The following is a 55,465-nucleotide window of genomic DNA, read 5'->3' as shown; positions in this document are numbered from 1 at the left end:
ACTGATGCTGCTCGCGGCGTGCAGCATCTCGACGGGCTGGAGCGGACGCGCCGAGGCGGCGCGCTGCAGCGCCGATGCCGACGACAACTGGAGCTGCAGCCATCAGCACCGTTACAACTACTACTGGTGCGGCTGGGCCTACGTGCCGCGCGCCGTGCGCTGGCAGGTGCCGGAGGGCACGCCGCCGCCGGGCGGCTGGCCGGTCGCGTTCTACTATGCCGGCACGCAGCCGACGGACTTCGACCATGCCTTCGACCGCGACCAAGACGAGGCCTTCGGCATGGGTTACGAGCCGCAGATCATCCACGAACTGCTCGACGATCCGTATCTCACCGGCAAGAAGTACGCAGTGTTCGTCGCCGACCCGCCGGCGTCCGGCGGCTGGGTGCAGGCCTGGCACACCAATGTCGTGCATCCGTACAGCGCGAGCTGCGACGCGCAGTTCTTCCCGGACTTCTTCGGCGAGATCAAGAGCGGCAGCTACGGCGCGGCCTCTCAGTACAACATGAACCGGCGCTACGCCTATGGCGCGTCCAGCGGCGGCTTCAACAGCAGCCGCATGGCGGTCACGTACAACAGCGGCAGCGGCAACGCGAACACCTGGCGTGCGCTCGGCATCGTCGCCGCGAGCTATGCGACCTGCTCGTACTCCTGTCCGTCGATCCCGACGCTGCCGGCCAACCATCCGCCGACCAAGTTCTGGCACGGCCAGAACGATCCGCTGGTGCCGCTGACGACGATGCTGGCCTACTACAACAAGCTCGCCAGCGGCGGCTTCACCACGCAGAAGATCGAGCACCCGGGCGGCCACGAGTTCACCGCCGACACGATCGGACCGTCCGGCATCAAGGCCTGGTTCGACCTGCACCCCTGAGAAGACACCATGCCCACGCTGCGCCTCGACGACTTCGACCTCTACTACGAGACCGCCGGCAGCGGCACGCCGCTGCTGTTCATCCACGGCCTCGGTTCGAGTGCGCGGGACTGGGCACCGCAGATGGCGGCGTTCGCGAAGGACCACTTCGTGATCGCCGTCGATCTGCGCGGCCACGGCCGCTCCGGCGACCCGGCCGGGCCGTACTCCATCGCCGGCTTCGCGCGCGACATCACGCGCCTGCTCGATCATCTCGGCTGCGGTCCGGCGCACGTCGTCGGCGTGTCTCTGGGCGGCGGCATCGCCTTCCAGCTCGCCCTCGACGCGCCCGAACGCGTGCGCAGCCTCGTCGTCGTCAACAGCGCGCCGGAAATGATCCTGCGCACGGCGATGCAGAAGTTCGCGATCTGGCAGCGGCGCAAGCTGGTGAAGTGGCTCGGGCTGCCGCGCTTCGGTCGCATCCTCAGCCGCAAGCTGTTCCCGGACGATCCGGCGCAGGCGGCCGCGTTCGCCGGGCACTTCGCCGCCAACCGCGAGCGGCCCTACACCGACACGCTCAATGCGCTGATCGGCTGGAGCGTCGTCGATCGCCTAGGCGAGATCCGCATGCCGACGCTGATCCTGGCCGCCGACCAGGACTACACGCCCGTCGCCTTCAAGCAGGACTACACGGCGCGGATTCCCGGCGCCGAGCTGGTCGTGATCCCCGATTCCCGCCACGCGCTGCCGATGGAGCGTCCCGAGGCCTTCAATCGCGCGCTGGCCGCGTTTCTCGAACGGCACCGATAACGAATCGGACGCGCGCCGCGGCTATCATGCGTCGCCATGACCGCCCCACCCACCAGCGCAACAAGCAAGGACACGCTGGGCGGGCTGGCCTTCGTCGGCCTGTGGAGCAGCGGCTACATCGCCGCGGAGTTCGCGCTCGGCGGCGGTGGCGCCTTCACGGTCGCGGTGCTGCGATTCGCCCTCTCGGCGCTGATCATCGGCGGCTGGCTGCTGTGGCGTCCGGCACCGCCGGCAGGCCGCAGTGCGCTGCGACGTGCGGCGGTCGCGGGCGTGCTGCTGCAGGCCGGATTCTTCGGCTTCACCTACGCCGGCATGCGCGCCGGTGTGCCGCCGGCCGCCGCCGGCCTGATCGCCGGACTGATGCCGCTGGTCACCGCGCTGGGCGCTGCCGTGCTGCTCGGCGAACGGATGACGCGCTGGACCGTGCCCGGTCTGCTGCTGGGTCTGGCCGGCGTGCTGCTGGTCATCGCCCCGCAACTGCGGGCGCCCGACTCGGCGCTCGGCTATGCCGCGATGCTCGCGGCGCTGCTGTCGCTGTCCGGCGGAACGCTCTACCAGAAGCGTCACAGCGGTGCGCTCGACCCGCGCCTGTCGTTGTGGGTCCAGCTCGTCGCCGCCGGCCTCGTGCTGCTGCCGTTCGCCGCGGCACTCGAAGGCCTGCAGTACACGCCCGGCCCGGCGGCATTCGGCGGGCTGGCCTGGGTGATTCTGGTCAACTCCTGCGCCGGTCTTCTGCTGTACCTGTGGCTGCTGCATCGCGGAGCCGCCGCTCGCGTCGCCGGCCTGTTCTACCTGGTGCCGCCGGCGACCGCCCTGATGGCGGCGATCGTTCTGGGCGCCGGCTTCGGCGGACGCGAGATCGGCGGTTTCGCCCTCGCCGCGGCCGGCGTCTGGCTGGGCCAGCGGCGCTGAAACGACAACGCCGGCCATGAGGCCGGCGTTGTCCACTGCAGTGAGGGCCGATCAGCTGTCGCGCGCTTCCAGGCGGTTGTTGATCCCCTTCACGCCGTCGAGATCCTCGACGACCCGCTCGGCGAGATCCACCTGCGCCTCGCTGTCGACGGTGCCGCTGAGCGTCACGACGCCCTCGTTGCTGTCGACCTCGATGTCGAGCGCGCTCAGTTCGCCCTCGGCCACCAGGGCGGCGTTGATCTTCGTCGTCAGCGCCGCATCGGAGATGTAGTCGCCGGTGCGCTCCATGGCGCTCTTGTCGGCCATGTCCTTGCCGTCGCCGGCAGTGGCGGCCAGCGGCGCGGCCGCACCGAGCATCGCAGCGATCAGATAAGGCTTCAGGGTACGGGTCTTCATGTCACTCTCCTTGTGCTTGGGATGAATGCGAAGCGGCATGAGATGTTCATGACCACTCCGGATGTCGCGAACCCAGTCTGGCGCCCGCCGACTGAATTCGATGTGAATCCCGGACCCGTCGCGTTCAGCCCGCGTTTACGTTCTTCAACGATGACATGTCGATGACGAAGCGATAGCGCACGTCGCTGCGCAGCATGCGTTCGTAGGCGTCGTTGATCCGACCCATCGGAATCGCCTCGATGTCGGAGACGATGCCGTGCGCGCCGCAGAAGTCGAGCATCTCCTGCGTCTCTTTGATCCCGCCGATCAGCGAGCCGGCGATGCTGCGCCGCTGGAACACGAGGTTGGCGACATTGGGGGCGGCGTGCGGCCGGTCGGGCACGCCGATCAGCACCAGCGTGCCGTCGCGCTTGAGCGTGCGCAGGTAGACGTCGAGGTCGTGCGATGCCGCGATCGTATCGAGCACCAGGTCGAGCCGCCGCGACTGCGCCTTCATCTGTGCGCGGTCGGTGGAGACGATCACCTCGTCCGCACCGAGCCGCCGGGCATCCTCCGCCTTCGCCGGCGAGGTGGTGAACAGCGCCACGCGCGCACCCATCGCCTTGGCCAGCTTGATCGCCATGTGGCCGAGCCCGCCCAGGCCGACGACGCCGACGGCCATGCCCGGCTTCACCTGCCAGTGGCGCAGCGGCGAGTAGGTGGTGATGCCGGCGCACAGCAGCGGCGCGGCGGCTGCCGGGTCGAGCGTCTCGGGAATGCGCAGGACGAAGGCCTCGTCGACGACGATGCGCGTGGAATAGCCGCCGTAGGTGATGCCGCCGTGCTTGTCCGGCGCGTTGTAGGTGCCGGTGGAGCCGCGCTCGCAGTACTGCTCCAGGCCGTCCGCGCAGCTCCCGCACTGCCGGCAACTGTCGACCAGGCAGCCGACACCGACGAGCTGTCCCGGCGAAAATCGCGTCACTCCCGCGCCAACCGCTGTCACGCGGCCGACGATCTCGTGCCCCGGCACGATCGGGTACACGGTGCCGCCCCAGTCGCTGCGCGCCGCGTGCAAGTCGGAATGGCAGACCCCGCAGTAGAGGATGTCGATGTCCACGTCCTGCGCACCGGGCGCACGGCGCTGCAGGGTCCACGGCACGAGCGGCGTGGTGGCGGACATGGCAGCGTAGGCGTGCGTGATCGACATCGACAGCTCCGGAATGCGAAGGGCGGGAGGACTGTACCGCAGACCCCGCGAGGTCGACGGCTACACTGGCCGTTCTCTCACGGGAGGCGACCCCGCCGATGCAGGACCCGCTGTTTCCGGACACCGACAACCTTGGCGCGCCGCCGCCCAAGCCCAGGACGCGCGGACGCGGCGTCGAGGCCGCGAGCGCCGCACCGGCGCTGCGCAGCCTGCGCGAGCGCCTGCCGCCGTTGCTGCGGCTCGGCACCTCGTCGTGGAGTTATCCGGGCTGGATCGGCAGCGTCTGGGCGCAGGACTACTCGCCGCAGAAGCTGTCGAAGCAGGGACTGCGCGCCTATGCGCAGCACCCGCTGCTGCGCACGGTGAGCCTGGACCGCGCGTTCTACCAGCCACTGACCGTGGACCAGTACGCGGCCTATGCTGCGCAGGTGCCCGAGGACTTCCGCTTCGTCGTCAAGGCGCCGGCCCGTGTGGTCGATGCGATGGAGCGTGACGAGTCCGGCCGCGGGCTGCAGCCGAATCCGGGTTTCCTCGATCCCCAGCGCGCGCAGTTGCTGTTTGCCGAACCGGCGCTCGAAGGCTTGCGTCACAAGCTCGGAGTACTGGTGTTCCAGATCAGTCCGCTGCCCGATGCGATGCTGCGCGGGATTCCAAACTTCATCCCGCGTCTCGGTGCGATGCTGCGCGCACTGCCGGCGCTCAAGACCGCCGCCCCCGACGCGGTGGTCGCCGTCGAGGTGCGCAACGCCGAGTGGCTGACGCCGGACTTCGTCGCCACGCTGCGCGATGCCGGCGCCACCTACTGCCTGGGCCTGCACGCGAAGATGCCGCCGATCGAGGACCAGTTGCCGATCCTGCGCGCGCTGTGGCCCGGCCCGCTGGTCTGCCGCTGGAACCTGCACCGCAAGCATGGCGCCTACGGCTACGAGGACGCCCGGCAGAAGTACGGCGACTTCAACGCGCTGGTCGATCCCGACCCGCAGACGCGCACCACCCTCGCCCGCGTGATCAAGGGCACGACCGCCGCCGGCTACCCGGCCTACGTCACGCTCGGCAACAAGGCCGAAGGCTCGGCGCCGCTGTCGGCGGTCGCGCTCGCAGAGGCGCTCGCCGACGGCTGAGCCTGCCATCGTGCGCGCAGCGCGCGTGCACTCGCGACCATCCGCGCCAGCGCGGCTTCGACTTCCGGCCAACCACGGGTCTTGAGGCCGCAGTCCGGATTCACCCACAGGCGCTCGGCCGGAACGAGCTTCAGAGCGCGTTCGAGCAGCGCCGTCATCTCCGCCTGCGCCGGTACGCGCGGCGAGTGGATGTCGTAGACGCCGGGACCGATGTCGTTCGGGTATTGGAACTCGGCGAAGCCATCAAGCAGTTTCATGCGCGAACGCGAGGTCTCGATGGTGATCACGTCGGCGTCCAGTGCGGCGATGGCCGGCAGGATGTCGTTGAACTCCGAGTAGCACATGTGCGTGTGGATCTGCGTTTCATCGCGCACACCCGAGGCGGCGATGCGAAACGCGCGCACCGCCCAGTCCAGATACGCCGGCCAGTCGGCCCGCTTCAGCGGCAGGCCTTCGCGGATCGCCGGCTCGTCGATCTGGATCACGCCGATGCCGGCCCGCTCCAGGTCCACGACCTCGTCGCGCAGCGCCAGCGCCAGTTGCAGGGCCACGTCCTGCTTCGGCAGGTCGTCGCGCACGAAGCTCCAGAACAGCATCGTCAGCGGGCCGCTGAGCATGCCCTTCATCGGCTTGTCCGTCAGCGTCTGCGCGTAGGTCGACCACTCGACCGTCATCGGCGTCGGCCGCGACACGTCGCCGTAGATCACCGGCGGCTTCACGCAGCGCGAGCCGTAGCTCTGCACCCAGCCGGACTGCGTGAACGCGTAGCCGTCCAGCTGTTCGCCGAAGTATTCGACCATGTCGTTGCGCTCCGGCTCGCCATGCACGAGCACGTCGAGCCCGAGCTGCTCCTGCCGCTCGACGGCGAGCCGGATCTCGGCCTTCATCGCCGCGACGTAGTCAGTCTCGCCGAGCTGGCCGGCCTTGAATGCGGCGCGCGCGGCGCGGATGTCCGCCGTCTGCGGGAACGATCCGATGGTCGTCGTCGGCAACAAGGGCAGCCCGAGCACCGCCTGCTGCGCGGCGATGCGCTGCGCAAAGCCGGAAGCGCGCCGGGCGTCGTCGTCGCGCAGCGCAGCGACGCGGGCGCGCACCGCCGCCACCGTCGTGCTCGGCGCGCGTCGGCGGTCCTCGATGGCCTGCGCGCTGGCCTGCAGCGCCTGCCAGACGGCGGCCTCGCCATCGTCGAGCGCGCGCCTGAGCACGGCCAGTTCGTCGAGCTTCTGGTGGGCGAAGGCCATCCAGTTCCTGATACGCGGATCGAGTCTGGATTCCTGCGCGAGGTCGTGGGGCACATGCAGCAGCGAACACGACGCCGACAGCCAAAGGCGGGTGCCGAGCCGCGCCTTGACGGGGTGCAGGACCGAGAGCACCCGCGCCAGGTCGGTACGCCACAGGTTGCGCCCGTCGACAACACCAAGTGATAAAATCTTGTCTTCTGATGTGTTATTGACGAATACGTCAAGCTGATCGGGCGCGCGCACCAGATCCAGGTGCAGTCCGGCAACCGGCAGCGCCTGCAGCAGGTCCGCGTGTTCGGCCACGCTGCCGAAGTAGGTTGCGAGCAGGATCGGCGGCGCTGCCGGCGCGAGTTCGCGGTAGACGACCGGATACGCCGCCTGCCATTCGGCCGGCAGATCGAGCGCAAGCACCGGCTCGTCGAACTGCAGCCAGGACACGCCGCGGCGCTTGAGCTCTTCGACGGCGGCGTAGTAGACGTTGAGCAGCGGCGACAGCAGGCGCAGCTTGTCGAAGCCCGCCTCGCCGCTGGCCAGCCACAGCCAGGTCAGCGGCCCCGGCAGCACGACCTTGACCGTGTGCCCCGCAGCCAGGGCCTCGCTGACTTCCGGGAACAGCCAGTCGCGGTTGAGGGCGAAGCGCGTGTCGGCCGACAGCTCGGGTTGGATGTAGTGGTAATTGGTGTCGAACCACTTCTTCATCGCCAGCGCCGGCTGTGCCGCCGTCCCGCGCGCCATCGCGAAGTAGCCCGGAAGATCAATGCGCTCGATACCGAAACGCGCCGGCGCCGCCGAGAACAGTGCGGTCGCGTTGTGCAGATGATCGTAGAACGCGAAGTCGCCCACGGTGACCAGGTCCAGACCCGCGCCCTTCTGCAAGGCCCAGTGCCGCAACCGCAGTTCGCGTCCCGCCGCCCGCAAGCCGGCCTCGTCCAGTACGCCTTTCCAGTACGCCTCGACGGCGGTCTTGAGTTCGCGCTTCGCGCCGATCCGGGGAAAACCCAGAACGTGTGCCTGTGTCATGCCGCAGCCTCGATGGAGCAATCGGAGGCGGCAGGATCGGTCAGCGACTACTATTCGTCCATCTCATTATTTTCACGAAATAACTGAATCATTCTCATGGCCTCGATGCTCGAACTGCGCCACCTGCGCACCCTGCTCGCGCTGCGCGACACCGGCAGCCTGTCGAAGTCCGCCGAACGCCTGCACCTGACGCAATCGGCGCTGTCGCATCAACTGCGCATGCTGGAGACGCAGTACGACACGCCGCTGGTCGAGCGCGATGCACGGCCGCTGCGCTTCACTGCCGCCGGCCGGCGGTTGATGGAACTGGCACAGGCGGTGCTGCCGCAGGTGGAGGACGCCGAACGGCGCGTCGCGCAACTGGTCCAGGGCGATGTCGGCCAGCTGCGCGTAGCCGTGGAGTGCCACACCTGCTTCGACTGGCTGATGCCGGCGATGGATGCCTTCCGCGAGCGCTGGCCGGACGTGGAGATGGACCTCGTCTCCGGTTTCCAGAGCGACGCGCTGAGCCTGCTCGACCGTGGCGAGGCGGATCTGGTCATCGTTCACGACCGGCCGCCGTCGCGCAGTGCCGCCACCTTCCTGCCGCTGTTCCGCTACGAAAGCGTGGCGCTGATGTCGCCGAAGCATCCGCTGGCCCGGCGCGAATGGCTGCGCGCGAAGGACTTCGCGGAACCGGTGCTGATCACCTACCCGGTGCCGGACGCGATGCTCGACGTATTCAGGCACGTGCTCGAACCGGCCGGCATCGCGCCGCGCAAGCGCACGTCGGAACTCACCGTCGCGATCCTGCAGCTCGTCGCCAGCAATCGCGGCATCGCCGCACTGCCACGCTGGAGCGTGCAGCCGTACCTCGAACGCGGTTACATCGCCGCCCGCGGCATCGGCAGAAAGGGCCTGTGGTGCGAACTGCACGCGGCCACTTCACCAAGCCTTGCGTCCGCCGCCTACCTGCAGGAGTTCGTGCGGCTGATCCGCGAGATCAGCCTGCAATCGCTGCAGGGCACCGCAGCGCTGAACTAGCGCCTCACCAGTACACCGGCGCCGGCTCCAGTGCCGTGCCGCAGGCCGAGCAGACGTGTTGGGGCTTGTGTGCGTTGTTCTTCTTGCCGCAGGCCACGCAGGCGATCATCACCGGCTTGGCGCGCACGAGCTGGTACACGCGCGAATGCGTGGCATAGGCCAGACCTTCCTTCATGAACTGCTGCACGACGCGCTGGTGGTCCGCGTTGGGCAGCAGGTTCGCCTCCAGCGCTTCGAGATTCTCCCAGGCCGACAGCGTGAACCCGGAGGAATGACCGTCGGCGTCCGGCGGGCGCGCACCGATGATGCCGGTGACGAAGCCCGGCTTGCCGGCGAAGCTTTCGAGCACGGCATTGGTGACCTGTGCGGCCTGATCGAACGGCGCCTGACCGCCGCGTACCTGCAGCCAGGTGATGCCGATGGCTTCCGGCGGCTTCGGGTTGCCGCGATGCAGCCGGTAGTAGGCGCCGAACTGGTAGTCGTTCTGCTGGCGCGGCATCAGCAAGGCGAGAAAGCCGAGCTGCTCGGCAAGCTCGGGCACGTCGAAGTGGTTCTCGACCTGCGGCCGGCCGTCCGCGTCGAAGGCGATGAACAGCGTGGCCTTGATCGACAGGCGCCGCCCGGTCGGCGCCACCGATTCGATGCCCAGTCCACCGGGCAGCGGGCCGGTGTGCAGCCCCTCGAGGCGATAGCGCGCCGACACCGCATCGCGGCCGGTCATCACCGGCCCGGTGAGGCTCAGTCGCAGATCCGGAAACGCCGTGAACAGGGCCTGCACGTGCTGCACCAGCGCCGCGTCGCGCAGGTGTGTCAGCGTCAGCGGATCGCGATAGGTGCCACCACCCATCGACGCACGGATGGCCTCGACGTCGTGTGCGTTCCACTGATCGAGAAAGCGCCGCGCGAACATGAGGTGGCGTGGCGCCTGCAGCAGGCCGCGAAGCAGGCCTGCGACGATCGCCAGCGCATTCATGCGGCGGTCGCGTGCCGCTGGGCACGCGCGCCCTGCCACAGCAGCCAGGCCTGGACGAAGGCCGTGAGCGCCGCGATCAGGAACAGCAGGTAGTTCAGCGAATTGGTCCACGGCGCGCCGAAGGCCAGTCCGCGAACGCCGAACAGCGCACCGACGAGAAAGCCCAGCGAATTGCCCCAGCCGGTGATGCAGACGCTCCAGATGTAGACCTGTCGCGCACGCGCCCCGAGGCGGATGCCACTGCCGGCGGCAGCGAAGGCGATCATCGCCAGGGCATTCATCAGCGCGCCCAGATGGGTGCGCCGCCATGCGGCCTCGGTACCGGGCATATCGAACTCGAGCGCCGGAATCAGCGGCCACACCGCCACGTGGCCGATCGCCTCGAAGGTGAAGATCAGGCCGATCACCAGGCCCAGCGCGAACAACGCGGCGGCCGGCGCCAGAATGCGGGCGCGCTCAGGCGCGCTCAGGCTCTCGGGGGTCATGGGGTCTCCTCGCAGGGGATGGCTGTGGCGACGGTCGATCCGGCGCCGGCGACACCATGCAGGGGCGGAGGCTGTCGCGCCACACCCCGCTGGTCGCGGACGGGAGGAGTCGCACCGGAAGGCATTCGCCGGACAGCTGCATGTATTGACAGTCGTCCATCAATGGTTGACTGTATGCCCGAACAGTCTCCCTGGATGCCCCCATGGACTTCACCCTGACGCCCCGGCAGCAGCAGATTCTCGACTTCGTCCGCCGGCACATCGCCAAGCAGGGCATTCCGCCGACGCGCGCCGAGATCACCACGGCTTTCGGCTTTCGCTCCGTCACGGCGGCCGAGGATCATTTGCGCGCGCTGGCGCGCAAGGGCGTCATCGAGCTGCTGCCGGGCGCCTCGCGCGGCATCCGCCTGACCGGCGACGAGGACGCCGCCGCCAACGACGGCGACAGCCTGCCGCTGGTGGGACGCGTGGCCGCGGGCAACCCGATCCTGGCGCAGGAATCGGTGGAGTCCTGGTACAAGATCGATCGCAAGCTATTCCATCCGCAACCGGATTTCCTGCTGCGCGTGCAGGGCTGGTCGATGCGCGATGCCGGCATCCTGCCGGGCGACCTGCTCGCGGTGAAACGCGTGCCGACGGCGCAGAACGGCGAGATCGTCGTCGCGCGCATGGGCGAGGACGTCACCGTCAAGCGCTTCGAGCGCCGTGGCGACATCGTGCGCCTGCTGCCGGCGAACCCGGACTTCGCGCCGATCCGCATCGACCTCGCCCAGCAGGACCTGGTGATCGAAGGCCGCGCCGTCGGCCTGCTGCGCACCGGCGGTTTCGCCGGCCCGTCGCCGGCACCGCTGCACGCGGACATGTCGTCGGCGGCATGAGCACTGCTGTCATGTCTGCCGCCAGGGTCGGGTGCAGATCAGGAAGGGCTGACCGTGAGCTTGAAACCAAGCCCGCGAATCACCTTCATCAGCGTTTCCGCGCTGGGGACACGCTCGCCCGAAAGCCCCTTGTACAGACTTTCGCGAGACAGGCCGGTGTCACGCGCCAGCTGGCTCATGCCCTTGGCACGGGCAATGTCGCCGAGCGCCGCCGCCAGCAAGGCGGGATCGTTTTCTTCCAGCACGGCATCGAGATAGGCGGCGATGTCAGCATCGCTCTCCAGATAGTTGGCGGGATCGAAGGCCCGCGTCCTGAGTGTTGCCTTACGCATTCAAATCTCCTTCGACAGGGCAATGGCACGGCGGATATCGCGCGCCTGCGTGGATTTGTCGCCCCCGCCGAGCATGACCAGCAGCACGCTGCCGCGTTGGGTGTAGTAGAGGCGCCAGCCGGGACCGAAAGCCTCGCGCATCTCGAAAACGCCTTGCCCGACCGATTTGACGTCGCCCAGATGCCCCAGCGCAGCGCGCCGCAACCGCTTGAGCAGACGAGCGCGTGTCGGCGGGTCTTTCAATCCGGCCAGCCAGGCACTGAATTCCTCGGTTTCGAGAACCGTGAACATGCCTGGGATTGTAGCCCGCGGACTACAATCATCCAAGCCTTCGGCTCCGCATGAACCATCGCCCGGCACTGCAGGCTGCACTTACCGACCCGCGCCTGTGGCGCGGATCGGGCGCGGCGCCGCTGCGTGCGCAGGCGACCGGCTGGACTGCGCTCGATGCCGTGCTGCCGGGTGGCGGCTGGCCCCGCGGCGCGCTCAGCGAAGTGCTGTACGCACAGCCTGGGGTCGGCGAGCTGTCGCTGTTGCTGCCGCTGCTGGCGCGGCTGACACGCGGCGGCCAGCCGGTCGCCTTCGTTTCGCCGCCCTGCCAGCTGCATGCGCCGGCACTCGCGGCCGGCGGTGTGGCGCTGCCTCACACGCTGGTCGTGCAGACGCCGTGCGGTGCCGATGCGCTGTGGAGCGCCGAGCAGTTGCTGCACGCCGGCAGCGCCGCCTTGCTGCTGTGGTGCCGCGACATCGAAACCACGGCGATGCGCCGCCTGCAGCTCGCCGCGGAGAAGGGTGACGGTCTGGCCTTGCTGATGCGGCCTCTCGCGGCAGCGGCATCACCGTCCGTTGCCGCCCTGCGCCTGCGCATCGAGCGCATCGACGGCACGCCGACGGTGGAGGTGCTCAAGTGTCGCGGCGCCCGCCCGACGCAGTGCATCGCACTGACAGTGCCGGCGCTGCGCACACCGACGCGGGTTACGGCATCGCCGGCGCGTACGCTGGCGCGCTGGCAGGCCGGTACGCAGGTCCTTGCCGACCGATCGACGGCATGAGGCGACGATGCTCTGGCTCTGTCTGCACTTCCCGCATCTGCCCGCGGAGGCCCGGGGTCTCCGCGATCCCTGCGATGCCGTCACCGACAGCCGCGGCGCACAACGCTGGCTGATCACGCCGGGCGCCGGCCTGGCGCCGGGGATCGCGCTTGGCGATGCCCTGGCGCGCCAGCCGCAGCTGCGGGCGCACACACGAAAGCCGGCGGCCGAACGCGCCGCACTGCGGCGACTCGCGCATGCGCTGTACCGCTACGGCAGCCCGGTGAGCGCGACCATCGAGGAGCTGCAGGAACCGGGCCGCGCACCCCGCGCACTGGCCTGGGTCGAAATCGGCCGCAGCCTGCGGCTGTTCGGCGGATTCGATGCCCTGCGCGATGCGGTGTGTGCCGATCTGGCCGAACTGCAGCAGTCGGCGCAGCTCGGCGTGGCGCCGACCCGCGACGGCGCCGCCCTGCTCGCCCTCGCCGGCCAAGCCGAGCCGGCAACGACACTCGCTGAACTGGAGCGGCGTCTCGCGCGTCTGCCGGTGTCTCTGCTGCCCTGGCCGCAGACCCAGATCGATGCGCTCTACGGCATGGGCTTGCGCCGGCTCGGCGATCTGTTCGCGCTGCCGCGTGCCGGCTTCGCACGCCGCTTCGGCGTCGAGCGCCTGCACGCGCTCGATCGCCTGCGCGGACGCGTGCCCGATGCGGTGCAGGCGATCGTGCCGCCGCCATCGTTCCAGCGCCGCTTCGAGCTGCCGGGCGAGACCGACAGCCTGGAATCCTTGCTGTTCCCGCTGCGGCGCATGAGCTTCGAACTGCAGGCCTGGCTGCGCGCACGCGACACCGGGGTGCGCAGCATCGAACTCGAGTGCGAACACGCCCGGCGGCGGCGCACACGCTTCGGACTGCGTTTCCTGTCCACGCATCGCGACGGCGCGCGCCTGTTCGATGCGCTGCGCGAACGCCTGAACCGCGAACCGCTACAGGCGCCGGTGCGCGCACTGCGTCTGCGGGCCAGGGACCTGGGCACCGTGGCGAGCGGCCAGATGGCGCTGTTCGACGGTGCCAGCGATGTGCAACTGCAATGGACCGAAACCGTCGAGCGCCTGCTCGCGCGGCTCGGCGAGTCGGCGCTGTGGACACCGGCGGTCGTCGAGGATCACCGGCCGGAGCGTGCAACGGCGATGACGGCGCCGGGCGTCGCGCCGCTCACTCCGAGCCTCGCCCCCCACCTCGCGACAGACGAGGGGGAAAGACCCGTGCGGCCCCTGCTGCTGCTGCCGCAACCCGTTGCATTGCCGCATGCGCCGCAGGTGCTCGATGCACCGGAACGCATCGAAAGCGGCTGGTGGGACGGCGACGACGCGAGACGCGATTACCACACGGCCGACTGGCAGCAGGCGCGCGCCTGGGTGTTCCGCGATCACGCCAGCGGCCGCTGGTACCTGCACGGCTGGTGGTCGTGAATCCGGCGGACCGGCCGGTTGCGCTACAGCGGCTGCTGTTCGGCGGCAGGCGGCATTTCGATCTGCCCGAGCGGATCGATGCCCATGGCAGGCGTCGCACCGACCGGTTGCGCGGTTTCCGGCGGCAGGGTGACGGACTCGATCGTCTCGGCGACGGCGGGTTCGGGCACCGCCTCGCTCGCCAGCTGCAGGGGTTCGGCGGGCGCCTGCATCGCGCGTGCCGCCAGCTGCTGCAACTCCGTTGCGTCGATGCCGCCGGAGAGCGCGTAATGGCGATCGCCGCTCTCCCAGTACACGAGTTGCTGCCCACCCACCTGCCGCCAGCGCGGCGCGGCAGCCGCGAGCGGCGGCTCTTCGCCGATGAACAGCCGCAGGCTGCGGCCGTCCGCATCGCGATAGAGCTGCTCGGTCACGACACCGCCGGACGTCTCCATGCGACGCGCCCCGGCGAGTTCGAACGTGCCCGGAATGAACACGGGCGATGCCTGCGCCGCGACAGCGACGTTCCACGCGGGCGGCGCATCGGTTTCGATCTGCTCCAGCACCGTCTGTGCGAAGACCTCGAGACTGTCGCTGCGCGCCGGCGACTCCGGGCGCATCACCAGAACCAGCACGGCAGCACCTGCCGTCATTGCGGCAACGGCGCCCGTCCAGCGTCTGCGCGCGCGATGCCGGCGCCGACGGATCGTCGCCAGCCGCAGACGCGCGGGAACCGGCTCGCCCAGCTTCGACGCGAACGCCGCGCGGATCGCCCGATCCTGGCGGACGTACCCGTCCACGCGTTGCCGGGCCTGCGGCTGCGTCTGCAGCCACGCCGCGATCTCGCGGCCGCGCAGGGCGTCGGCGTCGATCCGGCCCTCCGCGAAGGCGATCAGTTCCAGTTCGCCGGGCGCGCGGCCCGGGTCGATGCGCTCGTTCATTTGACTCTCCGTAACACGACCGGCGCCGTCGCCTGCACCGACGGCTCGCACAGGCTGCGCAGCGCCGCGCGTCCGCGTGCGATGCGCGAACGCAGGGTTCCGATGGGCACGCGCAGCACCCATGCGGCTTCTTCGTAACTCAGATCCTCGAGGGCGATCAGCAGGATTGCGCTGCGCTGCTCCTCCGGCAGGTGTCGCAAGGCCAGCAGCATGTCGAGGCATTCGGCATGCGGGAGTTGTGTCGCCGCCTGCGCGGGTTCGAGCGGCAGCCCGTCGAGCGACAGATGCGCGCGCTCGTGCCGCTGGTCGCGCCGCCGGTTCAGGTAGACCCGGTACAGCATGCGGAACAGCCAGCTGCGCAGGCGCCCCTGGCGCAGCCACAGGCAGCGTTTGCGCAGGGCGCGCTCGAGGCAGTCCTGCACCAGGTCGTCGGCTTCCGCGTCGTGACCGCAAAGGGCCATCGCATAGCGGCGAAGGTGCGGAATCTCCTGCTCGAGCAGCCAGTCGAAATCGTCATGCTTGTGCATGCGGCAGCGTCTCCTTGCTGAAATCCGGTGGCGCGTCGTGCCTGCCATGGCCGTGCGCCGGCCACACAGGCTTGCCGGCCACGGCTTGCACTGCGCTGAGCGCGCCGCCCGGCCCGTCCGCCCGGGCCTGCTGCAAACACACCGGCCGGTGCCCGGCGGTTCCCGGTTCAGCCCGCGTTTATGTTCCGGCGGCCGGCAACGACGAAATGCCGATACCCATGGAACCGGTCCCTGCAGCGACGTGTGAGTGGGGGCATGGGGCGCGCCGCGTCCCGCCTTTCACCCACGACCCCAGAGGAGTCGCACATGTCCATCCGCGTGATCCGCAAGAACCTTCCGGGCGCCCTGCTCGGCCTCTGCGCAGCGTCCGCCTTCGGCTTCGCCGCACCGGCGCTCGCGCAGGATCCGGGCACGGGATTGCCGCCCGTGCCGCAGCAGGCCGTCGACGTCAGCGACCAGCAGATCGAGACCTTCGCCAAGGCGCAGGAACGCGTCGTCGAGATCGGCCAGAAGTGGAACCAGCAGGTGCAGGAGCAGGGCGAGCCCTCGCCCGAAGACATCCGCAAGGCCCGCGAAAGCGCGCATCAGGAAATGGTGATCGCGGTCGAGGCCGTCGGCATGAGCGTCGAGGACTACAACCGCATCGCGATGGCGGTGCAGGGCGATCCCGACCTGCAGAAGCGCGTGCAGTCGGCGCGCTAGGACGCCGCGGCGACACGCTTTCCCCCCGCGATCGGCCACTCTCCTCTTCCCCTGGCGCGGTCGATCGCATTGACCGCGGCGGCGTCCGGTTGCGCGCCGTCGCGGTCCCGTTTATCCGCGCCCGCACGTCATCGCCGCAGGCCCGCCGATGACGCGCCTGCCCGACTATGTCGAACTGCACGCGCTGACCGCCTTCAGCTTCCAGCGCGGTGCATCGCTCCCCGAGGAACTGGTCGAACGCGCCCTCGCGCTCGGCTACGCAGGTCTGGCGATCACCGACGAATGTTCGATGGCCGGCGTGGTTCGCGCCTGGCAGCAGACCCGGGTGTGCGAGACGCCCGACTGGCCGCTGATCGTCGGCGCCGAATTCCCCATGCAGGACGGCCCGCGCTTCGTGCTGCTGTCGGAAAGCCAGCGCGGCTACGCCGCGATCTGCGAGACGATCACGCGCGCACGGCGCGCCGCACCCAAGGGAACCTATCGCCTCGCCCGGGACGGGATCGATGCCGCCTGCGTCGATACCTGCGCACTGTGGACGCCGCGCGCGATGCTCGACGAGTCCGAGCTCGCCTGGCTGCACGAGCGCTATCCGGGACGCCTGTGGATCGCGGTGGAACGGCACCGTGACGGCGACGATCGCCGCAGGCTCGAATGCCTGACCGCGCTGTCGCGCCGCTACGGCGTGCCGATGGTCGCCGCCGGCGATGTCCACATGCACGTGCGCGAACGCCGCGCCCTGCAGGACGTGATGACGGCGCTGCGACATCATCTGCCGGTCGCGCGCTGCGGAGATCGTCTCTTCCCGAACGCCGAGCGCCATCTGCGGCCGCTGGCCGATCTCGCCGCGCTGTACCCGCCCGCGCTGCTGCGCGAGACCCTGGCCGTCGCCGAGCGCTGCCGCTTCCGGCTCGGCGAGCTGCAATACGCGTATCCGCATGAACTGGTGCCGCGCGAATTCGGCAGCGCAACCCTCTACCTGCGTCATCTGGTCGAGCAGCACCTGCCCGACCGCTGGCCGCAGGGCCCCGGCACCGCGATGCGCGCACGCATCGAGCATGAGCTGGCGATCATCGCCGACAAGAAGTACGAAGCCTTCTTCCTGACGGTCTACGACATCGTCCGCTTCGCGCGCGCGCACCATATCCTCTGCCAGGGTCGCGGCAGCGCCGCGAATTCGGTGGTCTGCTACGTACTGGGCATCACCGAGGTCAGCCCGGAAACCAACTCCCTGCTGTTCGAACGTTTCGTCTCCAGGGAGCGGGACGAGGCGCCGGACATCGACGTCGACTTCGAACACCAGCGTCGCGAGGAGGTGATCCAGTACGTCTACGGCAAGTACGGCCGCGAACGCGCGGCGATCGCGGCGACGGTCATCGGCTACCGGCCGCGCTCGGCATTGCGCGACGTCGGTCGCGCGCTCGACATCGGCGCCGAAACCGTCGATCGCGTCGCCAAGTCGCTGGCCTGGTGGGACGATCCCGACACCCTGGACGAGCGCCTGCGCGCCGTCGGCATCGACCCGCAGGCGCCGCTCGTGAGCCTGTGGCTGCGGCTCGCACGCGAGCTGGTCGGCTTTCCGCGGCACCTGTCGCAGCACGTCGGCGGCTTCGTGATCTCGGACGCCCCGCTGTCGCAGCTGGTGCCGGTGGAGAACGCGGCAATGCCGGATCGCACGATCATCCAGTGGGACAAGGACGATCTCGAAGCCCTGGGCCTGCTCAAGGTCGATGTGCTCGCGCTCGGCATGCTCACTGCGCTGCGGCGCAGCTTCGAGCTGCAGCGCAGCTTCGACGGCACTGCGCTCTGCTTGCAAGGCATTCCGCAGAACGATGACCGGACCTATGAAATGATCCGGCGCGCCGAAACCGTCGGCGTGTTCCAGATCGAGTCGCGCGCGCAGATGTCGATGCTGCCGCGCCTGCAACCGAAGAACCTCTACGACATCACCGTGCAGGTCGCGATCGTGCGTCCCGGGCCGATCCAGGGCGGCATGGTGCACCCCTACCTGAAGAACCGGATGTCGGGCATCCGGCCGCAGCAGCCGACACCAGACGTCGCCGCTGTGCTCGACCGCACCTGGGGAGTGCCGATCTTCCAGGAACAGGTCATGCAGCTGGTCGTCGTCGCCGCCGGCTTCACGCCGGGCGAGGCCGACCAGCTGCGCCGGTCGATGGCCGCCTGGAAGCGCTCGGGCGGCCTGGAAAAGTACGAGAGGAAGATCAAGGACGGCATGGCCTTGCGAGGCTTCCCGGCCGAATTCGCCGAGCGTATCTACAAGCAGATACTCGGCTTCGGCTCCTACGGCTTTCCGGAAAGTCACGCGGCGAGCTTCGCCCTGCTCGCCTATGTCAGCGCCTACCTGAAGTGCCACTACCCGGCAGCCTTCTTCGCCGGCCTGATCAACTCGCAGCCGATGGGCTTCTACCCGGCCTCGATGCTCGTGACCGAGGCACGGCGCATGGGCGTGCGGGTGGAGGCGGTGGATGTGCGGCGCAGCGACTGGGATTGCCGCCTCGAAGCAGCAACAGACGGTGCGCCGGCGATTCGGCTCGGACTGCGTCTGGTCCAGGGATTCAACGAGCAGGCCGCGCACCGCATCGGCGAGCAGCGATCCCTGCGGCCCTTCACGAACGTGCGCGATCTCGCGCGGCGCGCGGCGCTGTCGCGGCGCGAACTCGACGCGCTCGCCGCTGCCGACGCCCTGCACGCCCTGTCAGGTCACCGCCATCAGGCGCGATGGCAGGCCCGCGGCCACGAAATCCTTGACGGCATCCTCGCCGGAACCGCGGCCGCCGACGAGCCGGTCGCGCTGCCGGCTCCGCGCGAAGGCGAGGACATCCTCGACGATTACCGCAGCACCGGCCTGAGCCTGCGCCGACACCCGGTCGCCCTGCTGCGCGAACGGCTCGAGCGCGCGCGCGTGACCCCGAACGGCAGTCTGCACCGGAAGCCGGACGGCTCGGCGGTGCGCGTGGCCGGAATCGTGATGTTCCGCCAGCGCCCCGGCTCGGCCAAGGGCACGATGTTCATGACGCTCGAGGACGACAGCGGCATCGTCAATCTCATCGTCCGGCCCACGCTGATCGAAACCGAACGCGAGGCGGTCGTCGGCGCCGCCTTTCTCGTCGTGCAGGGACGGCTGCAGCGGCAGCACGACGTCACCCATGTCATTGCCGAGCGTTTCTTCGACCGCTCGCACTGGGTCGGCGAGTTGCCCTATCTGTCCCGCGATTTCCGCTGAGGCACGAGCCGCGATCTTCAGACCGCGGCGGCCAGCTCCGCGCCACTCCAATCCAGGTGCTGCTCGCGCATCTGCTCGAGCTTGCTGCACAGCTCCCAGGCGAACTGCAAGGCAAGCGCCTCCGACAGGCGGTAGGGCTGGTTGTCGATCATGAGGATCAGCTGGTCGCCGTGTCGGATCACTTCGACACGTTCGGCAACTTCCATCATCACTTCGCGGACCTGCATCGATTTGGCGGCGGCACCCATGGGCGCGGACTCCTGTCTGACTGACGGCCAGCTTGCGCCGACGCACGGGTGCCGGGTATTAGCCGAACGGCTAATGCCGCCCTGGCGACGTGACGCCGTTCGCAAATCCCGGCGCGCGGGGTACCGCGTCAGATGTGAAGGGCGTGCCCGAGCGCGCCGAGCGCGGCTTCCGGCACGGCCTCGGTCAGTGTCGGATGGACGTGGATCGTGTGCGCGATGTCCTCGAGTCGTGCGCCCATCTCCAGCGCATGCGCGAACTCGCCGGACAGGTCGGACACGTGCGCGCCGACGGCGTGGATGCCGAGTACCAGATGGTTGTCGGCGCGCGCGGTCACGCGCACGAACCCGCCGTCGCCACCGGCGTCCATCGTCAGCGCGCGACCGTTGGCGGCGAACGGGAACTGGCCGGTGACGGTCTCGATGCCCTGCGCCTTGGCCTCGTCCGGCGAGAGGCCGACAGCGACGATCTCGGGTTCGGTGAAGCACACCGCCGGAATCGCGACGGGATCGAAGCTGCGTCGCTTGCCGGCGATGATCTCGGCCACCATCTCGCCCTGCGCCGAGGCCTTGTGCGCGAGCATCGGCTCGCCGACCAGATCGCCGATCGCCCAGACATTGTGCATCGCCGTGCGGCACTGCGCGTCGACCTTCACGAAAGCGCCGTCCATCGTCAGCGCCATGTGTTCGAGCCCCCAGCCCTGGGTGTTCGGCCTGCGCCCGACGGCGACCAGCAGCGTGTCGCAGGCCAGATCCTGCGGCGCCGCATCGCCGGTCTGCACGGTGACACGCAGGCCGCCGTTCGCGCGCGCGACGTCCTGCGCCTTCGTGTTCAGCAGCACTTCGATGCCGCGCTTCTTCAGCCACTGCTCGACCGGCCGCACCAGCGCGCGGTCGTAGCTCGGCAACATGCGATCCAGCGCCTCGACGAAGCGCACCTCGACGCCGAGCTTGGCGAAGGCGATGCCCAGTTCCAGGCCGATGTAGCCGGCACCGACGACGACCAGCCGCTTGGGCAGCGCGGGCAGCGACAGCGCCTCGGTCGACGAGATCACGCCGTCGCCCCAGGGCAGTTGCGGCAGGCCGGCCGCCACCGAACCGGTGGCCAGGATCACGTGCTCGGCGGTGATCTCGACCGGCGCATCGCCGGTCTGCACGGTACAGGTCTTGGCGTCGGCGAACTTCGCGGTGCCGTGAACGACGCGCACTTTCGCCTTCTTCAGCAGGCCGGCGACGCCGGTGCTGAGCTTGTCGACGATCCCGTCCTTCCACTGAATCGCGGCCGGCAGATCGAAGTCCGGTTCCGATTTCAGGGCGATGCCGGCATGCGGCGCGACCGAGAGCTGCTGCAGCCCGGCGAACCTGCTCGCCACATGGATCAGCGCCTTCGACGGAATGCAGCCGCGGATCAGGCAGGTGCCGCCGAGCCGGTCAGCCTCGACCAGCGTCGTGTCGAGCCCGAGCTGGCCGGCGCGGATGGCCGCGACATAACCGCCGGGACCCCCGCCGACGACAAGCACCTGCGTCGTGATCTTCCCGCTCATCACACGGCCTCCGTCATGAACAGCGTCGCCGGGTGCTCGAGCCGCTGCTTCACCGCCTGGATGAACTGTGCGGCGTCGTAGCCGTCGACGATGCGGTGATCGAAGGACGAGGACAGGTTCATCGTCAGCCGTGGCACCACCACGCCGTTGCGGAACACCGCGCGCTCGACCAGCTTGTTGACGCCGACGATCGCCACTTCCGGTGCGTTGATGACCGGCGTGGAGACGATGCCGCCGAGCGCGCCGAGACTGCTGATCGTGATGCTGGAGCCGGACAGCTCCTCGCGCGTGGCCTTGCCGCTGCGCGCGGCCTCGGCCAGGCGCCGGATCTCGGAGGCCATCTGCCACACATCCAGGGTCTCCGCATGCCGCAGCACCGGCACGACGAGGCCGTTGGGCGTCTGCGTGGCGACACCGCAGTGCACCGCGGCGTAGCGACGCAGCACGCCAGCCTCGTCGTCATAGGTCGCGTTGACCTGCGGGAAGCGCGGCAGCACCTGCACCAGCGCGCGCAGCAGGAACGGCAGCAGTGTCAGCTTCGCCTGCTCGGGACGGCGCGTCTCGTTGAGATGGATGCGCAGCGCTTCCAGCTCGGTGACATCGAGTTCCTCGACGTAGGCGAAATGCGGGATGCGCTGCTTGGCACGCTGCATCGCCTCGGCGATCCTGCGGCGCAGGCCGATGATCTTGATGTCCTCGACGCCGGTGCGCGGCGCGGCCTGCGTGCTCGCGGCGACGCGGCCCGCGCCCTCCACGTAGCTGTCGAGGTCGGCATGGGTGATGCGCCCGGCCGGGCCACTGCCGGCGACGAGGCGCAGGTCGATGCCCAGGTCGCGGGCGCGCTGACGTACGGCGGGCGCGGCAACCGGCTTCTCGCCGGGCCTGCGCACGCTGCTGCTCCCCTCTCCCGCTTGCGGGAGAGGGGCTGGGGGAGAGGGCCGCGCCGCAGGCGCGGCGGCGGAAGCAGGGACGGATACGGCGGCTGCGCCGCCGCCCCCCTCACCCTGCCCTCTCCCCCCTGCGGGGGGCGAGGAAATCTTCTTCTGAGGTTCGTTCTTCGGCGGCTCGTCCTTCGCGTTACCCGCGCCTTCGACTTCCAGCACCACCAGCGGCGATCCGACGGCAATCATGTCGCCCGCCTCGCCGTGCAACTCGATGATCTTGCCGGCCACCGGCGACGGCAGCTCCACGGCCGCCTTCTCGGTGAGCATGTCGACCAGGGGCTGGTCCTCGGTCACGACGTCGCCGACGGCGACGCGCCAGGTCGCGATCTCGCACTCGGCAATCCCTTCGCCGACGTCAGACAGCTTGAACACATAGCGTCCCATGCTCAGCCCTCCATCACTTTCTTGAGCGCGCGCGTGACGCGTTCGGGCCCGGGGAAGTAATGCCACTCGAAGGCGTGCGGGTACGGCGTGTCCCAGCCGGTGACGCGTTCGATCGGGGCTTCGAGATGATGGAAGCAATGCTCCTGCACCAGCGCCGACAACTCTGCACCGAAGCCGCCGGTGCGCGTGGCCTCGTGGACGATCACGCAGCGGCCGGTCTTCTTCACCGACTCGACGATCGCATCGAGATCGATCGGCAGCAGCGAGCGCAGGTCGATGACCTCGCCGTCGATCTCGGCTTCTTCCACCGCGGCGACGCTGACATGCACCATCGTGCCGTAGGCGAGTACGGTGACCTCGTTGCCGGGCCGGGCGACCGCGGCCTTGCCCAGGTCGATGCGGTAGTAGCCGTCGGGCACTTCGGACTGCGGAAACTTCGACCAGGGCTGCAGCGGCCGGTCGTGGTGACCGTCGAACGGTCCGTTGTAGATGCGCTTGGGCTCGAAGAACATCACCGGGTCGTCGTCCTCGATCGCCGCGATCAGCAGACCCTTGGCGTCATAGGGGTTCGACGGCATCACCGTCTTCAGGCCGCTGACGTGGGTGAAGATGCCTTCCGGCGACTGCGAGTGCGTCTGCCCGCCGAAGATGCCGCCGCCGCAGGGCGCGCGCACCGTGATCGGCGCCGAGAACTCGCCACCGGAGCGGTAGCGCAGGCGCGCGGCCTCGGAGACGAGCTGGTCGAAGGCCGGGTAGATGTAGTCGGCGAACTGGATCTCCGGCACCGGGCGCAGGCCGTAGACGCCCATGCCGATCGCCGCGCCGAGGATGCCGCCCTCGGCGATCGGCGTGTCGAACACGCGCGTCTTGCCGTACTTCTTCTGCAGTCCGGCGGTACAGCGGAACACGCCGCCGAAATAGCCGACGTCCTCGCCGAAGATCACGACGGTGTCGTCGCGGTCGAGCATCACGTCGAGCGCGGAGTTGATCGCCTGGATCATGTTCATCTTGGGCATGACTCAGTACCCCATCTCGCGACGCTGGCGGACCAGGTGTTCGGGCATGTCCTTGAACACGTCCTCGAACATCGAGCTCGGACTCGCCGGCGGCGTCGACAAGGTGCCGTAGCTCTCCGCTTCCTTGAGGTCCGCACGCACCTGGTCGTCGAGATCCTTGACGAGCTGCTCGTGACGCGCCTCGCTCCATTCGCCGATGGCGATGAGATGCTGCTTGAGGCGCTCGATCGGATCGCCGAGCGGCCAGCGTGCGAACTCGTCCTCGGGCCGGTAGGCCGACGGATCGTCGCTGGTGGAGTGCGCGGCGGCACGATAGGTGAACAGCTCGATCAGGGTGGGGCCGTGGTTGGCGCGCGCGCGCTCAGCCGCCCACTGCGTGACGGCGTGGACTGCAAGAAAGTCGTTGCCGTCGACGCGGATGCCCGGCAGGCCGTAGCCGCTGGCCCGCTGCGCAAACGTCGCATGCTCGCCGCCGGCGAAGCCTTGGAACGACGAGATCGCGTACTGGTTGTTGACCACGTTGAGAATCACCGGCGCCTGGTAGACGCTGGCGAAGGTCAGTGCGTAGTGGAAGTCGGCCTCGGCCGTCGTGCCCTCGCCGACCCAGCTCGCGGCGATGCGCGTATCGCCCTTCATCGCCGAGGCCATCGCCCAGCCCACCGCCTGCGGAAACTGCGTGCCGAGGTTGCCGGAGATGGAGAAGAAGTGCTTCTCGCGCACCGAGTACATGATCGGCAGCTGACGGCCTTTGAGGCGGTCGCGGGTGTTGTTGTAGATCTGGCACATCATGTCCACGAGCGAATGGCCGCGCGCCACCAGCAGGCCTTGCTGGCGATAGCTCGGGAACAGCATGTCGTCCTCGCGCAGCGCGTAGGCCTGCGCCACCGACACCGCCTCCTCGCCGGTCGATTTGATATAGAACGAGGTCTTGCCCTGGCGCTGCACGCGCAGCATGCGGTCGTCGAAGATGCGGGTCAGCAGCATGTGCCGCAGGCCGCGGCGCAGGGTGTCGGCGTCGAGCTGCGGGTCCCAGTCGCCGACGGCGCGATGATCGTCGCCCAGGACCCGTACCAAGCCTTCGGCATAGGCCCGCAGCTCGGGTTCGGAAGCGTCGATCGGCGGCCGTTGGGAGACGCCGGCCGCGGGTACGCGCACATGGCTGAAGTCCGGATCGTCGCCGGGGCGTGCCGCGGGCTCGGGCACGTGCAGGCGCAGCGGCCCCGGCGCGGGCCTGTCGGCAGATGAAGTCGGCTTCTTGCGGGCCACGGCTGGTCTCCTCGCCAAGCGTTCCGGAACATTCTAGATTCGGCGCCGGGCGCGTTCGTTCCTGATTTCCACCCAGAAGGCCGCATGGTGGAATAATGTTCCGGTTGAAAGGCCATTTCTGGAACACATGGATCAGGAACTCGACGCTCTGGATGTGCGCATCCTCGATCTGCTGCAACGCGATGCCTCGCTGCCGATCGCCGAGATCGCGGAACAGGCCGCCTCGTCGCGCACGGTGGTCTGGCGCCGCATCCAGCGCCTGCTCGACACCGGCGTGATCCGCGGCCGCGTCGCGGTGCTCGACCATCGCAAGGTGGGTCTCGGCGTCATGGTCATCTCGCACGTGAAGATGGCGCGACACGGTCGCGACGTGCTGCCGAACTTTCTCGCCGCGGTAAAGCTGTTCCCGCAGGTGATCGAGTGTCACACGCTGATGGGCGACGTCGACTTCCTGCTGAAGATCCTCGTCGGCAGCATCGAGGAGTACGAACAGTTCTTCTGGCAGAAGCTGTCGAAGATCGAGGGTGTGCAGGAGATCAGTTCGTCGATCTCGATGAGCCAGACGGTGAACACGACGCGCTTGCCGCTGCGCGTCGGTCGCGTGAAAGAATAGGCTGCCGCCGACACCGACATCCGAGATGCCGAAACACGAAGCACCCCCGAAGACGGTCGCCTACTCTGCCGTGCGCGAGCAGGTTTATATGGTGTTCCCGAACGACCTGAATGCCAACAACACCGTGTTCGGCGGTCAGATCATGGCGCTGATGGATCGCTTCGCCGCGGTCGCCGCCGACCGCCACGCGGGCGGAATCTGCGTCACCGCGAGCGTCGACGCGGTGCACTTCGTCGCGCCGGCCAAGGGCGGTGATGTGCTGATCTTCAACTGCTCGGTCAATCGCGCGTGGACAACCTCGATGGAAGTGGGCTGCAAGGTCGAGGCCGAGTGCACCGGCGGCGGCGAGCGGCGTCACATCCTGTCGGCCTACCTGACCTTCGTGGCCGTTGATACCGACGGCAAGCCGGTATCGGTGCCAGCGCTGACCCCCAAAACCCAGGCCGAACGGCACCGATACGAAGAAGCGCAACTGCGGCGCGAACTACGTTTGCGTCACGCCGAAGACCTGAAAGCACTGCGGGCCGGTCGCAGCAAACGCTGATGCTTCAACCGCCGGCATCCGGCTGTGCATCCGGGTGCGCGCGCTGGAAGGCCGGCAGGCTCGCACAATGCGCCGCCACCCGCGACAGCCGCGGGTAGCGCGCCGCATCACAGCCGAACCGCGTTGCCGCGTAGATCTGCGGAACCAGCAGGCACTCCGCCCAGCCCGCCGTCTCGCCGAACACGAACGGCGCGTCCGGCATCGCGCGCAGTCCGTCCTCCAGAGCGGCCAGTCCGCGCGTGATCCAGTGCCGCAGCCAGGCGGCACGCGCCTGTTCATCGACCTGCAGGGTCTCGCCGAGATACTTCAGCACGCCGGTGTTCTGCAGCGGCTGGATGTCGGCATTGATCGTCTGGCAGAACGCGCGGATGCGGGCCTGCGTGCGGACATCGCCGGCGAGCAGGGCCGGTTGCGGGTGCAGTGCCTCGAGGTATTCCAGAATCGCCAGCGACTGGTTCAGCGCGAAATCGCCATCGACCAGCAGCGGCACGCGCGACTGCGGATTGAGCGCACGATAGGCATCGGAGAACTGCTGCCCGCCCTCGCGCACCAGATGCACCGGCACGATCTCGTAAGCCAGCCCCTTGAGGTTGAGCGCGATGCGCACGCGGTAGCTCGCCGACGAACGCCAGTAGGAATAGAGCTTGAGCATCGGTCTCTCCCGCGAGGTGGTGCGCCATTGTAGGAGCGCCTTCGAGGCAGCGACCGCCGATATCGCGCCTCGAAAACGCTGCTACAGGCCCTGCGGCTTGTATCGCGCCACGACCTGCTCGATCGCGCCGAAGATCGAACGCCCCTGCGCGTCGAGCATCTCGATGCGCACCTCGTCGCCGAAGCGCAGGAAGGGGGTCTTCGGCTTGCCGTGCAGGATGGTCTCGATCATGCGGATCTCGGCGAGGCAGGAATAGCCGACGCCGCCGTCCGCTACCGGCTTGCCGGGACCGCCATCGGCATCGCGGTTCGACACCGTCCCCGAGCCGATGATGCTGCCGGCCGCGAGCGGTCGTGTCCGCGCGGCATGCGCGATCAGCGTCGGAAAGTCGAAGGTCATGTCGATGCCGGCGTTCGGCACTCCGAGGGGCTGGCCGTTGATCTGCGAACGCAGCGGCAGGTGCACGCGCCCGCCGTCCCAGGCCGCACCGAGCTCGTCCGGCGTGACCGCCACCGGCGAGAACGCGGACGAAGGCTTGGACTGGAAGAAGCCGAAGCCCTTGGCCAGTTCGCCGGGAATCAGGTTGCGCAGGGAGACGTCGTTGACCAGCATCAGCAGGCGCACCTGTTCCCGCGCGCGGGCGGCGTCCGCGCCCACCGGCACGTCACCGGTGATCACGGCGATCTCGGCCTCGAGGTCGATGCCCCAGTCCTCGCTGGCCGCCTCGATCGGCCCCATCGGATCGAGGAAGCTGTCGCTGCCGCCCTGATAGATCAGCGGATCGGTCCAGAAGCTCTCGGGCATCTGGGCGCCCCGCGCCTTGCGCACCAGCTCGACGTGATTGACGTAGGCCGAGCCGTCGGCCCACTGGTAGGCCCGCGGCAGCGGCGAGTGGCAGGCGATCGGATGGAAATCTTCGGCGTCGCCGCCGCCATCGCCTGCATCCAGCCGGGCGGCGAGCGCGCGCAGCGCCGGTTCGGTCTGCTCCCAGCGATCGAGCGCCGCCTGCAGCGTCGGCGCGATGCCGGCTGCAGGCACGCAGCGCGACAGGTCGGCGGAGACGACGACCAGACGTCCGTCGCGGCTGCCGTCCTTCAGGCTTGCAAGCTTCATGTCGGGCTCAGTCCGTGCGCCAGGAGCGATGGTAGTCGGTCCACTCGACTGCCGGCATGTCGTCGCCGACCTCGAGGGCGTCGCGCGCGTCGATCATCACCGCGTATTCGTCAGTGACGAGCTTCTTCGGCGTGAGCATGTTGTTCAGGGCCTTGGGGTGCGGTCCATGCGTGAAGCCGCAGGGGTGCAGCGTCAGCATGCCGGGGTGGATGTTGTCGCGCGAGAAGAAGTCGCCCGCGTGATAGAAGATCGCCTCGTCGAAGTCGTCGTTGTTGTGGAAGAACGGCACCTTGATCGCGCCCGGATCCGTCTCGAACGGCCGTGGCGCGAAGGTGCAGACGACGAAGCGCTGGGCGACGAAGGTCGTGTGCGCGCTCGGCGGCAGGTGATAGCGGTGCGACATCAGCGGCCGGAGGTCGCGCACGTTGATGCGCACCGGCATCAGCGTGCCGTGCCAGCCGAGCGCGTCGAGCGGGTTGTACGGATAGGTCACCGTCGAGATGCGTTCGCGGCGCTTGATCTCGACGCGCCACTCGCGGCTCTCGGGGGCTCCGGCCTGCTGCTGGGCCCGGAAGGCATCGTCGATGCGCGGGTAGTCGAGCATCGCCGGATCGAAGATGGCCTGCTCGCCGACCAGTCCCTTGTCCGGGAGCTGGTAGCTGCCGTTGGTGGCTTCGAGCAGCAGCCACACCGTCGGCCGTTCGCATTCGATCCGCCACATCGTGCCGCGCGGCAGCACCACGTAGTCGCCGGTGGCGAGCGTCAGGTGACCGTAGTCGCAGTACAGCTCCGCCGAACCTGCATGCAGGAACAGCAGTTCGTCGCCGTCGGCGTTGCGCGCCAGCCGGTCCATCGACGACGGGCAGACCCAGTGACGCAGCCGCAGATGCGCGTTGTGCAGCACCGTGCGTGCGGCCCACGGCAGCGCCGCGACCGCGCCGAGGCGCGCGAGATCGAAGGCGCGCGGACGCAGCGGCCCTTCCCAGCTCGTCCAGCCGGTCGGCGGCCGCGGATGGATCATCTGCGTCGACGGGCCGAAGAAGCCTTCCTTGCCGAGTTCGCGCTCGACCGTGCCCTCCGGCAGGTCGGCATGCGCCTGCCGCGAGGCCTTGCCCTCGACGGTCGGGCGGTAGATCCACTTACGCATCGCCGAGCACGCCGCGCTTGATCTGGTCGTCCTCGATGGACTCGAACAAGGCCTTGAAGTTGCCCTCGCCGAAGCCCTCGTTGCCCTTGCGCTGGATGATCTCGAAGAAGATCGGCCCGATCACCGTGCTGGTGAAGATCTGCAGCAGGACGCCCTCGACCGGGGCGCCGTCGATCAAGATGTTCAGCTCGCGCAGGCGAGCCAGCGGCTCGCCGTGGTCCGGCACGCGCTGATCGACCTTGTCGTAATAGGTGTCCGGCGTGTCCATGAACTGCACGCCGCGCGCACGCAGAGCCTCGACGGTGGCGTAGATATCGTTCGTCGACAGCGCGATGTGCTGGATGCCCTCGCCGCGGTACTGGCGCAGGAATTCCTCGATCTGCGACTTGTCGTCGGCGCTCTCGTTTATCGGAATGCGGATCTGGCCGCAGGGCGAGGTCATCGCCCGCGACACCAGGCCGGTGAGCTTGCCCTCGATGTCGAAGTAGCGGATCTGGCGGAAATTGGCGATGCGCTCGTAGAAACCGCACCAGGTGTCCATGTTGCCGCGCTCGACGTTGTGCGTCAGATGGTCGATCGCGGTCAGGCCCACGCCCTTCGGCTGGCGGTCGACGCCGTCGAACCAGCGGAAGTCGACGTCGTAGAGCGAGTACTCGGGGCCGTAGCGGTCGACCAGGTAGAGCACGCTCGAACCGATGCCGTAGAGCGCCGGCAGCCGCAGCTCCATCAGCCCGGGCTTCGCGTCGAAGGGCACGGCGCCCTGGGCCACGGCGTGCTCGTAGGCCTTGACCGCATCCTTCACCCGCCAGCCCATCGCGCAGGCGCTGGGGCCGTGCGCACGCGCGAACTGTTCGAAGTGGGTATACGGCGTGCCGTTGACCAGGAAGTTGATGTCGCCCTGACTGTACAGGGTGACGTCCTTGCTGCGGTGCTTCGCCACCGCGACGAAGCCGAGCATCTCGAACAGCGTATGCAGCTGGCGGATGCCTTCGGCGGTCGGTGCCGTGTACTCGACGAACTCGAAGCCGTCGGTGCCCATGGGGTTCTGCGTGGATTGCGTCATGACGAATGTTCTCCGCCCCGGCCCTGCGGGGACTGTATGCCGAATGGATGACAGTGGGTATTCCGGCGCGGCCGCGGCGTCGCGACGGACCGGCGCGATGGGGGTTACGCGGCTGCGCGCGGGCGTGATGCAGCGGCCGCCGCCGGACGCGGCGGCACCGGCTGATCGCCCGGATACAGCGTGTCCGGCTGCAGTTCGGGCTCGCCCTGAAGCTGGCGCAGCAGCGGCACGGTGTCCTGCGCGACGGCGGCCTTGAGTTCGTCGATCGAGCGGATGACGAAATAGGTCTTCTGGAAGTCGTCGATCATGTAGCGGGTGCGCATGCACCGTCGCATGTCGAAACGCACGCGCAGCGGCAGCGGGCTTTCGGTCGAGTAGGGCGTCTCGCCGCCGGACGAGAGGATGCCGGCACCGTAGGCGCGCAGGCCGTCCTGCGGATGCGCGCGATCCTCGATCAGGCCGAACTCGACGGTGTACCAGTACAGCCGGGCGATCAGCGGCAGTGCGCCGACTTCCAGCGCCCTGAGCCCCTGCTCGCCGTAACGCTGGACGAAGTCGCCGAAGCCGCGGTCGAACAGCATCGGCACGTGGCCGAAGAAGTCGTGGAAGATGTCCGGCTCGACCAGATAGTCGAATTCCTCGGGCTTGCGCAGCCACACCGTCACCGGAAACTGCCGGGCGGCGAGATGCCGGAAAAACTGCTCGTCGGGGATGAACCCCGGCACGGCCACCAGCCGCCAGCCGGACGCCGGCGTGAGCATGGCGTTGATGTCTTCGAGGTCGGGGATGCGCGCGCTGCAGTCGGTGCGCGCCAGCCCCTGCGCGAACTCACGGCAGGCATGGTCGGCCACCAGCTGCGACTGACGCTGGTACAGCCGGCGCCACAGCGCGTGATCGTCCTGCGTATAGGGATGCCAGGACTGCTCGACGGTGAAGTCCGCACGGGCCCGCGAATAGTCGCCGCGCAGCGGGCTGTTGGTGTTGGCGCCGTACATGCTGCTCTCCTCGGCAGATCCGATACGCCCCACTCTATCGCGTCGATGCCGCCGTTTGGCTGCAAAATCGCTGCTTCTTCCGTGGGTTTGTGGTGATATTGTTCCCAAAACTGCAAAAGAGTAGTGATTTCATGCGTACGCAACTGGACCGCACCGACCGGCGCATTCTCGGCGAGCTGCAACGCGACGGCCGCCTGCCGATCGTCGACCTGGCGACGCGGGTGTCCCTGTCGCCGACCGCGTGTCAGCGGCGCGTGCGCAAGCTGGAGGAGTCGGGAATCATCAGCCGCTACGCGGCGGTGCTCAGCGCCGCCGCGCTCGGACGCCGCGTCGAGGCTTTCGTGCGCGTCAGCATCGAGCGGCAATCGCGCGACGTGACGCTGGCCTTCGAGGATGCGATCCGCGCCCGCCCCGAGGTGCGCGCCTGCTACGTGATGACCGGCGACCTCGACTTTCTGCTGCACGTGCAGGTCGCCGACCTGGAAACCTTCGCCGAATTCTCGATGAAGGTGCTGATCGGCCTGCCCGGGGTCAAGGACGTGCGCTCGAGCCTGGTGCTCGACGCCATCAAGCGCGACGAGGGCCTCGCGCTCTAGCCGATCTCAGGTCGTCGCGAACCGCTCCGTCGCATCGACCAGCCGCGACAGGATGCCGGGCTCGCTCGCCGCGTGACCCGCGTCCGCGACCGCGTGGAACTCGGCTTCCGGCCAGGCGCGGTGCAGATCCCAGGCCGAGCGCATCGGGCAGACGATGTCGTAGCGGCCCTGGACGATCACGCCGGGAATGTCGCGCAGCTTGTGCGCGTTGGCGAGCAGCAGGTCGTCGCGGTCGAAGAACCCGCGGTTGATGAAGTAGTGGCACTCGATGCGCGCGAAGGCCTCGGCGAAACGATCCTCGCCGAAACGCGCGGCCATCTCGGGACTCGGGAACAGCTTGCTCGTCGAGCCCTCCCAGATGCTCCAGGCCTTGGCCGCGTCGCGCCGCACCGCCGGGTCCGGGCTGGTCAGGCGCTTGTAGTAGGCCTTGACGAAATCGCCGCGCTCGGCCTCGGGAATCGGCTCGACATAGGCCTCCCAGGCGTCGGGGAACACCCAGCTCGCGCCCTCCTGGTAGAACCAGCGGATCTCCGCCTCGCGCAGCAGGAAGATGCCGCGCAGCACCAGCGCCTTGCAGCGTTGCGGATGCGTGATCGCGTACGACAGGCCCAGCGTCGAGCCCCAGGAGCCACCGAACACGACCCAACGCTCGATGCCGAGCGCCTCGCGGATCTTCTCCATGTCGGCGACCAGATCCCAGGTCGTGTTCTCGCGCAGCTCGGCGTACGGCGTCGAGCGGCCGCAGCCGCGCTGGTCGAACAGGACCATGCGGTACTTCTGCGGGTTGAAGAACTGCCGGTGCCAGGGTTCGACACCGCCGCCCGGCCCCCCGTGCACGAAGACGACCGGCTGCCCTTCGGGGTTTCCGCTCTCCTCGACATACAGCTCGTGCAGGTCGGAAACCTTGAGGCGACGCGTGCGGTACGGCTCGATGGCGGGGAAAGGTTGCGCCATGACGGGCTCACGATGGGTGCGGGCGGGGGGAGGTCTAGCTTAACCGCATCGATCGCGCGTGCGCGCCATTGCCGCGCACGCGGCACTGCGCCTACCATCTGCGCCATACCGAAGTACGGACGGCAGCGCCGTCGTGGATGAGCGAACGTGGGATACCGGGGTGCCGTGCAGTCTTCATTGTGTTCACTGTGTCTGAGCTGCACCCTCCTGCTCCCGATGACCGCCGCGGCGGCCGGTTCCACGGTCCCGGAACCGCGGGTCGCCGAACTCGGTAGCGCGGCCCTGCCGCCGTTGCCGAAGGACGGCGCGTCATTCGACACGCTGTTCCCGCGCTACAGCGCGCTCGAACCCAAGGTGCAGTTCTGGAAGCAGATCTTCGGCAGCTACTCCGAGCTGCAGACCGTCGTGCATTCCAGCGAGATTCCGTGGAAGGTCCTGCGCGTGATCGACTTCCGCGGCCAGGCGGCGACGATGTCGGAGGTGCAGTTCGACAACTACCGGCGCAAGGCCGAAAAGGACGCGCGCGACGCGATGGAGCGGCTGGTGGCGTCGGTGCATGCCAAGCGCAACGCGCCGCAGTCGATGACGGCCGACGAGCGGCGCATCTTCGAGCTGTTCAAGGACCAGCGTGCCGACAGCCGCTTTGCGCAGCTGCGCGGCACCATCCGCACGCAGCGCGGCATCCGCGAGCGCACCGAACAGGCCCTGCAGGTTTCCGAGCGCTACCTGCCGTACATGGAGCAGATCTTCGCCGGCTACGGCCTGCCCCGGCAGCTCACCCGCCTGCCCATCGTCGAGTCGAGCTTCAACGTCGAGGCCTACTCGCGCTCGCACGCCGCCGGCGTCTGGCAGTTCATTCCGACCTCCGCGAAGATCTACATGCGGCTGGACGAGGTCGTGGACGACCGGCGCGATCCGTGGACCTCGACCGACGCCGCGGCCCGCCACCTGCGCGACGACTACGCGCTGCTCCAGGACTGGCCGCTCGCGGTCACCGCCTACAACCACGGCCGCTACGGCATCGACCGCGGGCTCAAGGCGATCAAGGGCAAGACCATCGTCGACCTGATCGAGCGCGGCAATCACAAGCGCTGGGGCTTCGCCGGCAAGAACTACTACGCCGAGTTCCTCGCGGCGGTCGAACTCGAACGCGAATGGCGCACGCGCAGCGACCGCCCGTCCGGCCTCGATCCCATCGACTTCGAGGTCGTCGAAACCCGGCACTACGTCCCGTACGAGACGCTGCGTCGCCTCAGCGGCGGCGACGACGAGCTCTTCCGCAGGCTCAACCCCGCCTACCGGCCCGAGGTCATCGACGGCAAGCTCTACGTGCCGCCCGGGCACCTGATCCGCGTGCCGGCCGGTGCCGCGCGCGGCTTCGAGGTCGCCTACGCGCGTCTCGGCAATCATGAGCGCTTCGACCGTCAGCGCGTCTACTTCCTGCTGCACAAGGTGCGCAAGGGACAGACCCTGGGCGGCATCGCCCACGAGTACCGCACCAGCGTCGCCGAACTGCAGAAGGCCAATGGCCTGCGCAGTTCGATGATCCGCATCGGCCAAGTGCTCAAGGTGCCGCCGCGCGAGGAAGCGCGCCCCGGACCGATCAGCGTCGCCGTCGGCGAGTCCAAGCCCGCGCTCACGCGCTCGCAGGTGCAGGCGGCGCGACGCGATGCGGCCGTGCACGTCGTCAGCCGCGGCGACACCATCGCCGCCATCGCGCGCCGTTACGGTGTCAGCCAGGCAAGCCTTCGCGCCGCCAACGGCCTGGATTCCTCGCTGATCAACATCGGCCAGCGCCTGGCGATTCCGGGCCGGACCGACGGCGGCCCCGCCCCCGCCGGCCACTACGTCGTCGTCAGCGGCGACACGCTCAGCGACATCGCCGGGCGTCACGGCGTCAGCGAGGCGGCGCTGCGCACGGCGAACGGACTGCAGTCCTCGCTGATCCGCGCCGGCGAGACGCTGAAGATTCCTGCCGGCGGCACCGCGCTGGCCACGCGCGAACACCGCGTCAGCAGCGGGCAGACGCTGTCCTCGATCGCACGCCGCTACGACGTCAGCATCGACGCGCTGCGCAGCGCCAACGGACTCGGCTCGTCGAACCTGATCAAGGTGGGCCAGACGCTGCAGGTGCCCGCCAACTGATGCGGACGCGCCGCGCCGCCCGCGGCCCGTTTCGTCAGAAGAAGTAGGCGAATACAAAGATCCCGACCATCACCAGCGAGGTCACGAGCTTGGCGATGGTGCCGAACAGCAGCCCCATCCAGGTGGCGATACCGACCCGCGTGGCCTGATCGAAGTTGCGCTGCGTAGCCAGTTCGCCGAGCACCGCACCGATGAACGGGCCGAGGATGATGCCCGGCAGGCCGAAGAACAGGCCGACGAGACTGCCGAGCACCGCGCCGGTCACCGCCTTGGGACTGGCCCCGACGCGCTTGGCGCCCAGGGCCGAGGCGACGAAGTCGATCAGCAAGGACAGCGCGGTCAGCACGCCGAGCACGATCAGCGTGCCGGTGCCGATACGCGCGTAGCCGTCGATCCAGGCCCCGAGCCACAGTCCGGCGAAAACCATCGGTACGCCGGGCAGCGCCGGCAGCACGGCGCCGGCAATGCCGAGCGCGACCAGGGCGACGACGGCGAGCCACAGCAGGACGATGACGATCGGGTCCATTCAGGCGATTCCGGAACGAGGGGCGCGACAGCTTAGACGTTCGTCGCCGACAAAAGGCTGCAATGCCCCGCTTCCGCACTGCACAAAATCGCTTACACTCGATTGCAATGAGGACACCGCCCCGTATGTCCCGCAAGCTCATCGCGCAGCGGACCCAGGACCTCGACCACGCCGCCGACTACCGCAGCTGGCGCGAGATCGCCTTGGAGCTCGACCGCCTCGAAGGCGGCGACGCCTGGAAGCAGGACGACACCAGCGATGACTACGACTACCTGCTGATCCGCGAGCGGCTCACCGAGCTGCGCCGCCTGCGACAGGCCGGCGACGCGCGTCAGCTCGCTTTCGACCTGTACGAAGGTCTGCACGGCAATCTCGGCAACATCTCGAGTCCGCTGCTCTACGGCGGCGCCCGCGTCGGCACCAAGCGGCTGATCGAGGAATACATCGCCGAGGTGACGCGCTGCCTCGATTTCGTCTGCGCCGGCGACTTCGCCGATTTCGGCTTCGAGGAGAAGATCCAGTTCTTCAAGCGCACGGCGATCGCGTTCGGGCGCTCGGCGCTGCTGCTGTCCGGCGGCGGCACGCTGGGCATGTTCCACCTCGGCGTGATCAAGGCCCTGCACGCCGAGAGCCTGCTGCCGCGCGTGATCTCGGGCTCGAGTGCCGGCTCGATCATCGCCGGCACCGTCGGCACGCGTGTCGACAGCGAACTCGACGCGCTGTTCGAACCGGGCGGCCTCAATCTCGATGCCTTCCAGGCGCTCGGCCTGCGCGAGGCACTCCGCGGCGGCGCGATGATGGACGGCGCGCAGCTCGAACGCTGCCTGGAAGCCAACATCGGCGACCAGAGCTTCGTCGAGGCCTTCGACCACAGCAAACGCATCGTCTGCGTGACCGTGTCGCCGGCCGAACCGCACCAGCAGGGCCGCCTGCTGAACTACCTGACCGCACCGCACGTGATGCTGCGCCGGGCGGTGCTGGCGTCCTGTGCCGTGCCCGGCGTGTTCCCGCCGGTGATGCTGCAGGCGCGCAACTACGAAGGCCAGATCGTTCCGTACATGCCGGGAAAGCGCTGGGTCGACGGCACGATCTCCTCCGATCTGCCGATGCTGCGCATCGCACGGCTGCACAACGTCAATCACTACATTGTCAGCCAGACCAATCCGCATATCGTGCCGTTCATGGCACAGATCGACCGCCAGCAGCAGGGCCGGCGCGGACTCGCGCCGCTGGCGGCGGAGCTGGTCAAGTCCGGCGGCAGCGGTGCCCTGTCGCTGGCCCGCAAGCACCTGGACCCGTACGCCAGCGGCCGCGTGCTCGGCAAGATCGACAACGTCGTCCGCCAGCGTTACTCGGGCGACATCAACATCTACCCGCGCAGCACGCCGCGGCGCATCCTGCGCACGTTCTCCAACCCGGCGCCCGAGGACATCCAGCGCTACGTGCGCTCCGGCGAGCGTGCCACCTGGCCCAAGCTCGAACGCATCCGCAACCAGACGCGCATCTCGCGCGCGTTCGAGGACTGCCTGCGCCTGCTCAAGGGGCGCGAGCACGAGCTGTTGCAGCAGCGCGGACGCCCGTCCGTCCGCCGCGCCGCGCGCTGAGCGCGCCGCGGCGCGGCCGCGGAAACGATTGCACACAGAATCTCCGCAATTGCGCCGCAACGCAGCGCTACAGTCGCGGTCCATGTCTGCACCGCGACTGCACGAGGCCCCAGGCCGCATCCGATGAGCACTCCAGACCCGATCGACATCCTGCCGCCCCCGCGCAGCGCATGGCGGCGCCGCGCGCCGCTGCTCGCCGCGCTCGCGGTCCTGGCCGCCGCCGCGTTCTGGTGGTGGCAGCCGGATCGCTCGGCTGCCGCGCCCGCCTACGTCACCGCCGAGGCCGAGCGCGGCGCCATCGTCGCGCGCGTGACCGCGACCGGTACGCTGTCGGCGCTGGTGACCGTCGATGTCGGGAGCCAGGTGAGCGGTCGCATCCAGGCGCTGTACGCGGACTACAACGCGCAGGTCACCGAAGGACAGGTGATCGCCAAAATCGACCCGACGCTGTTCGAGACCCAGGTCGCCAGCGCCCGCGCCAACGTGCGCGCCGCCGAGGCCGGCGTGCTGCGGGCGACGGTGCAGGCGACAGACGCGCAGCGCCAGGCGCAGCGCGCCGACGAACTGTTCGAGCGCAAACTCATCGCTCAGAGCGAGCGCGACACGGTACGCGCCACCGCGCAGGCGGCATCGGCGGATGTCGCCGCGGCCGAAGGCCAGCTCGCACAGGCGCGCGCCGCGCTGGCGCAGGCGGAGGCCAACCTGCACTACACCGACATCGTCTCTCCCACGGACGGCATCGTCATCTCGCGCTCGGTCAACGTCGGCCAGACCGTGGCCGCATCGCTGCAGGCGCCGGTGCTGTTCCAGATCGCGCAGGACCTGCGGCAGATGCAGGTCAACACCAATGTCGCCGAAGCCGACGTCGGGCGTCTCGGTGCGGACATGCCGGTGTACTTCACCGTCGATGCCTGGCCGGGCGAGCGCTTCGCCGGACACGTCCGCCAGATCCGCCACGCGCCGCAGGTGCTTCAGAACGTGGTCACCTACGACGCGGTCATCGACGTCGACAACGCCGACCTGCGCCTCAAGCCCGGGATGACGGCGAACGTGACCTTCGTCGTCGCCGAGCGCGACGACGTCCTGCGCATCCCCAACGCCGCGCTGCGCTTCCGTCCGCCGGCAACGCTGCAGGCCCCGGCGGACGACCGCGACCCGCGCCGCGTGTCCACATCGGCCCGCCCGGCCGTCGACGAGACGGCCGGAACGACCACCGTCTGGGTGCTGGACGACGGCCAGCCGCGGCCGCGACGCATCCGCACCGGCATCACCGACGGCAGCTACACCGAGGTGCTCGACGGTGCGCTGCAACCGGGCGAGCGCGTGCTCACGGGCGTGGGCGGCGCCGGCTCGGGCGCGGCGACGCGGCGCGATGGCCCGCCGCGCATGCGCATGCTCTGAGGCCCGCGGCAATGGCGCTGATCGAGCTGCGCGGTGTGGAGAAGCTCTACCGCATGGGCGACGTCGTCGTGCCGGCGCTGCGCGGCGTCGACCTGACGATCGAGGAAGGCGAGTTCGTCGCGGTCATGGGCGCCTCGGGTTCCGGCAAGTCGACGCTGATGAACGTGCTCGGCTGCCTCGACCGGCCGACGCGCGGACACTACCGCCTCGCCGGGCACGAAGTCTCGACCCTGGATCGCGATCGCCTCGCGACGATCCGCAACCGTCTGCTCGGCTTCGTGTTCCAGAGCTTCAATCTGCTGGCCCGCACCTCGGCCCTCGAGAACGTGGAACTGCCGCTGCTCTACGCCAACGTGCCGGCGACACAGCGCCTGCAGCGGGCCCGCGCCGCGCTGGAACGCGTCGGCCTCGGCGCGCGGCTGGATCATCATCCGAGCCAGCTTTCCGGCGGCCAGCAGCAGCGGGTCGCCATTGCCCGTGCGCTGGTCACCGACCCGCGGCTGGTGCTTGCCGACGAGCCGACCGGCAACCTGGATTCGGCGACCAGCATCGAGGTCATGCGCCTGCTGCAGGCGCTCGGACGCAGCGGCATCACGGTGGTGCTGGTCACGCACGAGCCGGATATCGCCGAGTACGCCGCGCGCGTGATCACGATGCGCGACGGCCGCGTGCTCGCCGACGAACGCCGCACCCCGGTGGCGGCATGAGGCCGTGTCCATGAGCCCGCTGGCGGTCCTGCGCATCGCAGTGCGCGCGCTCGCGCGCAACAAGCTGCGCTCGTTCCTCACCGCGCTCGGCATCATCATCGGCGTCGCCGCGGTGATTGCCATGGTGTCCATCGGCGAGGGGGCCAAGGCGCGGGTCGCGCAGACAATCGAGTCGATGGGCTCGAACCTGCTGGTCGTGCGCGGCGGATCGAGTTCCGGCGGCGGTGTGCGCGGCGGCTTCGATTCGCAGCCGACGCTGACCTGGGACGATCTCGACGCGATCCGCGACGAGCTGCCGTCGGTGCGCTATGCCGCGCCACTGCTCGGGACCGGCGCCGAGGTCATCGCCGACGGCGCCAACTGGACCACGCAGGTCCAGGGCACGACCCCGGCGTACTTCGCCATCCGCAACTGGGACGTCGCGCTCGGCACGCTGTTCACCGAATCCGACGTCGCCAGCGCCGCCAAGGTCGTGCTGCTCGGGCGCACCGTTGCCGACGAGCTGTACGGTGCCGGCAGCGATCCGCTGGGACAGACCGTGCGCGTGCGCAACGCACCGTTCACCGTCGTCGGCGTGCTGCAGTCCAAGGGCCAGTCCGGCTGGGGCCGCGACAACGACGACGCCGTCTTCGTGCCGGTGAGCACCTACCAGTCGCGGATCGAAGGCGGCCTGTCCAAGTTCGTCGCCGGCCAGCTGATGATCGGCGCCTACAGCACCGAGGGCACGCAGGCGGCGGAAACCCAGATTCGCGCGCTGCTGCGCGAGCGCCACCGTCTGGCGCCGAACGCCGAGGACGACTTCTCGATCCGCAATCTCGCCGAGATGGCCAGCGCCGCGACCGAGAGCACGCAGACGATGACCGCCCTGCTCGCCGGCATCGCCTTCGTCTCGCTGGTGGTCGGCGGCATCGGCATCATGAACATCATGCTGGTCTCGGTGACCGAGCGTACACGGGAGATCGGCGTGCGCATGGCGGTCGGCGCGCGTCCGGGCGACATCCTCGCGCAGTTCCTCGTCGAGTCGCTGGTGCTGTCGGTGGTCGGCGGCATCGTCGGCGTCGCGCTCGGCATCGGCACAGCGCAGCAACTCGCCGAGCGGTTCGGATGGTCGCTGCTGGTGCGCGCCGACATCGTCGTGCTGGCCGTCGGCATCAGCGGCCTGGTCGGCGTGGCTTTCGGCCTGTACCCGGCGCGCAGGGCCTCGCGCCTCGATCCGATCGAGGCACTCCGATTCGAGTGATCAGCGCGCCTTGAGCAGGTCGCGGATCTCGGTCAGCAGCTTCTCCTCGGCACTCGGCCCCGGCGGCGGTGGCGGCGGCGCCGCCTCTTCCTTGCGCTTGAGGTTGTTGATGCCGCGCACGACGAAGAAGACCGCGAGCGCGATGATCAGGAAATCGACCACCGCCTGCACCAGCCGGCCATAGCCGAGCAGGACTGCCGGCTGGTCGCCCTGTGCCGCCCTGAGCGTCAGCGCCATGTCGGAGAAGTCGACGCCGCCGACGAGCAGGCCGATCACCGGCATGACCACGTCGCCGACCAGTGACGAGACGATCTTGCCGAAGGCCGTGCCGATGACCACGCCGACGGCGAGGTCGACGACGTTGCCGCGCATCGCGAACTGCTTGAACTCGCTGGCCATGCCCATTGCACGCTCCCTGTCATGAACTGACGGGATTGTATGCCCGCCCGACGGGATGTCGCTCAGTCGCCGGCGGCCAGTCCGGCGGCGAGGTCCGCATAGCGGGGGACGAAGCCCAGTTCCTCGCGCGCGCGGTCGATGCGCAACCGCTTGGATTCCTCCATGAACGACCACATCGCCGGCGTGAACCGGCGGCGCGCTTCCTCAAGGCCGACGGCTTCGGGCTCGGGCAGGCCGAAATGACGGGCGCAGCGCGTGAAGTAGTCGGCCATCGTCGTCGGCGAGCCGTCGGCGATGTTGTAGGCATGGCCGCCGACGCCACGGACCGCGGCGAGCACTGCCGCGCTTGCCAGATCCTCGGCGTGCACGCGATTGGAGTACGGCGACTCTTCGGCGCGCAACACCGGCGTGCCGCTGCGCAGGCGCTGCAGCGGCCAGCGCCCCGGCCCGTAGATGCCGGGCACGCGCAGGACGACCGTTGCCGCCCCCGCGGTCGCCGCCCATTGCGTGAGGGCGGCCTCGGCATCGGCGCGCCGCCGCGCACGGGCACTCTGCGGCTTGAGCGGTTCGCGCTCGTCGATCCAGCGGCCGTCGCAGTCGCCGTAGACCCCGGAGGTCGACACGTAGACCACGCGGCCGATGCTTCCGCGCTGAGCCGACAGCCAGCCGCGCAGCCGCGTGTCGGTCTCGCCGTCGCCCGGCGGCGGCGCGAACCAGAACAGCCACGGCCAGTCGCCGGCGTCCTGCGGGTGGTCGAGGTCCTCGATCCGCACCTGTGCACCCAACTCCTCGAGGGCCCCCCGCTTTTGCGGGTCGCGCAGGATTGCCGTAACCTCGCCGCCCGCTTCGCGCAAGCGTCGCGCCACGCGCAGACCGATGTCGCCGCAGCCGGCGATCAGCGCGCGCGGCGGACTCAGGAGTTCATTCATGGTGCCGCGAGCATGACACATCAGGTGCGTCTGGCCGGGCGCACGACGGCCTTCGACGTCGCCGACGGCGAAACCGTGCTGCAGGCCGGGCTGCGCAACCACCTGGCCCTGCCGTTCGGCTGCCAGTCCGGAAGCTGTGCGTCCTGTCGCGTGCGCAAGCTGGAAGGCGAGGTCGCCTATGCCTTCGAGCCGCCTGCGCTGTCGGCGGCGGAGATCGAGGCCGGGTACATCCTCATGTGCCTCGCGCAGGCGCGGTCGGACCTGGTGATCGACCTGCACCAGCCGCCGCAGATCGAATCGCTGCGGCCACGGCAGCTGCCCTGCCGCGTGCAGTCCAAGACCTGGCTGGCGCACGATGTCCTCGGCCTGAGTCTGAAGCTGCCGAAGAACAGCGACTTCACCTGGCTGCCCGGCCAGTACATCGACCTGCTGCTCGACGATGGCCGCCGCCGCAGCTTTTCGATTGCCAACGCGCCGGGCCGCGGCATGCTCGAGCTGCATGTGCGGGTCGCGCCGGGAGGCCGTTTCGCGCACTGGGCGGCACACGAGATGCCCGAGCGCGCGATCCTTCGCTTCGAAGGACCGCTCGGCGCGTTCTACCTGCGCGACGAGTCGACGAGGCCGGTGGTGATGGTGGCCGGCGGTACCGGCATCGCGCCGATCCACGCCATGCTCGAAGCGCTGACCGCGGGCACCCACACGCGTCCGGTACGGCTGTACTGGGGGGTGCGCGCCCAGCGCGATCTCTACATCCACGAGCGCTTGCTGCGCTGGGCCCGGGAGCACGACTGGCTGCGCTACGTCCCGGTGCTCTCGGACGCCGACGACGGCTGGGACGGCGCCCGCGGCCTGGTGCACGAAGCCGCGCTGCACGACCAGCCGGACCTGCACGACGTCGAAGCCTACCTGTCGGGTCCGCCGGTCATGGTCCGTGCCGGCAAGCAGGCGTTCGCAGCGGCCGGGCTCGACGCCGACCATCTGTTCTACGACAGCTTCGACTACGCCCACGAGACCTGGCCGGCGGTCGGCTAGGGAAGGCCCATCCGCAATGGCTGGCGTGGCGCGCTGCGACGACCGATCGCGCCGAAAACGGGCTACTGCGCTGCCAGCTCCAGTCCCTGACGGTAGAACCGCTGCGCCTCTTCGGGCTGCTGCGTCTGTTCGCAGACGCGCGCCAGCGCGAGGTAGGCGGCGGCCGAGGGCGCCAGCTTGACCACGGCATCGAGGTAGCTGCGCGCCTTGCCCCACAGGCGGTTGCGCAGGCAGGCACGTCCGGCGGCGATCAGCAGTTCCGGCCGCTCGCCGTAGCGCGTCAGCCACTGCTCGATCGCCGCGAGCTGGCCGAGCGCGTCCGCCGGTTCGAGCTGGCCATAGAGTTCGGCGAGGCCGGCATCCCACTCGCGCGCGAGCGTGTCGCTCGCCAGCGCCATCGCCTCGGCCTGCGCGTTGAGCCGCGCGAGACTGCGTGCGTATTGCAGGCGCACGACCGGCCACTGTCGCGCGTCGGTGGGCGTCTGCGCCCACAGCGCCTTGACCCGCTCGAGGCGCGCCTCGCCTTCGGCGAGCCGCAGGCGCTCGCCGAGCGCCCGCTCAAGCATCGCGCGACGCTTCGACGGGTTGAGGTTCGCCGTGGCGGCCGCGTCCTGCAGCAGCAGGTGCAGGGCCTCCCATTCGCCGAGTCCGTGCAGCGCCTCGGCCAGCAGTTCGACGGCGTAGGGCTGGCGGATATCCATCTGCCGCAGGCGCTCGGCGGTTTCGCGTGCGGCAACGAACTCGCCGCGCTCGATCTGCAGCTCGGCCTGGGTCAGCAGGGCGGCGCGTTCGATGTCCGGCGCCAGCCCGGTCGCCAGTCGCAGGTAGTGATCGCGGCGCTCGCCCGCGCCGAGCCGCTGCGCGGCACGTGCCGCGCCCAGGTAGTTGAGTTGGGCGGCGTGGTGATCGGCCGCGCGGCGCACGAGTTCGACCTCGGCACGGCGCCAGTCGCCTTCGAGCAGGTGCAGCAGGCCGGTTTCGAACGACCGCTGTGCGCGTTCGCGCCGACGGCGGTCGATCATCGTGCGCAGCGATTGCGGCAGGCGCACGCTGCCGACGAGCAGGCGCAGCAGCAGCCACGTTGCGAAGACCAGCACGGCAAGACCGAGCAACAGGCCCAGCAGCGAGGTCTCGAGGACCCAGCCACGGAAGCCCACCAGCACGTAGCCGGTCTCGTCGCGCAGATACCACGCCGCCGCCGCACCCAGCGCGAGCGCCACGACCGCAATCAGCAGCGTGCGGATCATTGAGCAGCCGGCTCAAGGTGAGCCCGCAGCAGCACGAGGCTGCCACTGATGTCGGGCAGCGGCGGGTCGAGCTGCAGCTCCTGCAGCCGCGCGAGCTCCGCCTGCACCGCGGCGATGGCGGGATCGTTGGCGCTGAAGTAGTCGTCGAGCCACGCCGACGCGGACCGGCACAGCTCGCGGAAGGTGGCCACGTCGCGGCGCAGGAGCGCGGCGCGGGCGCCCTCGAGCTTGAGTGCGAGCACCTGGCGGATCAGCGCATCCTGTTCGACGCTGAGCAGCTGCGGCGGCGGCCCGCCCTCGCGACGGATCGTGAACGCACTGGACACGGCACGCTTCACCGCCATCCAGGCCCGCTGCCAGCGCGAGCCCGCCGCTTCGGCGTCCGCTGCGGCAGCCTCCGGCCGGAAGCTGTCCGGCACCTGGGCCTTGAGGGCGAACTGCGGCGCCCGTTCGATCACGCTGGCCAGCGTCAGCGCGGCACCGGGCGCATCGGCACGCGGCACGGCCTGCAGCGCGGCTCGCTCGCGTGCGATCGCCTCGCGCACACCGAACAGCCGCGGATCGGCGAGAACCGCCAGACGGGCGTCGGCGGCCTCCAGCGCGACGAGGGCGGCGGAGACTTCGCGCCCGACCTGCAGACGGTCGTTGGCCTGCATCAGCAGTTGTTCGATCACCGCGAGCTGCACGCGGCTGCGCCCGCCGCCGAGCTCCTCGCGCAGCACACCGATGGCCTGGTCCTGCGCGTCGAGACGGTCGGCGAAGCGGGCGATCTGCGTGGCATTGCGCTGCACCGCCACCGCCTGATCGGCGCTGCGCGTCTGCAGCCGCTCGACCTGCGCCGCAGCGCCTTCCATGCTCGCGCGCAGGCGCTCGATCTGGGTATCGCGCTCGGCAACCATCCCCTCCAGCCGCCGGTAGCCTTCCCAGCCCGCCGCGGCGACCACCGCCACGAGCACGATGAGCAGCAGCACGGCCCAGCCCAGGCCGGAGCCACGGCGCGAGACCGGGGCCTTGGCGGTGTCCGGTGCCGCTGCCGGCGCAGCGGTCTGCGGCGCCGGTCCCTGCTCCCGGGCGTCGTCGCCCGCGGGGGATGTCGCGTCTGCCTTGTCTTCTTGATCCGTCATGAGCGGGGGTCTGTCCCGGTTCTGCCACCAATGTTCGAGAACGCGCAGGCAGCCGGTATCGCCCGTCTGCTCGGGAACCAGGGGCGCGGTTCTGAAGCCGAGTTCGAGCGCCTGTTCTACCACACGCCGACTCGGCACAACCAGTTGAAGATCGAGCAGACGCAGGCGCGCCTCGTCGGCAATGCGCGTGAACATCAGGCGCAGTGATTCGCCGTTGGTGAACACCGCAGCATCGACCGACGACACGGCGCCGGCCAGCGCCTCGGCGGTGTGCGGCAGCGCCACCCGGCGGTAGACCTCGACGCGGCTGACCTGCGCGCCACGCGCCGTCAGCTCCTGCTCAAGGGCATTGCGACCGCCCTCGCCGGTGACGACGACGATGCGACGGCCCTGCACGTCGAGCAGGCGTTCGAGCGCCAGCACCGCCTCGCTGTCGTGTTGTCCGTCTGGGACGCTCACGTCCTCGATGCCGGCCTGTGTCAGGGCGCTCGCCGTCGCAGGACCGATGGCGATACAGGGCGGCCAGACGCCGGCATCGAGCGCGCGTGCGTAGCGCACCGCGTTGACGCTGGTGAAGATCCACGCCAGGGCGTCGCGCTGCTGCTGGAGCTGGGCGGCGGCGGCGGCCGACTGGCGGATCGGCTCGATCGCCTGCATCGGCAACTGCACGACCGTTGCCCCGTGGCGTTCGAGCAGGCGACAGAGCGGCTCGGCCTGCTCGGCCGGCCGGGCGACCAGCACGCGCAATCCGTCGAGGCTGCGGTCGTCCACGGTCAGACGTGGATGCCGAGCGGCGCGAGAATCGTGCGCGCGCCGGCGTCCAGCAACTCCTGCGCGAGGCGTTCGCCGAGCGTGGCCGCCTCGGCACGCGGTCCTTCGATCGCGCGGCGCACCAGCGTCGAGCCGTCCGGCGCACCGACCAGGCCGGTCAACCGCAAGCGCTCGCCGAGAAACACCGCGTGGCCGGCGACGGGCACCTGGCAGGCGCCACCCAGCCGCGCGTTCATCGCCCGCTCGGCGGCGAGCCGATGCTCGGAGTCGAGGTCGTGCAGCGGAGTCAGCAGCGCGCGCGTGCGCGCATCACCTTCACGGCACTCGATGCCGACGATGCCCTGGCCGATCGCCGGCACGAAGCGCTCGACGTCGAAGCGCTCGCGGATCCGGTCGGCCAGGCCCAGCCGGATCAGTCCGGCGGCGGCGAGCAGGATCGCGTCGTACTGCCCCTCGTCGAGCTTGCGCAGGCGTGTGCCGACATTGCCGCGCAGCTCGGAGACGCGAAGGTCCGGACGCAGCCGCCTCAGCTGGGTCTGGCGGCGCAGGCTGGAGGTGCCGACGTGCGCCCCCTGCGGCAGGGCGTCGAGCGAGGCATGGGCATTGGAGACGAAGGCGTCGCGCGGATCCTCGCCCTGCAGGCAGGCCGTCAGCACCAGTCCGTCCGGCTGTTCCACCGGAACGTCCTTCATCGAATGCACGGCGATGTCGGCGCGCCCCTCGAGCATCGCCTGTTCGAGCTCCTTGACGAACAGGCCCTTGCCGCCGATGGCCGCCAGCGAGGTGCCCAGCAGGCGATCGCCCTGCGTGGTCATCGGCACCAGCTCGACCGCGAGCTGCGGATGCGCCGCCTGCAGGCGCACGCGCACGTGTTCGGCCTGCCAGAGCGCAAGCGGCGATTCGCGGGTGGCGATGCGAAGTGTCATGCGAGAAAGCGTGCCCAGTGTCCGGAGCCCGCATTGTCCCACGAGTCTCCGGTCCGGGCCCTGCGCCGCGCTCAGTGTCGGTGAGGAATCTCCGCACCTCGGCCAGCCGCCGCCGCGACACCGGCAGCGGATCGTTGACGTGCTTGAGCTTGAGCCAGTGATGCGGATCGCCCTGGCGGTCGCGCTCGAGCCCGGCGATGCAGCGCGTGTTGACCAGCGCCTTGCGGTGAACGCGCAGGAACAGCGGCTCGAAGTCTGCTTCCAGCGTCTTCAGGGACTCTTCGATCAGCACCTCACCGTGCAGGTGGTAGACCGTGGTGTATTTCTGGTCGGCGAGGAAGTACAGGATCTCGTCGACCGGCACCCGCACCAGACCGTCGCGTGTCGTCGCCAGCACGAACTCACGCTTGGGCTTGCCGCCGTCGCCGGGGGCCGCACCCTGCGGCTTCTGCGCCCGGGTTGGCTTGCGTACGCGCTGCAGGGCATCGCGCAGCTTCTCGAGCCGGATCGGCTTGAGCAGGTAACCCTGAGCGCTGGCGTCGAAGGCCGACAGCGCGTGTTCGGAATAGGCCGTGGTGAAGATCACCGCCGGCGGCACGTCCATCTCGGCGAGCTGGCGACCGACCTGCAGACCGTCGATCCCGCCCATGCGGATGTCGAGCAGCACCAGATCGGGCTCCTCGTCATCGATCACGTCGAGCGCGGTCTCGCCGTCGCCGGCCTCGCCGACGACCTCGTAGCCCGGAAACTCCTGCAGCAGGCGGCGCAGGCGTTCACGCGCCAGCGGTTCATCGTCCACGATCACGACGCGCATCTTCATTCCCCTCTTGTATCGTCCGCCCGCCTGGCCGCATCACGCCCGTCCGGCGATTCCCGGCGCGGTTGCGCCGGCAGCACCAGCCGCGCACGGAACACGCCGCCTTCGAGCCGCAGATCGCGCCCCATCTCGAGGCGCGCCCCCTCACCGTAAATCAGGTTCAGGCGCTGAGCAATATTGTCGATGGCGATGCGGTTACCGCTGCTCGGCTGACCGTCGCCGCCGGCCATCGGGTTGGTCACCTCGATGATCATGCGGCCGAAGATCTCGCGCGCCGCGATGCGGATCGCCCCGCCGCCGGCCAGCCGCGACACGCCGTGATGCACGGCGTTCTCGATCAGCGGCTGCACGACCAGCTTGGGAACCTTCCAGCTCAGCAGTTCCTCGGGCACGTCCCATTCCACCTTGAGCTTGTCGCCCAGGCGCAGTTTCTCGATGCGCAGATAGGCGTGGCACAGGCCGATCTCCTCGACCAGCGGCGCGACCTGCCCGCGCTTCTCCAGGCTAGCGCGAAACAGGTCGGACAGATCCTCGACCATCATCTCGGCCTCGTTCGGGCGCACCTGGATCAGCGCGGCGAGGCTGTTGAGCGCATTGAACAGGAAGTGCGGACGGATGCGTGCGTTGAGCGCCTGGTAGCGCGCTTCGCCCTCCGCCTGCACCTGCATCGTCCACTGGTTGCGCACCCAGAAGTAGCGCAGCAACAGCATCGCGACAATCGCTGCAATGCCGGTGTGCCGCAGCACGAACTCGAGCCGCGACTGCGACGGCGCGATGAACGCCCAGGCCAGCGCATGCGTGATGCGGTGGGCCAGATCGGCGATCAGCATCACGATCACCACGAGCATGCCCCAGCAGAAGAAGAACACGACGCCGGCACGCGCCACGCCGATCCAGCGCCGCGCCCAGCACATCGCCGCGGCCGAGCACAGGCTGATCCACTGCAGGTACAGCGAGATCAGCAGCAGCTTCTCGACGCCGGCGCGTCCGGTTGCGCCGCTGCCCAGCGTCAGCACGATCGCCACCAGCTCCATCGTGAACGCCAGCGTCAGCACGCTGCGCAGCGAGCAGAAGTCGGGAAACAGGTCCAGTGCCTGCGCGGTCGAGGGTCGGATGCGTTGCACGCGGCGATGGTCGGCAGGTATTGGCCCGCAGCAAGGTTCGCAGGGGTGCGCCGCGCCGGCAAGCGCGCCCGTCGTCCGGCCGGGGCCTGCTATCAGGCCCCTGGCGTCCGACGCCTATAATTCGCGCCCGGCTCCCGTTTGCACTGCCATGTCCAGCAACTCCGATCAGAAACCCAGCCAGAAGCCCAGCCAGAAGCTGTGGGGCGGCCGCTTCGCCGAAACGACCTCGGCGCTGGTCGAGCGCTTCTCCGAATCGGTGAGCTTCGATGCGCGCCTGTACCGGCAGGACATCCGCGGCAGCCAGGCGCATGCGCGCATGCTCGGCAAGGTGGGCGTGCTGTCGTCGGCGGACGTGGACGCCATCGTCTCCGGGCTCGACGGCATCCTCGCCGACATCGAGGCCGGCCGCTTCGAGTGGAAGACCGAGCTCGAAGACGTGCACATGAACATCGAGGCCGCGCTGACCGCCCGCATCGGCAACGCCGGTAAGCGCCTGCACACCGGCCGCTCGCGCAACGACCAGGTCGCCACCGACCTGCGCCTGTACGTGCGCGACGTCATCGACGAGCTGGTCCCGCTGATCGACCGTGTCGCTGGCGGCCTGCTCGACCTCGCCGAGCGCGAGGCGGACACGGTGATGCCCGGCTTCACCCACCTGCAGATCGCGCAGCCGGTCAGCTTCGGCCACCACATGCTGGCCTGGCGCGAGCAGATCCTGCGCGACCGGGCGCGGCTGCTGGACTGCCGCCAGCGGATGAACCTGCTGCCGCTGGGCGCGGCCGCACTGGCCGGCACGGTCTACCCGATCGACCGCGCCTTCGTTGCCGAGCAGCTCGGCTTCGACGGCGTGACCGCGAACTCGCTGGACACGGTGTCGGACCGCGACTTCGCGATCGAATTCTGCTTCGCGGCGAGCCTGACCCTCGTGCACCTGTCGCGCTGGAGCGAGGAACTGATCCTCTGGGCGACGCCGATGTTCGCCTTCGTCGACCTGCCCGACCGCTTCTGCACCGGCAGCTCGATCATGCCGCAGAAGAAGAACCCGGACGTGCCCGAGCTGGTGCGCGGCAAGACCGGCCGCGTGGTCGGCAACCTCAATGCCCTGCTGGTGCTGATGAAGGGCCAGCCGCTGGCCTACAACCGCGACAACCAGGAAGACAAGCCGCCGCTGTTCGACACCGTCGACACCGTGTCGCTGTGCCTGCAGGTCTACGCCGAGATGATTCCGGCGATCACGGTGCGCCGCGACAACTGTCGCGCCGCCGCCGCCAAGGGCTTCTCGACCGCCACGGACCTCGCCGACTACCTCGTCGGCAAGGGCCTGCCGTTCCGCGACGCCCACCACGCCGTCGGCAGCGCCGTCGGCTTCGCAGCCAAGAAGGGCTGTGACCTGTCGGAGCTGTCGCTCGACGAGCTCAAGGGCTTCTCGCCGCTGATCGGGCAGGATGTCTACGCACGCATCACGCTCGAAGGCTCGCTCAATGCCCGCAACCATGTCGGCGCGACCGCGCCCGCACAGGTGCGGGCAGCGATCGCGCGGGCGCGGCAGAACCGCTAGGGCGCGGTCAGCGCCTGCAGCTCGACGAGGCTGGCCTGGTTGACCTCGATCAAGCCGCGCCGCGGCCGGTCGAGGTCGATGATGATGAAGACCAGCAGCACGATCAGCACGACCATCACGTAGGTCACGAAGGACGCACGCTGGCCCGACAGGCCGGACGTGAAGCCGACGATGCTGCCGGTCAGCAGGAAGGTGCCGTAGAGCAGGAACAGCACGATCTCCGGCACGTGACGTTCGAGTGCCGCCGCGCGCCGTCCGTAGGCATCGAAGACCTCGTTCAGCGCCTGGATGAACAGTCCCGAGGTCACCGGCCCCGGATCGGCCGCCGCCGCCTCGGTGGCGGTACGCCACATCGCGGTTTGCGCATGCGCCGACGCCGCCAGCAGGCCGGCGCGCGCATCCACGTCGGTGGTGGCCCGCGCTCCCGCCTGCACGCGCAGGTCGATGTAGTGGCGCATCTGCTCGCGCGCCTGCTCGCGCTGCGCCGCCGGCAACAGATCGGTGCGCAACCACGCCGTGCCGATGGCATTGGCCTCCTCGACGACGGCCTGGCTGCGGGCGTCGAAGCGCTGCAGCGCCAGCGACAGCGTGAACGCCAACAGCAGGCCGAGTACGCCGAGCAGCGAGGCCTGGATCGCGCTGACCTGCGAGCGCGACGACTCGACCGTGCTCGCGGCCCAGCGCGCCCCGATCCGGAAGCCCAGTTCGATCACCGCGATCATCGACAGCAACAGCACCATGACGATCACGACACTGCTCTGGTCGTACATGATCTCTCTCATTCGGGATGCTCCAGCAGCCCGGCAGCCACGCGGCAAGGGCCGGTCCGGGGACATCGGGGGCAAGGGATGGGGAAGCCGCCCGGCCAGGCCGGACGAGGCGCACGATAGCCGAAGTCTGACGCACGAGGCAGGGCCGGCACGGTTGGCATCGCTCAACTGGTATGATAAGTTGACCACATGACAAGATCGGCTTTCTCCGTCGCCCGCCGCGAATCGCTGTCCGACTCGGTCTACCGGCAGATCAGGGGCAAGATCCTGCGCGGCGAACTGGCCGCCGGCGCGCCGCTGCCGGCGGAGCGGGAGCTGTCCGAGGTCACCGGCGTGAACCGCGGCGCCGTGCGCGAGGCGATCAAGCGCCTGCAGCAGGCGGGGCTGGTCGCGGTGCGCCAGGGCGGCAACAGCGTGGTGCTCGACTATCTCGACGAGGGGGGGCTGGAATTGCTGCCGAATCTGCTGGTGGATGGCGACGGCCGACTCAATGGCGGCGTCGTACGCTCGATCATGGCGATGCGGTCGGCGCTGGCCCCGGACATCGCCGCCGCTGCGGCCCGCAAGGGCGGCGCCCGCCTGGCCGATGAACTCGATGAGGTTCTGGCGCAGATGCGCGCGCAGGCCAGGGACACCCGGGCCCTGCAGGCGCTGGCGCTGGCGTTCTGGAAGAAGCTGGTCGAGCGCGGCGGCAACATCGCCTTCCGGCTCGCGTTCAACTCGATGACCAAGACCTACACCCAGGTTCAGGACATCCTGGCAACGGTGCTCGAACCCGAGTTCCGCGATGCCGAGAACCTGACGGCGATCGCCCGCGCCGTGCGCACCGGCGACCCGGAAGCGGCCCGCGCCGCCGGTCGGCGCCACGTGGAGATCGGCCGTCAGGCCCTGGAGCGCGCACTCGATGCCGTCGAGGCGCAGGGAGGTCGGCCGTGAAGCAGGCGAAGATCGACGACGGGCGGATGATCGCGGCCCACGAGACGGCGCAGCGCAACCCGATGCGTCCACCGGACAGCCTGCCGCGAGACGCCGGTGCCGCGTTGCGCGTGTTCTGGTCGCACCCGAGCAGCCTGATCATTGCGGGGTTCGTGCTGCTGTTCGGCGGCTGGCGCATCGCGCTGGGCGGGTTCGGCTGGATCGACGCCGCTATCGCCCTCGGCGTACTCGCCTACTTTCCGGTCAACGAGTGGCTGATCCACGTGGTCATGCTGCACTTCCGGCCGCGCAGGCTGTTCGGCCGCACGATCGACTTCTACCTGCCGAAGACTCACCGTCGCCACCACGCCGACCCGTGGAATCTGGCCTGGGTCTTCATTCCGCGCCACGTGCATCTGCTCGTCGCGCCGACGGTCGCACTGCTGCTGTGGGCGCTCTGGCCGTGGAAGGAATGGGTGCTCAGCGGCGTCACCGCCTATCTGCTGCTCGGCCTGCACTACGAATGGGTGCACTTTCTCGCGCACATTCCGTGGTGTCCGGACCATGCGTACTACAAGCGCCGCGTGCGCGAGCATCGCTACCACCACTTCCGCAACGAGAACTACTGGTGGGGCGTGTCCATGGGCCTGGGCGACCGTCTGTTCGGCACCGCGCCCAAGGTCGAGGACGTCGGTCGCTCGGGCACCACGCATGCGGTAGGCACCCGCTGACGGCTTGCGCCATCGGCACCGCTGGCGCACCCTGCGCGCCGCAACCCGACACGGCCCGAGGTCATGATCGTCTTCGTTACCGGCGCCAGCGCCGGCTTCGGTACCGCGATTGCGCGGCGCTTCGCCGCGGACGGCGCGCAGGTGATCGTCAGCGGGCGACGCGGCGAACGCCTGCGTCAGCTCGCCGCGGAGCTGGGACCACGCGTGCTGCCGCTGGAGTGCGACGTGCGCGACCGCGCCGCGGTGGAGCAGGCCGCCGCGCAGCTGCCGGCCGGGTTTTCGGCCGTCGATGTGCTCGTCAACAACGCCGGTCTCGCACTCGGCCTAGAGCCTGCCCACGCCGCACGTATCGACGACTGGGAGCGGATGGTCGATACCAACATCAAGGGCCTGCTGTACATGACAAGGGCCCTGCTGCCGGGCATGACCGAACGTCGTCGCGGACACGTGATCAACATCGGCTCGATCGCCGGCGAATGGCCGTATCCCGGCGGCAACGTCTACGGCGCGACCAAGGCCTTCGTGCGGCAGTTCTCGCTGAACCTGCGCGCCGACCTGCTCGGTACCGGCGTGCGCGTCACCGACATCGAGCCGGGCCTGTGCGCGGGCACCGAGTTCTCGAACGTGCGCTTCCACGGCGACGACGCCCGCGCCGCGAAGGTCTACGAGAACACCACGCCGCTGTCGGCCGAGGACATCGCCGACACCGTGCACTGGGTCGCCACGCGACCTGCGCATGTCAACGTCAACACCCTCTCGGTGATGCCGGTGGACCAGGCCTTCGCGCCGCTCGCGATCCACCGTCGCGGCGACGACGGCCGCTAGGCGCCTGGGCGGCAGGAACCGCCGGGGCTCCTAGACCTGCGGTTTCGTTCCCGCGTCGGCGCGCTGGCGCAAGGCATCGACGCGCGCGCGCAAGCGCTCGTCATGACCGTAGATGTCACGGCGGAAGCTGATGCGCTCGTCGTCCTCGTCGACCCACGCGGTCAGGTAGTACAGGCGCACCGGCACCTTGTCGTCGAGCGCGATGCGGCTGCGCTCGCCACCGTCGACGGCCTCGCGCACGCGCTCGGCGTCCCAGTCCGGCTGGCCGTCGAGCAGGTAGTCGGCCAGCTCGACCGGGTCACGCACGCGGATGCAGCCATGACTGAAGGTGCGCTGGACCTCGTCGAACAGGTGTCCGGCCGGCGTGTCGTGCAGATAGATCGCATGCCGGTTCGGGAACATGAACTTGATGCGGCCCAGTGCGTTCTTCGGCCCGGGGCGCTGACGCAGCAGGTACGGAAAGTCGTCACCGGAACCCGCGTAGCCGGCCCAGTCGATTCCGGCGGGATCGATCGACTCGGCATTCGGTCCCGGCTCGCGCACGACTTCCATGTCGTTCGCGCGCAGGTAGTCGGGGTCGTCGACGATCTTGGGAGCGATCTCGTTGACGATGATCGAGTCGGGCACGTTCCAGTACGGGTTGATCTGTAGGTACTCGATCTCGTCGGCGAACGCCGGCGTCGCGTGCCGTTCCTTGCCGACGATCACCGGCATGCTCAGCACGACCTCGTCGCCGTCGAAGGCGCGCAGCCGGAAGCCGGCGAGATTCACCGCGACATGCCGGCTCTGCGGCGGATCGGGCAGCCAGCGCAGGCGTTCGAGATTCCAGTCCACCTGTTCGAGCCGCTGCTCAGCGCTGACGTTGAGCATCGCCTGTACCTCGGGACCGAGCACACCGTCGTCGGCGATACCGTGGCGACGCTGGAAGTCCTTGACCGCCGCGACCGTTGCCTCGTCGTAGCGTTGCGGATCGTCACCAGATTCGTCGCGCGCCAGCTCGCCGCCGGCCAGCAGCCGCTGCCGGATCTTCGGCAGCACCGGATGCTGCTCGCCCGGCTCGATCACGCCTTCGTACTGCACCGTTTCCCAGCCGCCCTCCTGAATCCGCCGCACCAGCTCGCGGCGTGCCGCGACCAGCCGACGGTAGTCGTCGGTCCGGGGCTCCAGCGCTTCGATCGCGTCCTCCACGCCGTGCTCGTCGAGCAGGATCAGCGCCTGCGCGGGATCGAAAGGGCGTCGCGGAATCAGCCAGCCGTCGACGTCGGCAGGATCGGTGTGGCCCTGGGTCACGTCGCCGGCATAGCGCAGGTAGACGCGGCTCAGGGCGATCTCGGTCTGAGCGCGCAGCGTCGGGTCCATGCGCAGGCCGAGTTGCGCCGCCACCGATTCCGGCTTGTAGGGCGCACGCAGCAGACCGCGCGCATCGGCGCTGCGCAGCTGTTCGAGCAAGGCCTGGGCCGGGCCGGCGGCAGCGTCGCCACCGTTGTCGTTGGCGCGGGTCCAGAAGGGTTCGTGGTCACGTCGGGCGTAGAACGCGGCGATGGCGCGATCCTGATCCTGCGGCTGGCGAAGCTGTTCGATCAGCGCCGCCCGCACGTCCTGCAGGCCGGCGTCGCGTTCGGCGCAGGCGCCGAGCGCCACGGCGGCCAGCGCAGCGAGCGCAGCCAGCAGGTTTCTCGACGTCATCGAAGCAAGCGGCACGGTGTTCACGCCACCGATGTTTGCCGCATAGGACTGAGAGGGTGTAGACAAAACAATCAGGTTGTCAGACGACGCAGGAGGAGCCGTGCCTCTGCAAGCCAGATCCAGGCCTCCGAGACGTTCGCCAGGCGATCGTGATGCATGATGAGTCTGCGCGCGCGCTCGTTCCAACCGTGGGTGCGTTCAACCACCCAGCGCTTGGGAAGGACGACGAAGCCGTTGGCATCGGCCCTGACAGGGAACAACTGGCCCTGAGCAGCGTGATGCCACGATCCGCCGTTGCCATTGGCGGGGTGGCGGACCACCTCGACGGTCAGCGCGTGCGTCTGGTTAAGGGTTTGTGCACAGCGGCCAGCGTAGCCGCCATCGACGAACAGGGTCTGCACCGAAGGATACTTCTGCTTGGCGGTGGCAACGACCGCATGCGCGGCGTCGCGGTCCTGCACACTGGCGGCGGTGACGGTCACGGCCAACAGCAGGCCCAAGGTATCGACCACAAGATTGCGCTTGCGCCCCTTCACCTTCTTGCCGGCATCGAAGCCACGCTCGCCGCCCTGCGGCGAGCTGCGTGTGGATTGCGCATCCAGCACCGCTGCCGTCGGTGCGGCGGTGCGGGCCTCGCGCTCGCGCCACAGGCTGCGCAGACGATCATGCATCTGTTCAAACTTGCCTTGCGCGCTCCATCGACGAAAGGTCTTGTAGACGTTGTCCCAGTGCGGGAACTCGCTCGGCAGCATCCGCCACGCGCAGCCCGTGCGCACGACGTAGCAGCAGG

At 69.2% G+C, this 55,465-nt stretch carries 53 protein-coding genes and 1 pseudogene (1 of these 54 cut by a window edge); 23 read left to right on the top strand and 31 right to left on the bottom strand.

The features are described 5' to 3' along the window. The 3 genes in view from C8D93_RS16210 to C8D93_RS16200 are tightly spaced (at most 36 nt apart) and all read left to right on the top strand, a layout consistent with a single transcriptional unit that may run on beyond the window. Nucleotides 1-874, top strand: the 3' portion of a protein-coding gene (locus C8D93_RS16210) for an extracellular medium-chain-length polyhydroxyalkanoate depolymerase (protein ID WP_110266276.1). It extends 35 nt beyond the left edge of the window; 874 of the gene's 909 nt are visible here — the last part of the coding sequence; the start codon falls outside the window, past its left edge; it ends in the stop codon at nt 872-874. Between the two features lie 9 nt (nt 875-883). Continuing rightward, nucleotides 884-1,663 carry an alpha/beta fold hydrolase gene (locus C8D93_RS16205; RefSeq protein ID WP_110266275.1) on the top strand — a complete coding sequence of 260 codons (780 nt, stop codon included), beginning with the start codon at nt 884-886 and terminating at the stop codon, nt 1,661-1,663. Nucleotides 1,664-1,699: 36 nt separating this feature from the next. Continuing rightward, nucleotides 1,700-2,575: a DMT family transporter gene (locus tag C8D93_RS16200; protein ID WP_110266274.1), complete on the top strand. Its 876-nt coding sequence runs from the start codon at nt 1,700-1,702 to the stop codon at nt 2,573-2,575. A 51-nt stretch (nt 2,576-2,626) separates the two neighbouring features. Here C8D93_RS16200 and C8D93_RS16195 read toward each other — a convergent pair whose 3' ends face one another. Next, a complete protein-coding gene (locus C8D93_RS16195) occupies nt 2,627-2,971 on the bottom strand; it encodes a BON domain-containing protein (RefSeq protein WP_110266377.1) in 345 nt (114 codons plus the stop codon). A 124-nt stretch (nt 2,972-3,095) separates the two neighbouring features. After that, on the bottom strand, nt 3,096-4,157 hold the full coding sequence (locus C8D93_RS16190; protein ID WP_110266273.1) for an NAD(P)-dependent alcohol dehydrogenase: 1,062 nt from the start codon (nt 4,155-4,157) through the stop codon (nt 3,096-3,098). Between the two features lie 98 nt (nt 4,158-4,255). Between C8D93_RS16190 and C8D93_RS16185 the strand changes: the two genes are divergently transcribed. Continuing rightward, nucleotides 4,256-5,278 carry a DUF72 domain-containing protein gene (locus tag C8D93_RS16185; protein WP_110266272.1) on the top strand — a complete coding sequence of 341 codons (1,023 nt, stop codon included), beginning with the start codon at nt 4,256-4,258 and terminating at the stop codon, nt 5,276-5,278. Here C8D93_RS16185 and metE read toward each other — a convergent pair. After that, nucleotides 5,197-7,539 (bottom strand): 5-methyltetrahydropteroyltriglutamate--homocysteine S-methyltransferase, encoded by a 2,343-nt coding sequence (metE, locus tag C8D93_RS16180; RefSeq protein WP_110266271.1) that lies wholly within the window; start codon nt 7,537-7,539, stop codon nt 5,197-5,199. The two genes, C8D93_RS16185 and metE, sit on opposite strands and share 82 nt — an antisense overlap. A 96-nt stretch (nt 7,540-7,635) precedes the next feature. Here metE and C8D93_RS16175 point away from each other — a divergent pair, with 96 nt between their 5' ends. Next, on the top strand, nt 7,636-8,562 hold the full coding sequence (locus C8D93_RS16175) for a LysR family transcriptional regulator (protein ID WP_110266270.1): 927 nt from the start codon (nt 7,636-7,638) through the stop codon (nt 8,560-8,562). A gap of 4 nt (nt 8,563-8,566) precedes the next feature. On the opposite strand, the gene C8D93_RS16170 is transcribed toward C8D93_RS16175, so the two are convergent. Beyond that, the gene (locus tag C8D93_RS16170; RefSeq protein ID WP_170124065.1) at nt 8,567-9,535 is read right to left on the bottom strand and encodes an ester cyclase; all 969 of its coding nucleotides are present in this window, start codon (nt 9,533-9,535) and stop codon (nt 8,567-8,569) included. Beyond that, nucleotides 9,532-10,020 (bottom strand): styrene oxide isomerase, encoded by a 489-nt coding sequence (locus C8D93_RS20760; RefSeq protein ID WP_170124064.1) that lies wholly within the window; start codon nt 10,018-10,020, stop codon nt 9,532-9,534. The genes C8D93_RS16170 and C8D93_RS20760 overlap by 4 nt, the downstream gene beginning before the upstream one ends. A gap of 203 nt (nt 10,021-10,223) precedes the next feature. Between C8D93_RS20760 and lexA the strand changes: the two genes are divergently transcribed. Beyond that, the gene (gene lexA, locus C8D93_RS16165) at nt 10,224-10,898 is read left to right on the top strand and encodes a transcriptional repressor LexA (RefSeq protein WP_110266268.1); all 675 of its coding nucleotides are present in this window, start codon (nt 10,224-10,226) and stop codon (nt 10,896-10,898) included. A gap of 38 nt (nt 10,899-10,936) precedes the next feature. Here the strand turns inward: lexA and C8D93_RS16160 are convergent, their stop codons facing one another. Next, complete coding sequence (locus C8D93_RS16160; protein ID WP_110266267.1) at nt 10,937-11,230, bottom strand: addiction module antidote protein; 294 nt, start codon at nt 11,228-11,230, stop codon at nt 10,937-10,939. After that, nucleotides 11,231-11,521 (bottom strand): type II toxin-antitoxin system RelE/ParE family toxin, encoded by a 291-nt coding sequence (locus tag C8D93_RS16155; protein WP_110266266.1) that lies wholly within the window; start codon nt 11,519-11,521, stop codon nt 11,231-11,233. Between the two features lie 50 nt (nt 11,522-11,571). On the opposite strand from C8D93_RS16155, the gene imuA reads away from it, so the two are divergent. Both imuA and C8D93_RS16145 read left to right on the top strand, forming a co-directional pair. Continuing rightward, nucleotides 11,572-12,282, top strand: coding sequence for a translesion DNA synthesis-associated protein ImuA (gene imuA, locus C8D93_RS16150; RefSeq protein WP_110266265.1), 711 nt, complete (start codon nt 11,572-11,574; stop codon nt 12,280-12,282). 7 nt (nt 12,283-12,289) lie between these two features. Next, nucleotides 12,290-13,732 (top strand): Y-family DNA polymerase, encoded by a 1,443-nt coding sequence (locus tag C8D93_RS16145; RefSeq protein WP_110266264.1) that lies wholly within the window; start codon nt 12,290-12,292, stop codon nt 13,730-13,732. Between the two features lie 23 nt (nt 13,733-13,755). On the opposite strand, the gene C8D93_RS16140 is transcribed toward C8D93_RS16145, so the two are convergent. Both C8D93_RS16140 and C8D93_RS16135 read right to left on the bottom strand, forming a co-directional pair. Then, complete coding sequence (locus C8D93_RS16140) at nt 13,756-14,652, bottom strand: anti-sigma factor family protein (protein ID WP_110266263.1); 897 nt, start codon at nt 14,650-14,652, stop codon at nt 13,756-13,758. After that, nucleotides 14,649-15,179 (bottom strand): RNA polymerase sigma factor, encoded by a 531-nt coding sequence (locus tag C8D93_RS16135; RefSeq protein ID WP_110266262.1) that lies wholly within the window; start codon nt 15,177-15,179, stop codon nt 14,649-14,651. Before C8D93_RS16135 ends, C8D93_RS16140 begins: the two co-directional genes overlap by 4 nt. Nucleotides 15,180-15,485: 306 nt before the next feature. On the opposite strand from C8D93_RS16135, the gene C8D93_RS16130 reads away from it, so the two are divergent. Together C8D93_RS16130 and C8D93_RS16125 are read left to right on the top strand one after the other, a co-directional pair. Beyond that, the gene (locus C8D93_RS16130; RefSeq protein WP_170124063.1) at nt 15,486-15,881 is read left to right on the top strand and encodes a DUF4168 domain-containing protein; all 396 of its coding nucleotides are present in this window, start codon (nt 15,486-15,488) and stop codon (nt 15,879-15,881) included. A 148-nt stretch (nt 15,882-16,029) separates the two neighbouring features. Next, on the top strand, nt 16,030-19,122 hold the full coding sequence (locus C8D93_RS16125; RefSeq protein WP_110266260.1) for an error-prone DNA polymerase: 3,093 nt from the start codon (nt 16,030-16,032) through the stop codon (nt 19,120-19,122). Between the two features lie 17 nt (nt 19,123-19,139). Here C8D93_RS16125 and C8D93_RS16120 read toward each other — a convergent pair whose 3' ends face one another. The 5 genes from C8D93_RS16120 to C8D93_RS16100 form a co-directional block, all read right to left on the bottom strand. Beyond that, nucleotides 19,140-19,370: a hypothetical protein gene (locus C8D93_RS16120; protein ID WP_110266259.1), complete on the bottom strand. Its 231-nt coding sequence runs from the start codon at nt 19,368-19,370 to the stop codon at nt 19,140-19,142. A 128-nt stretch (nt 19,371-19,498) separates the two neighbouring features. After that, nucleotides 19,499-20,911, bottom strand: a complete 1,413-nt coding sequence (lpdA, locus tag C8D93_RS16115; RefSeq protein WP_110266258.1) for a dihydrolipoyl dehydrogenase — start codon at nt 20,909-20,911, stop codon at nt 19,499-19,501. Then, the gene (locus tag C8D93_RS16110; protein WP_110266257.1) at nt 20,911-22,239 is read right to left on the bottom strand and encodes a dihydrolipoamide acetyltransferase family protein; all 1,329 of its coding nucleotides are present in this window, start codon (nt 22,237-22,239) and stop codon (nt 20,911-20,913) included. The genes lpdA and C8D93_RS16110 overlap by 1 nt, the downstream gene beginning before the upstream one ends. 2 nt (nt 22,240-22,241) lie before the next feature. Further along, complete coding sequence (locus C8D93_RS16105) at nt 22,242-23,255, bottom strand: alpha-ketoacid dehydrogenase subunit beta (protein ID WP_211307393.1); 1,014 nt, start codon at nt 23,253-23,255, stop codon at nt 22,242-22,244. 3 nt (nt 23,256-23,258) lie between these two features. Next, a complete protein-coding gene (locus C8D93_RS16100; RefSeq protein WP_110266256.1) occupies nt 23,259-24,521 on the bottom strand; it encodes a thiamine pyrophosphate-dependent enzyme in 1,263 nt (420 codons plus the stop codon). A gap of 127 nt (nt 24,522-24,648) precedes the next feature. On the opposite strand from C8D93_RS16100, the gene C8D93_RS16095 reads away from it, so the two are divergent. Continuing rightward, nucleotides 24,649-25,134: an Lrp/AsnC family transcriptional regulator gene (locus tag C8D93_RS16095; RefSeq protein ID WP_110266255.1), complete on the top strand. Its 486-nt coding sequence runs from the start codon at nt 24,649-24,651 to the stop codon at nt 25,132-25,134. Nucleotides 25,135-25,159: 25 nt separating this feature from the next. Next, on the top strand, nt 25,160-25,678 hold the full coding sequence (locus C8D93_RS16090) for an acyl-CoA thioesterase (protein ID WP_110266254.1): 519 nt from the start codon (nt 25,160-25,162) through the stop codon (nt 25,676-25,678). A gap of 4 nt (nt 25,679-25,682) precedes the next feature. Here C8D93_RS16090 and maiA read toward each other — a convergent pair whose 3' ends face one another. From maiA to phhA, 5 genes are all read right to left on the bottom strand, one after another. Further along, nucleotides 25,683-26,330 carry a maleylacetoacetate isomerase gene (gene maiA, locus C8D93_RS16085; RefSeq protein ID WP_110266253.1) on the bottom strand — a complete coding sequence of 216 codons (648 nt, stop codon included), beginning with the start codon at nt 26,328-26,330 and terminating at the stop codon, nt 25,683-25,685. 81 nt (nt 26,331-26,411) lie between these two features. Continuing rightward, the gene (locus C8D93_RS16080; protein ID WP_110266252.1) at nt 26,412-27,443 is read right to left on the bottom strand and encodes a fumarylacetoacetate hydrolase family protein; all 1,032 of its coding nucleotides are present in this window, start codon (nt 27,441-27,443) and stop codon (nt 26,412-26,414) included. Between the two features lie 7 nt (nt 27,444-27,450). After that, nucleotides 27,451-28,590 carry a homogentisate 1,2-dioxygenase gene (locus tag C8D93_RS16075; protein ID WP_110266251.1) on the bottom strand — a complete coding sequence of 380 codons (1,140 nt, stop codon included), beginning with the start codon at nt 28,588-28,590 and terminating at the stop codon, nt 27,451-27,453. Further along, entirely contained in the window at nt 28,583-29,653 is a 1,071-nt protein-coding gene (gene hppD, locus C8D93_RS16070; RefSeq protein ID WP_110266250.1) for a 4-hydroxyphenylpyruvate dioxygenase, read from the bottom strand. The genes C8D93_RS16075 and hppD overlap by 8 nt, the downstream gene beginning before the upstream one ends. A gap of 104 nt (nt 29,654-29,757) precedes the next feature. Then, nucleotides 29,758-30,648, bottom strand: a complete 891-nt coding sequence (gene phhA, locus C8D93_RS16065; protein ID WP_110266249.1) for a phenylalanine 4-monooxygenase — start codon at nt 30,646-30,648, stop codon at nt 29,758-29,760. Between the two features lie 131 nt (nt 30,649-30,779). Here phhA and C8D93_RS16060 point away from each other — a divergent pair, with 131 nt between their 5' ends. Continuing rightward, nucleotides 30,780-31,244 carry an Lrp/AsnC family transcriptional regulator gene (locus C8D93_RS16060; RefSeq protein WP_110266248.1) on the top strand — a complete coding sequence of 155 codons (465 nt, stop codon included), beginning with the start codon at nt 30,780-30,782 and terminating at the stop codon, nt 31,242-31,244. A gap of 6 nt (nt 31,245-31,250) precedes the next feature. On the opposite strand, the gene pip is transcribed toward C8D93_RS16060, so the two are convergent. Next, the gene (gene pip, locus C8D93_RS16055) at nt 31,251-32,198 is read right to left on the bottom strand and encodes a prolyl aminopeptidase (protein WP_110266247.1); all 948 of its coding nucleotides are present in this window, start codon (nt 32,196-32,198) and stop codon (nt 31,251-31,253) included. A 216-nt stretch (nt 32,199-32,414) separates the two neighbouring features. On the opposite strand from pip, the gene C8D93_RS21250 reads away from it, so the two are divergent. Beyond that, nucleotides 32,415-34,343 (top strand): LysM peptidoglycan-binding domain-containing protein, encoded by a 1,929-nt coding sequence (locus C8D93_RS21250; RefSeq protein ID WP_110266246.1) that lies wholly within the window; start codon nt 32,415-32,417, stop codon nt 34,341-34,343. A 34-nt stretch (nt 34,344-34,377) separates the two neighbouring features. Here C8D93_RS21250 and C8D93_RS16045 read toward each other — a convergent pair whose 3' ends face one another. Further along, entirely contained in the window at nt 34,378-34,869 is a 492-nt protein-coding gene (locus C8D93_RS16045; protein ID WP_110266245.1) for a DUF456 domain-containing protein, read from the bottom strand. A gap of 125 nt (nt 34,870-34,994) precedes the next feature. Between C8D93_RS16045 and C8D93_RS16040 the strand changes: the two genes are divergently transcribed. The 4 genes from C8D93_RS16040 (at nt 34,995) to C8D93_RS16025 (ending at nt 39,821) form a co-directional block, all read left to right on the top strand. Beyond that, a complete protein-coding gene (locus C8D93_RS16040) occupies nt 34,995-36,473 on the top strand; it encodes a DUF3336 domain-containing protein (protein ID WP_245903935.1) in 1,479 nt (492 codons plus the stop codon). Between the two features lie 123 nt (nt 36,474-36,596). Further along, a complete protein-coding gene (locus tag C8D93_RS16035; protein ID WP_110266243.1) occupies nt 36,597-37,874 on the top strand; it encodes an efflux RND transporter periplasmic adaptor subunit in 1,278 nt (425 codons plus the stop codon). An 11-nt stretch (nt 37,875-37,885) separates the two neighbouring features. Beyond that, a complete protein-coding gene (locus tag C8D93_RS16030; RefSeq protein WP_170124062.1) occupies nt 37,886-38,581 on the top strand; it encodes an ABC transporter ATP-binding protein in 696 nt (231 codons plus the stop codon). A gap of 10 nt (nt 38,582-38,591) precedes the next feature. After that, nucleotides 38,592-39,821 (top strand): ABC transporter permease, encoded by a 1,230-nt coding sequence (locus C8D93_RS16025; RefSeq protein WP_110266242.1) that lies wholly within the window; start codon nt 38,592-38,594, stop codon nt 39,819-39,821. Here C8D93_RS16025 and mscL read toward each other — a convergent pair whose 3' ends face one another. Together mscL and C8D93_RS16015 are read right to left on the bottom strand one after the other, a co-directional pair. Next, on the bottom strand, nt 39,822-40,226 hold the full coding sequence (mscL, locus tag C8D93_RS16020; protein ID WP_110266241.1) for a large-conductance mechanosensitive channel protein MscL: 405 nt from the start codon (nt 40,224-40,226) through the stop codon (nt 39,822-39,824). A gap of 56 nt (nt 40,227-40,282) precedes the next feature. Then, on the bottom strand, nt 40,283-41,149 hold the full coding sequence (locus tag C8D93_RS16015) for an NAD-dependent epimerase/dehydratase family protein (RefSeq protein WP_110266240.1): 867 nt from the start codon (nt 41,147-41,149) through the stop codon (nt 40,283-40,285). 12 nt (nt 41,150-41,161) lie between these two features. Here C8D93_RS16015 and C8D93_RS16010 point away from each other — a divergent pair, with 12 nt between their 5' ends. Beyond that, the gene (locus C8D93_RS16010; protein WP_110266239.1) at nt 41,162-42,181 is read left to right on the top strand and encodes a 2Fe-2S iron-sulfur cluster-binding protein; all 1,020 of its coding nucleotides are present in this window, start codon (nt 41,162-41,164) and stop codon (nt 42,179-42,181) included. A gap of 62 nt (nt 42,182-42,243) precedes the next feature. On the opposite strand, the gene C8D93_RS16005 is transcribed toward C8D93_RS16010, so the two are convergent. The 5 genes and pseudogenes from C8D93_RS16005 to C8D93_RS15985 form a co-directional block, all read right to left on the bottom strand. After that, nucleotides 42,244-43,428 (bottom strand): heme biosynthesis HemY N-terminal domain-containing protein, encoded by a 1,185-nt coding sequence (locus tag C8D93_RS16005; protein WP_110266238.1) that lies wholly within the window; start codon nt 43,426-43,428, stop codon nt 42,244-42,246. Continuing rightward, the gene (locus C8D93_RS16000) at nt 43,425-45,323 is read right to left on the bottom strand and encodes a uroporphyrinogen-III C-methyltransferase (RefSeq protein WP_110266237.1); all 1,899 of its coding nucleotides are present in this window, start codon (nt 45,321-45,323) and stop codon (nt 43,425-43,427) included. The genes C8D93_RS16005 and C8D93_RS16000 overlap by 4 nt, the downstream gene beginning before the upstream one ends. 2 nt (nt 45,324-45,325) lie before the next feature. Then, complete coding sequence (hemC, locus tag C8D93_RS15995; protein WP_110266236.1) at nt 45,326-46,249, bottom strand: hydroxymethylbilane synthase; 924 nt, start codon at nt 46,247-46,249, stop codon at nt 45,326-45,328. Nucleotides 46,250-46,391: 142 nt separating this feature from the next. After that, nucleotides 46,392-47,063, bottom strand: a pseudogene (locus C8D93_RS15990) (LytR/AlgR family response regulator transcription factor); the annotation flags it as partial. 2 nt (nt 47,064-47,065) lie between these two features. Continuing rightward, nucleotides 47,066-48,190 (bottom strand): sensor histidine kinase, encoded by a 1,125-nt coding sequence (locus C8D93_RS15985; protein WP_110266235.1) that lies wholly within the window; start codon nt 48,188-48,190, stop codon nt 47,066-47,068. 148 nt (nt 48,191-48,338) lie between these two features. On the opposite strand from C8D93_RS15985, the gene argH reads away from it, so the two are divergent. After that, a complete protein-coding gene (gene argH / locus C8D93_RS15980; RefSeq protein WP_110266234.1) occupies nt 48,339-49,748 on the top strand; it encodes an argininosuccinate lyase in 1,410 nt (469 codons plus the stop codon). On the opposite strand, the gene C8D93_RS15975 is transcribed toward argH, so the two are convergent. Further along, on the bottom strand, nt 49,745-50,530 hold the full coding sequence (locus C8D93_RS15975; protein ID WP_146216637.1) for a bestrophin-like domain: 786 nt from the start codon (nt 50,528-50,530) through the stop codon (nt 49,745-49,747). The genes argH and C8D93_RS15975 overlap by 4 nt on opposite strands. 177 nt (nt 50,531-50,707) lie before the next feature. Between C8D93_RS15975 and C8D93_RS15970 the strand changes: the two genes are divergently transcribed. The 3 genes from C8D93_RS15970 (at nt 50,708) to C8D93_RS15960 (ending at nt 52,989) form a co-directional block, all read left to right on the top strand. After that, nucleotides 50,708-51,454, top strand: coding sequence for a FadR/GntR family transcriptional regulator (locus tag C8D93_RS15970; protein WP_110266232.1), 747 nt, complete (start codon nt 50,708-50,710; stop codon nt 51,452-51,454). Continuing rightward, nucleotides 51,451-52,164 carry a sterol desaturase family protein gene (locus C8D93_RS15965; RefSeq protein ID WP_110266231.1) on the top strand — a complete coding sequence of 238 codons (714 nt, stop codon included), beginning with the start codon at nt 51,451-51,453 and terminating at the stop codon, nt 52,162-52,164. Before C8D93_RS15970 ends, C8D93_RS15965 begins: the two co-directional genes overlap by 4 nt. A 63-nt stretch (nt 52,165-52,227) precedes the next feature. After that, a complete protein-coding gene (locus C8D93_RS15960) occupies nt 52,228-52,989 on the top strand; it encodes an SDR family NAD(P)-dependent oxidoreductase (RefSeq protein WP_110266230.1) in 762 nt (253 codons plus the stop codon). 30 nt (nt 52,990-53,019) lie between these two features. Here C8D93_RS15960 and C8D93_RS15955 read toward each other — a convergent pair whose 3' ends face one another. Continuing rightward, nucleotides 53,020-54,675, bottom strand: a complete 1,656-nt coding sequence (locus C8D93_RS15955) for a L,D-transpeptidase family protein (protein ID WP_146216636.1) — start codon at nt 54,673-54,675, stop codon at nt 53,020-53,022. 71 nt (nt 54,676-54,746) lie between these two features. Further along, nucleotides 54,747-55,465, bottom strand: a 719-nt coding sequence (locus C8D93_RS15950) for an IS5 family transposase (RefSeq protein ID WP_110266228.1), incomplete at its 5' end; no start/stop codon positions are given.

Origin of the sequence: Sinimarinibacterium flocculans (assembly GCF_003201205.1) — a bacterium.
GTDB classification, from domain to species: domain Bacteria; phylum Pseudomonadota; class Gammaproteobacteria; order Nevskiales; family Nevskiaceae; genus Solimonas; species Solimonas flocculans.
Note: the sequence above shows the minus strand (reverse complement) of the source record. Positions and strands in the feature narration are given on the sequence as shown.

Bases quoted from the DNA above. Each gene is read 5' to 3' on its own strand.
- C8D93_RS16205 (WP_110266275.1), top strand. From the start codon at position 884: ATGCCCACGCTGCGCCTCGACGACTTCGACCTCTACTACGAGACCGCC.
- C8D93_RS16200 (WP_110266274.1), top strand. From the start codon at position 1,700: ATGACCGCCCCACCCACCAGCGCAACAAGCAAGGACACGCTGGGCGGG.
- C8D93_RS16195 (WP_110266377.1), bottom strand. From the start codon at position 2,971: ATGAAGACCCGTACCCTGAAGCCTTATCTGATCGCTGCGATGCTCGGT.
- C8D93_RS16190 (WP_110266273.1), bottom strand. From the start codon at position 4,157: ATGTCGATCACGCACGCCTACGCTGCCATGTCCGCCACCACGCCGCTC.
- C8D93_RS16185 (WP_110266272.1), top strand. From the start codon at position 4,256: ATGCAGGACCCGCTGTTTCCGGACACCGACAACCTTGGCGCGCCGCCG.
- metE (WP_110266271.1), bottom strand. From the start codon at position 7,539: ATGACACAGGCACACGTTCTGGGTTTTCCCCGGATCGGCGCGAAGCGC.
- C8D93_RS16175 (WP_110266270.1), top strand. From the start codon at position 7,636: ATGGCCTCGATGCTCGAACTGCGCCACCTGCGCACCCTGCTCGCGCTG.
- C8D93_RS16170 (WP_170124065.1), bottom strand. From the start codon at position 9,535: ATGAATGCGCTGGCGATCGTCGCAGGCCTGCTTCGCGGCCTGCTGCAG.
- C8D93_RS20760 (WP_170124064.1), bottom strand. From the start codon at position 10,020: ATGACCCCCGAGAGCCTGAGCGCGCCTGAGCGCGCCCGCATTCTGGCG.
- lexA (WP_110266268.1), top strand. From the start codon at position 10,224: ATGGACTTCACCCTGACGCCCCGGCAGCAGCAGATTCTCGACTTCGTC.
- C8D93_RS16160 (WP_110266267.1), bottom strand. From the start codon at position 11,230: ATGCGTAAGGCAACACTCAGGACGCGGGCCTTCGATCCCGCCAACTAT.
- C8D93_RS16155 (WP_110266266.1), bottom strand. From the start codon at position 11,521: ATGTTCACGGTTCTCGAAACCGAGGAATTCAGTGCCTGGCTGGCCGGA.
- imuA (WP_110266265.1), top strand. From the start codon at position 11,572: ATGAACCATCGCCCGGCACTGCAGGCTGCACTTACCGACCCGCGCCTG.
- C8D93_RS16145 (WP_110266264.1), top strand. From the start codon at position 12,290: ATGCTCTGGCTCTGTCTGCACTTCCCGCATCTGCCCGCGGAGGCCCGG.
- C8D93_RS16140 (WP_110266263.1), bottom strand. From the start codon at position 14,652: ATGAACGAGCGCATCGACCCGGGCCGCGCGCCCGGCGAACTGGAACTG.
- C8D93_RS16135 (WP_110266262.1), bottom strand. From the start codon at position 15,179: ATGCACAAGCATGACGATTTCGACTGGCTGCTCGAGCAGGAGATTCCG.
- C8D93_RS16130 (WP_170124063.1), top strand. From the start codon at position 15,486: ATGTCCATCCGCGTGATCCGCAAGAACCTTCCGGGCGCCCTGCTCGGC.
- C8D93_RS16125 (WP_110266260.1), top strand. From the start codon at position 16,030: ATGACGCGCCTGCCCGACTATGTCGAACTGCACGCGCTGACCGCCTTC.
- C8D93_RS16120 (WP_110266259.1), bottom strand. From the start codon at position 19,370: ATGGGTGCCGCCGCCAAATCGATGCAGGTCCGCGAAGTGATGATGGAA.
- lpdA (WP_110266258.1), bottom strand. From the start codon at position 20,911: ATGAGCGGGAAGATCACGACGCAGGTGCTTGTCGTCGGCGGGGGTCCC.
- C8D93_RS16110 (WP_110266257.1), bottom strand. From the start codon at position 22,239: ATGGGACGCTATGTGTTCAAGCTGTCTGACGTCGGCGAAGGGATTGCC.
- C8D93_RS16105 (WP_211307393.1), bottom strand. From the start codon at position 23,255: ATGCCCAAGATGAACATGATCCAGGCGATCAACTCCGCGCTCGACGTG.
- C8D93_RS16095 (WP_110266255.1), top strand. From the start codon at position 24,649: ATGGATCAGGAACTCGACGCTCTGGATGTGCGCATCCTCGATCTGCTG.
- C8D93_RS16090 (WP_110266254.1), top strand. From the start codon at position 25,160: ATGCCGAAACACGAAGCACCCCCGAAGACGGTCGCCTACTCTGCCGTG.
- maiA (WP_110266253.1), bottom strand. From the start codon at position 26,330: ATGCTCAAGCTCTATTCCTACTGGCGTTCGTCGGCGAGCTACCGCGTG.
- C8D93_RS16080 (WP_110266252.1), bottom strand. From the start codon at position 27,443: ATGAAGCTTGCAAGCCTGAAGGACGGCAGCCGCGACGGACGTCTGGTC.
- C8D93_RS16075 (WP_110266251.1), bottom strand. From the start codon at position 28,590: ATGCGTAAGTGGATCTACCGCCCGACCGTCGAGGGCAAGGCCTCGCGG.
- hppD (WP_110266250.1), bottom strand. From the start codon at position 29,653: ATGACGCAATCCACGCAGAACCCCATGGGCACCGACGGCTTCGAGTTC.
- phhA (WP_110266249.1), bottom strand. From the start codon at position 30,648: ATGTACGGCGCCAACACCAACAGCCCGCTGCGCGGCGACTATTCGCGG.
- C8D93_RS16060 (WP_110266248.1), top strand. From the start codon at position 30,780: ATGCGTACGCAACTGGACCGCACCGACCGGCGCATTCTCGGCGAGCTG.
- pip (WP_110266247.1), bottom strand. From the start codon at position 32,198: ATGGCGCAACCTTTCCCCGCCATCGAGCCGTACCGCACGCGTCGCCTC.
- C8D93_RS21250 (WP_110266246.1), top strand. From the start codon at position 32,415: ATGACCGCCGCGGCGGCCGGTTCCACGGTCCCGGAACCGCGGGTCGCC.
- C8D93_RS16045 (WP_110266245.1), bottom strand. From the start codon at position 34,869: ATGGACCCGATCGTCATCGTCCTGCTGTGGCTCGCCGTCGTCGCCCTG.
- C8D93_RS16040 (WP_245903935.1), top strand. From the start codon at position 34,995: ATGTCCCGCAAGCTCATCGCGCAGCGGACCCAGGACCTCGACCACGCC.
- C8D93_RS16035 (WP_110266243.1), top strand. From the start codon at position 36,597: ATGAGCACTCCAGACCCGATCGACATCCTGCCGCCCCCGCGCAGCGCA.
- C8D93_RS16030 (WP_170124062.1), top strand. From the start codon at position 37,886: ATGGCGCTGATCGAGCTGCGCGGTGTGGAGAAGCTCTACCGCATGGGC.
- C8D93_RS16025 (WP_110266242.1), top strand. From the start codon at position 38,592: ATGAGCCCGCTGGCGGTCCTGCGCATCGCAGTGCGCGCGCTCGCGCGC.
- mscL (WP_110266241.1), bottom strand. From the start codon at position 40,226: ATGGGCATGGCCAGCGAGTTCAAGCAGTTCGCGATGCGCGGCAACGTC.
- C8D93_RS16015 (WP_110266240.1), bottom strand. From the start codon at position 41,149: ATGAATGAACTCCTGAGTCCGCCGCGCGCGCTGATCGCCGGCTGCGGC.
- C8D93_RS16010 (WP_110266239.1), top strand. From the start codon at position 41,162: ATGACACATCAGGTGCGTCTGGCCGGGCGCACGACGGCCTTCGACGTC.
- C8D93_RS16005 (WP_110266238.1), bottom strand. From the start codon at position 43,428: ATGATCCGCACGCTGCTGATTGCGGTCGTGGCGCTCGCGCTGGGTGCG.
- hemC (WP_110266236.1), bottom strand. From the start codon at position 46,249: ATGACACTTCGCATCGCCACCCGCGAATCGCCGCTTGCGCTCTGGCAG.
- argH (WP_110266234.1), top strand. From the start codon at position 48,339: ATGTCCAGCAACTCCGATCAGAAACCCAGCCAGAAGCCCAGCCAGAAG.
- C8D93_RS15975 (WP_146216637.1), bottom strand. From the start codon at position 50,530: ATGAGAGAGATCATGTACGACCAGAGCAGTGTCGTGATCGTCATGGTG.
- C8D93_RS15970 (WP_110266232.1), top strand. From the start codon at position 50,708: ATGACAAGATCGGCTTTCTCCGTCGCCCGCCGCGAATCGCTGTCCGAC.
- C8D93_RS15960 (WP_110266230.1), top strand. From the start codon at position 52,228: ATGATCGTCTTCGTTACCGGCGCCAGCGCCGGCTTCGGTACCGCGATT.
- C8D93_RS15955 (WP_146216636.1), bottom strand. From the start codon at position 54,675: ATGACGTCGAGAAACCTGCTGGCTGCGCTCGCTGCGCTGGCCGCCGTG.